Origin of the sequence: Pseudomonas sp. Irchel 3H3 (genome assembly GCF_900187635.1) — a bacterium.
Classification (GTDB): Bacteria; Pseudomonadota; Gammaproteobacteria; order Pseudomonadales; family Pseudomonadaceae; genus Aquipseudomonas.
Genome location: NZ_FYEC01000006.1, coordinates 1 through 57671, shown reverse-complemented (window position 1 = coordinate 57671; position 57671 = coordinate 1). Strand labels below are relative to the sequence as shown.

The following is a 57671-nucleotide window of genomic DNA, read 5'->3' as shown; positions in this document are numbered from 1 at the left end:
TGCTCTTCATGAAGGCGAAGAAATTGAGTGTAAAATCAATTTCTACCGCACTTCACCAGTTGGTGGTCACGAAAAATATTTTACTGTAACGCTAAGTGGTGGACGTGTTGCCAATATAAGTGTTCAGGTGCCGCATGCTATTCATATGGGTGACGCGCAGCCACAGGAACTTGTGGCCATCAGGTATCGGGAAATTGCCTGGGTGCATCACAAAGCAAGTACAAGTGCCTATAGCTCTTGGGACAACGAATATGAGTGATCAGCCATGTGATGTAAATGATGTAGCCAAAGCAGCTTCTGATCTAGTTGCATTAGGGTGTACGGTTGGCGCTACGAATTTCTATGATGGCACGACTCAGCTTCAGTTTGGCGCAATCATATCTAATTATGTGAATGAAATTATAAAGGATGTGAATGACGGGGTAATAAGTGCTTGGGATGGTGTACAAGAGATAAGGAGAGAACATGCCGATCTTGCTTCCAAGGCTCTTTTTTATGCTCAAAACGGAGTTGGGGTTGTTGCAGGTGCCATGCAGGTTGAAGTAGGAGTTGCCATTACGGGGGCTTCATATGGATTGGCAGCACCGCTCGGTGCATTTTTCGTCGCGCATGGAGTTAATAATATTTACGAAGGAGGGATGAATATTTATAACGGTCCTGCCGCCAAAACAGTACGGGGGCCTACTAGGCGCGCCTATGCATCATTTATGGGGGATGATTATAAGGGGGATGTAGCATATGGAACCATCGACTTGATTTTGTCTGCTGGCGGTATGATGCGACCAGTACGCAAGGTGGATTCTGTACAGCTTTTCAGGCGAGATCCACTGAATTACGAGTCGGCCTACCAGCAATCTGGTAAGTTGGCTTTGTTTTTTGAGGCGCTAGTTGATTCAATTACAATTAATTCTTTGGTTTCAAAGGACGGGTCGGAAATGGAAAGCAAATGGCGTGAGGAGCGACGGTGACTACCAAATCTTACGAAGTCTAGGAATATAAAAGCGCAAACTCGCGGTAACAATGATAGTGAACACAATGCCATTGACAATCCAATAAGTAGTGCCATTTAAGGGAAATATTTTTGTTATTCCCCACACAATAATCATTGTGTATCCCATGGAGCAGCCGATAACAACCAGGCCCAAACTTGCTAAGTATCTGATTGTATACATTATAGAAGTCCTTATCCGCAGATCATTGTGTTCAATATAACCTAAATTTACAAAATAAGTGTAACACTGAAACAAAAGACAGAGGATCTTACCCGGTCTACACTTGCCGCAATATGCTCTTTCCTGTGAGCGATATCGCGGCAACAGTATTTAACAGCTGGCCACCACTTGCACGATCCCTCTGGCGCTCGATTGCCAGCGAAACAATGGCCACCGTTATGCCGCTGGCAAGCCAGCTCCCGAGTGCATGGACCAGCGCTTGAAAATCAACGAAGTATTCACCCCGCCAAACGCAAAATTATTGTTCATCACGTACTGGTTGCACATCTGCCGGAACTCGCCACGCAGGTAGTCCAGCGCGCCGCACTGGGGATCGACGTGGTCGAGGTTGAAGGTGTGGGCGTATTCGTCGCTGTTGAGCATTTCAATGCTGAACCAGGACTCCAGGGCACCGCAGGCGCCCAGGGTGTGGCCCAGGAAACTCTTTTGCGAGCTGATGGGCATGCGGTTGCCGAACAGGCTGCTGGTGGCCAGGGTTTCGGCGATGTCACCCTGTTCGGTGGCGGTGCCGTGGCCGTTTACGTAGCCGATCGCTGCTGGCTCCAGGCCGGCGTCCTCTAGCGCCAACTCCATGGCCCGGCGCATGGTGCTCTGTTCTGGACGGGTGGTGTGTTGACCGTCGGCGTTGCTGCCGAAACCGACTACTTCGGCGTGGATATGCGCACCACGAGCCAGCGCGTGCTCAAGTTCTTCAAGCACCAGCATGCCGCCACCCTCACCGATCACCAGGCCGTCGCGCGCAGTGTCGTAGGGCCGTGGGCTGGATTGCGGCGCATCGTTTTTCAGGCTGGTGGCGTAGAGCGCGTCGAACACCATGGCCTCGGTCGGGCACAGCTCTTCGGCGCCGCCGGCGAGCATCAACGGCAAGCGTCCGAACTTGATCGCCTCATAGGCGTAGCCGATGCCCTGGCTGCCGCTGGTGCAAGCGCTGGACGTGGGGATCAGGCGCCCGGTGAGGCCGAAAAAGATGCTGATATTGGCTGCCGTGGTGTGCGGCATCATGCGCACGTAGGAGTTGGCGTTGAGCCCTTCGGCCACCGAGTTGAGCAGCATGTTGCCGAAGGCCTTGATCTCGTCGGTGCTGCCGGTGGATGAGCCGCAGGCCACACCCATGCGCCCGTCCTTGATCGACTCGTCACCTAGCAGGCCAGCGTCGGCCAGGGCCCGTTCGGCCGCGCCAACTGCCAGGCGGGACACCCGGCCCATGCTGCGCAGCTGTTTGCGGGTCCAGTGGACCGGCACCTTGAAGTCATCGATGGGGCCGGCCAGCCGGGTGTTCAGCTCGGTGAACCGATCCCACTCGTGCATGCGCCGGATGCCGCTGTGGTTGGCCTTGAAGTGGCCGGCGATGGTTGCCCAGTCGTTACCCAGGGAGGTGATGCCGGCCATGCCGGTGACGACGACGCGCTTCATCAACACAGGCCTCCATTGACGGCCAGTACCTGGCGGGTGATGTACGAGGCTTCCGCCGACATCAGGAAATTCACCGCGCCAGCCACTTCTTGTGGGGTGCCCAGGCGTTGTGCGGGGATCATTTTCATCAGTTCTTCCACCGGCACGTTGTCATCGAGCATGGCTGTGTCGATCAGGCCGGGTGCGACGCAGTTGACGGTGATTTTGCGCTTGCCCAGCTCGATCGCCAATGCTTTTGCCGCGCCGATCAGACCGGCCTTGGAGGCACTGTAGTTGACCTGCCCGCGATTGCCGATCAAGCCCGACACCGACGTAATGCAGACGATCCGGCCGGCGGCGCGGCGGCGGATCATCGGCATCATCACCGGGTGCAGTACGTTGTAGAAACCGTCGAGATTGGTGCGCATGACCTGGTCCCAATCTTCTTCGCTCAGGGCAGGGAATGCACCGTCGCGGGTCAGTCCGGCGTTGAGCACCACGCCGTAGTAGGCGCCATGGGCCTCGACATCGGCCTCCAGCACGGTTTTGCACCGGGCTCGGTCGGCGACGTCGAACTGCAGGACCCGGGCGCGCCGGCCGAGGGCCTCGATCTCGGCCTGGACCGCGTCGGCCTCGGCGCGACCGCTGCGGCAGTGGACCACGATGTCATGCCCGGCCTGCGCCAGGCGCAGGGCGATGGCGCGGCCGATGCCACGGCTGGAGCCGGTGACCAGTACGAATTCAGTCATCACTGGACTCCTTGGATTGATCGAGATATTGAGCCGCCTGGGGCGGTCGGAACACATTCAGACGAGCGCTGGCGTGAATGCCGGTGCCGTGGATATGGCATTCGAACACGCCCATGCCGTTGTCGTCTTCCAGGGAGCGGATTGCGTGGATGGTCAGTTCGGTGCCGGCCGGGAAATGCTCGACGTTGCATTCGAACTTGCGGGTACCGAGCAGGAACCCCAGCTCCACGGGATTGCCGCGGCGCCGGGCCTGGCAACCGGCAAAGGCGGCGACGCTCTGGGCCATCAGCTCGATGCCGACCCAGGCCGGCAGGCTACCGTCCGGATGGTTGAACAGGCCGTCTGGCTTGACCGTCAGTTGGGTGTGAATCTGTTCTTCGTCGAACCCCAGGACCCGGTCGATGAGGATCATGTCGCCAGCGTGGGGCAGCAGTTCGGCGAGCGGCCAGTCAATCATGGTGCGTCTCCGATAATCAGGCTGACGTTGTTGCCACCGAAGGCGAAGGAGTTGCTCATCAGGTAGCGCGGACCAATGGACGCCAGGCGATCGGTCGGCGTCACCCATTGCAGTGCTGGCAGCCCTGGGTCCGGCTGGCCGTCCCAGAGGTGAGGAGGCAGGACGCGGCCGGGGTTGTCCGCGCCCAGGCTCAGCCAGCAGAACGCTGCTTCCAGGGCGCCGGCGGCACCCAGGGTGTGGCCGGTCAGGGGCTTGGTCGAGGAGCACGGTACGCCGGCCGGGAACAGACTGGCCACGGCCTGGCTTTCCATCGCATCGTTGTGCTGGGTCGCGGTGCCGTGCAGGTTCAGGTAGCTGATTTGCCCGGGCTGCAGGCCGGCACGGTCGAGGGCCTTGTGCATCGCTTGCCGGGCGCCGCGACCGGAGGGCTCGGGGGCGGAAATATGGTGTGCATCGGAACTGGCGCCACCACCGAGCAGGGCCAGCGTCGGTTGCTCATTGGCACAGCGGGTCATCAGGAACAGTACCGCCGCCTCGCCGATGTTGATGCCATTGCGGTTCACGGAGAACGGATTGCAGCGTTGTTCGGACACCGCTTCCAGGGCCGAAAAACCGTTGAGCGTCAGCTTGCACAGGCTGTCGACGCCGCCGCACAGCACCGCGTCGCACAGGCCCTGGTCGAGCAGGCGTTGGGCGCTCAGCAGGGCGCGGGCGCTGGAGGTGCAGGCGGTGGAAATCACATAGGCCGGGCCGCGCAGTTGCAGCCAGTCGGCGAGGAAGTCCGCCGGGGCGCCCAGTTCCTGTTGCCGATAGTCATAATCAGCGGGGAATCGCCGGTCCCGCAGATAGGTGGCCAGGCCCTGGCTGGCTTCGTCGATCCCTGAGGTGCTGGTGCCCAGCACCACTGCGATGCGCTGCGCTCCGTAGCGCTGGATGACCTGGTCGATGTCGGCACGGATCTGCAGCGCCGCTTCCAGCAACAGCTGATTATTGCGACTGGCGTGCTGGCGCAGATGAGCGGGAATAGCTGCCAGTTCGCCCTGGACTGCCGCCACCGGCAGGGCGCGCTGTGGCACCCAGCCCGACTCGACACGCATCCCCGAGCCGTCCCCGGCGAACAGGTTGCGCGCGACTTCCTGCTGTCCGCGACCGAGGCTGCAGACCAGCCCGAGGGCGTTGAGGTAAGCCGTCATGGGGTGTCCCCGCGAAGTGGCGTGACCTGATAGGTCGGGCCCTTGGGCAGGCTGAGCTGAAAGTTCAGGGGCTGGGCATAACGTACGTCCCAGCGCGTGGGCAGCGAACGTTGCGCGCCATGCTGCCAGGCGCTGGGATAGTTGGCTTGCAACTGGTCTGGCGGCGTCAGGGCAAACAGTAACGCGGCGAACAGCTCCCGGGCTTGCGGGTTGGGCGGCAGCAGGCCGTCAGCCTGCCACTGACCGTTGACCAGTTTCTGGCGTGCCTGGGGGATACCCAGTAAGTCCATCATTGACCAGCGAATCCCGGGGTCTTCACGCTGGATCACCAGCACCCAATCCTGGCGTTGCTGGTCCTGCGATTGTTGCACGTGCAGTTGCAGCGGCAGCGCCAACGCCGGTTGCCCCGCGGGCAGAGGTGGTTGGCCGGCGCATGCGCTCAGCAGCAAGGCAGCGCCCAGCAGCATCAGGCGAGCGACAAGGTCACGCTGGCTCATGTGGCATCCCGGGCACAGAACTGCGAGATCATTTTCAGCCGGCGCCGGGCCTCGCTGACAAACGGATTGCGTTCGTCCCAGGCATAGCCGGCGAGGATCGCGCTGATCATGCGACGGATCTCCACGGTGCCGCCCTGGTGGTAGATCACATCCTGGAAGGTGCCGTTGTACCAGCCTTCGACATAGCAGCGGAAGGTGTCGACCCCGCGTTTGAGGGGCTCGGCGAACTCGCGTTGCCAATCGACGCTGTGCCCCTGTAGTTGGCGATCGAGGACCGCGGCGGCCATGCTCGCCGAGCGCATGGCGATGGTCACGCCGGAGGAAAACACCGGGTCGAGGAACTCCGCGGCATTGCCCAGCAGGGCAAACCCCGGCCCGTGCAAGGTCTTGACGTTGGCCGAGTAGCCGCCGATGGTCCGGGCCTCGGTGTCCCACACGGCGTTTTGCAGAACCTTGGCCAGGCTCGGGGTTTCGGCGATGAAGCCTTGCAGGCAGGCATCCAGGTCGGCGCTGCGCCCGGCGAAATGCTCGGCGGCCGCGACCACGCCCACCGAGCAGCGGCCATTGCTGAACGGGATGGTCCAGAACCAGATATCGCGTTGGGTCGGGTGGGTGGTAATGAGGATTTTTTCGCGCTCGAACGCCGGGCTGTCGATCCGGTCCTGCACGTGGGTGAACACTGCCTGGCGCAGCGGAAAGTTCGACGCCACTTCGAGGTCGAGCAAGCGCGGCAGCACGCGGCCGTAGCCACTGGCGTCGAGAATGAAGGCGGCTTGCACGGGGTACTGGCTGCCGTCCTCGCGCAGTACCTGCAGGAGGGGTTGCGGGCGCTCGACATCGACGCTGACGATGGCCTCGCCGTAGCGGATTTCCACCCCTTGCAAGGCGGCCTGGTCGGCCAGCAACTTGTCGAAGTCGGCGCGCTGCACCTGAAAGGTGGTCGGCTTGCCGGCGGTGAAGGTGTCACCAAAGTCGAAGGCGCTGTAGTGCTCGCCCCAGGCGAAGGCGGCGCCGTTCTTCAGCTGGAACCCGGCGGCGTTGACCGCATCGAGCATGCCGGCTTCTTCGACGAAGTCCAGGCAGTGACACAGCAGGCTCTCGCCGATGGAAAATCGCGGGAAATGCTGGCGTTCGATGACCAGCACATCGTGGCCCTTGCGCTTGAGCAGCGCGGCGGCAATCGCCCCCGAGGGGCCGGCGCCGATGATCACTACCTGACGCTGTTCTATTTCAACGGTTGGCACGTGGACTCCTTGCCGTAGCGGCGCTATTTCCGGGGGCGCGGTGCATGCCGAGCAAGGCCGGCAGTAGCGTCGCGACGAGACCCATCAGCATCAGCGCGAAGTACAGCGCGCCACTGATGAGCTGTTGTTGCAGCAGCAGGTTGAGAAAGACGATCTCGCTCAACCCGCGAATATTCAGCAGCACAGATTCGCGCCAACGGCTGGCACCTGCAAAGGATAGTCCGGCCCAGCCCAGGCCCAGCCAGTTGCCGAGCAATTTGCTGGCGATCGGCAACAGCAGCAAGGCCAGCAATTGACCCCAGCCCAGGCTGTCGAGGGCGCTGTGCACGTCGATCTGCACAATGCCGAAGGTCAGGATCAGCGGGATGGCGATCCAGGTCTGCACACGGTTCATCCACACCGCCGGCAGGGGCAGCACCAGCGCGATTTTCATGGTGGCCATCAACAGCAGGTAGCCGATGCCGAGAATCAGGGCGTTGAGCTTGTAGTGCTCGGCCACTACCAGCAACAGGAAAAACCCGGCGCTGTAGATCAGCGGCTGGCGCAGCCCGAGCAGGCGCAGGAGCAGCGGCGTGCACGCGCCGGCCAACGGCAGCAACAGGCTGCTCAGGTGCAGGCTGCCCTGGGCTACGGCGAACAGGGTCCAGCAGGTCAAGTCGATGAGGATCGCCGTTTGCACCAGGCGTCGGGTCGCAGCCGCGGGATAGCCGATGTGGCGCAGGTACAGGTACAGCACCGGGATCGCGGTGATCGCGAACAGCAGGCCGACCGCCAGGGAACTGATCCAGGGTTGCGCTGGCAGCAGCCAGATGGCCGTGGCCAGGCCGCAGGCGAAGGGCAGGCAAAAGCTCGGCAGGGCGATTTTCAGGCTCTGGCGGTCCAGGCGCAGGTCGATCACGTCGCTGAGGATATGCCCCAGCAGTAAGGCAAAACCCAGGCTGTAGAGGTTTTTCAGCCACCCGGGGCCAATCAGTTCGGCACCCGTGAGCTGCCAGCCCGGCTCGATCCAGAAGTACATCAGCAACGGCAGGCCAAAGGTGGCCAGCAGCAACTGGCTGACGATCGGAATCAGGCCCAGGTGTCGGCCGAGGTAGGTGGCCGCGGCGAACAGCGCCAGGGCCAGGAGCCAGAACAGGGCAATCAGCATGCTTGCGGCTCCCGGCGTGGCGCCGTGTGGGCCTGGCTTCCCGCCCACGGTGCGAGGATGAAGCTGAACACCAGCCCCAGGCTCACCGCCAGGCCGAAGTTGCTCACCGCCGAGGTGCTAGACACCGCCAGCAGGCCGAACGACAGCCAGGTGGTCAGCGCCGCCAGCAGGGTGCCGAGCAGGCTCACCGCCGCGCCACCCACCTGTTCGCGCATCAGGATCGCATAGTCGACGCTGATCGCCGTTACCAGCAGCAGGCCGAACAGGCTGAACAGGGTCAAGGGTTGCCCCAGCCAGCCCAGGCTGGCCAGGCTGCACAAGGCGGCCAGCAACGGCAGGAGGACGATGCGCAGGGCGCCGCCCAGGCCAAAGGGCAGAATCAGCACCAGCACGATCAGCACGCAGGAAGCGAGCTTCAACTCGGCGGCGCTGATTTGCGTGGCGGCGAATACCTGGTTCAGGTCGCCGAGGCGATCCACCAGCACCACGCCGGGCAAGTCCTGGGTCTGCACCCGCAGTAATGCTGGGTCGTTCAAGCCTTGCAGGCTGACCATGGCCGCTACGCCCTCGGCGTTTGGGCCCAGCCAGAGGGTGCGGTAGGGTTCAGCCAGCGGTCCCAGCAGCGCGGCATCGATATCCTGCAGCGGCAGCGCCTGCAACGCCGCCAGTTCTGCCTGCAGCGCCTCGTTCGAGATGCCGAGGGCCAGCAAGGGCTGCCAGTGCTGGGGCAGCTTGGCCAACGCCTCGCGCACCTGCTGCTGCACGCTGGGGGCACTGACCAGTTGATCGAGCGCGAGGAAACCCTGGAGTTTTTCCAGGTTGACCAGTTGTTCCAGGCGTTCGCTCAAGGCGCTCTGGCGCTCGAGCAATTGTTCCTGGTTGGCGGCCCGCACCAGGAAAAACTGACTGGTGGGCTGAAAGCCGGTGATCTGCGCGATGGTCCGCGCCTCTTCGGTGAGTTGCGCGGGCGCTCCGACCCATTGGCGAATGTCGTTGCGCGTGTGCAGTTGCAACAGGCCACCGACACAGAAGGCGAGCAGCAGCGCGAGCAACACGGGGGTGCGCAGGTGTTTGAGCAGGGCTTCGCGCAGGTTCAGCAGTCCTTCGCAGATCCGCAGCGGCCACTGCGCCGGGTTCAACTCCAGGCCCTTGAGCAGCGCCGGCAGCAGGCACACCGCCGACAGATAGGCGCCGAGCAGTCCGGCGGCCGAGAACACGGCGATCTGGGTCAGGGCCGGGAAGGGTGTCCAGGCCAGGGCCAGGTAGCCAATGCAACTGGTGAGCAGGCTCAGGGTCAGCCCCGGCAAGGTCAGGCGCAAGGCCGGCCAGCTGCGCCAGGGTTTCAGGCTCCAGCTCTTGGACAGGTAATGCAGTGGGTAATCCACCGCCACCCCGATCAGGCTGGAACCCAGGACCAGGGTCATCACATGCATGTGGCCAAACAGCGCGACACAGGCCACCGCGCCAAACAACATGCCCACCAGCACCGGGACGAACGCCAGCAGCACCCGCCAGCGGCGGAAAGCCAGCAACAGCAGGAGCAAGATCCCCAGGGTGGCGCCGCCGCCGACCCAGGTCATCTCCCGGGTCGCCTGCTGCTGACCGGCAGCGGCATACAGCAGGCCGCTGGCCGCGAGCAGTTGCACGTCAGCCTTGGCGGCCTGCTCGCGGCTGCGTTCGAGCAGCTCGGCCACTTGCAGCGGCAGTTGCATGTCGAAGGCATTACCGGTGGTGCGGGCCCGCAGCAGGACCCAGCTCTTGCCGTTGGCGTCGGCAATCAATGCGCCACTGCCGATGTCCAGCTGCACCACGCCGCGCTGCGGTTGGCTGTTCTGGATACGCCCGGTCAGGCCCAGCCAGTCGTCCTGGCTGGGCACCAGGCTAAAGCTGCTGAAGGGGTCGAACAGGGCTTGCAGGCGTTGCTGGATAAAGGCGTCCGGCTGTTCCAGCAATTGTTGCCGGTCGGTCTTCGACAGCATGGCCAGGCGACCTGACAGCAGTTGGCTGCGCAGGGCCGGCAGATCGGCTTGCAGATCCCACTGGACCTTTTCGAACAGACCGCTGGCCTGCCATTGAGCGCCGAGGGTCTGCGCCATCTGGATGGCCTGACTGCGCTGCTGATGGCCGACCAGCACCAGCATTTCCCGGTTCAGCGGTTCTTGCATGCGCTGTTCGGCACGCAGTTCCAGCGCGTCAGGAGTGGTGCCGGGCGCCAGTTCCATGAGGTTGGCCGACAAGGGCGCACCGTCGCGCCATTGCCAGGCGCCGAGCGCGAGCACGCCCAGCAGCAGGCCCAGGAACAGCCAGGGCAGCCTGCGTTCACTGGGCAAAGTCATGTTGCTCCGCGTCACTGAGAGGTTGATTGGCGGTGCTGTCCTGCATGCGCAGCAGGGTGCTGTCGCCCTGGGTTTCGAGCAGTTCGATGCGCTGTACCAGTTCACCGCCGTCGATGTTGATTTGCTGGAATACCTGCTTGAGCAGCAGCGAGCGCGGGGTCAGGGTCAGGTGCCAGCGCTGTGCATCGCCACTGAGCGCCAGTTCGAAATCACGCTGCAGGCCGCTGCTGTCACCTTGCAGCACCGCGAGGAACAAACGGTTCTGCTCGGCACCGGCGCTTTTGCCCGGCAGCATCTGCCAGCCGTTGGCGTCACGCCGGGCGATGCCCTGGGCGGTGATGCGGTAATCCTGCTGCAGCGGAGTCTTGAGCAACCAGAGCAAGCCGTGATCCTTGGCCAGCACGAAGCTGCCCTGGCTGGTCAGCGGCTGGGGCAGGGCGCGCAGGTGTTTTTCCTGAATGAACTGGCCGTGGATTACCGTGGGTTTGGCGAGTTGAGTGCTGAGCTGTTGCAGGTCGAATGCCTGTGCGCTGAAGCTCAGTAATACCCCCATTCCGGTAGGAGCGAGCTTGCTCGCGAAGAACCTGAGGACGCGTCGCAATACCAGGCGTGCAGCGTTATCGTTGATGACTTTCGCGAGCGAGCTCGCTCCTACAGGGGGGGTGTGCATCATTCGAGGGCTCTCGTGACGGCATCGGTGAACACGTTGGGCGAAGCCAGTTGCATCTCGCGGCTGGCCAGGTCGACGGCGACCTGCACCGTGCAGGCACGGGTCAGGCGCTCGCCGCTGGCGAGGTCGCTGATCAGGTAGCTGATCTTCAGACGGTTTTCCCACTCCACCAGGCTGGCGCGCACATTCAGCCGCTGGCCGAACACGGCGCCGCGCACGTAGCGCAACTGCAGGTCGATCACCGGCCAGGCGTAGCCAGATTCCTGCATGGCCTTGTAGTTGTGGCCCAGGCTGTCGAGCAGGGCGCAGCGGGCGATCTCCAGGTACTTCACGTAATGGCCATGCCAGACCACGTGCATGCTGTCGACGTCAAAGAACGGCACGAGGATCTCGGTGTCGTGGTGCAGCACTCCCTTGCTACGCATGCAGCCTCCAGTGTTGTTCGCCGATTCGTTGCAGGCACAGGCGCAACTCGCCTTCCAGGGCACGGTCTTCGATCACCGGGGCAAAGTCCTTGGCCAACTCCGCGTGCATGGCCGCCAATGCTGGCGGCAAGGGCCGGGCATCGGCTGCCTGGCCGCGTAGCCACACCCCTTGCTGGGCGGCCAGCAAGGTGGCGGCAGCGACTTGCTCGGTCAGTTCCAGCACGCGGATCGCGTCGCGGGCGGCAATGGTGCCCATGCTCACCTTGTCCTGGTTGTGGCATTCGGTGGAACGCGAGAACACGCTGGCCGGCATGGTGTTTTTCAACGCTTCGGCGGTCCAGGCGCTGGTGCCGATCTGCACCGCCTTGAAGCCGTGGTTGAGCATGGCCCGCTCGGCGCTGGCGCCTGACAGGTTGCTCGGTAAACCATGGTTGTAGCGTTCGTCCACCAGCAAGGCGAGCTGGCGGTCGAGCAGGTCGGCGACGTTGGCCACCAGGTTCTTCAGGCTGTCCATGGCGAAGGCGATGTGCCCACCGTAAAAGTGCCCGCCGTGCAGCACGCGCTCGGCTTCGGCATCGATGATCGGATTGTCGTTGGCGCTATTGAGTTCAATCTCGATGAACGAGCGCAGCCAGTTCAGGCTGTCCGCCAGTACGCCCAGCACATGGGGCGCGCAGCGCAGCGAGTAGCGGTCTTGCAAGCGATGCAGGGGCGCGGTGGGCGCATCGATCGCCAGGTCCTTGCGCAGCCAGGCGGCGACCTGCATCTGCCCTGGGTGGGGCTTGGCGGCGAACAGGCGCTCGTCGAAGTGTTCTGGGTTGCCTTGCAGGGCGACCACATTCATCGCGGTGATGCGCGTGGCCAGTTGCAGCAGGTAGTCGGCGCGGGCGAAGGCCAGGCAGGCCAGGCCGGTCATCACGGCGGTGCCGTTCATCAGCGCCAGGGCTTCCTTGGGGCGCAGTACCAGCGGTGCCCAGCCGAGCTCGCGGTGAACCTCGGCCGAGGTGCGGCGCTCACCGCGCCACAGCACCTCACGCTCCCCAGACAGGGTTGCGGCCACGTAGGACAGTGGCGTCAGGTCACCGCTGGCGCCCACCGAACCTTCCTGGGGGATCAGCGGCAGGATGTCCTGGTCGAGGAACGCCTGCAGGCGCTCCAGCAGTTCCACGCGAACCCCGGAGACGCCATGGCACAGCGACTGCAAGCGTGCGGCAAGTACGGCGCGGGTGGCCTGGGCATCAAGCAACTGGCCCAGGCCACAGCCGTGAAAGGTGTACAGGTGGCGGGGCAGGGCCTCGACGTGATGCAGCGGAACCGCCACCACGCAGGAGTCGCCGTAACCGGTGGTCACGCCATAGATCACGCCTTCCTTGTCCAGCAACGAATCGAGAAACCGCGCGCCCTTGGTGATGCGCTCGCGGTAGGCGCTGTCGCTTTGCAGCCGCGCAGGGGCCTGGCGGTTAGCCAGGGCCAGCACGTCCTCGATGCGCAAGGGGAGTTCGCCGAAGGTTACCGGCTCAAGCGTGGGCGTCGTCATCGGCTTTCCAGAAAGGGTAGAAGTTGAACCATTGTTGGGGCGCTTGCAGGCAATAGTGACTCAGGCGTTCGGCATAACGGGAAGCCCACTGATGAATGACCTGCTCGCGCTCGCTGCGTTTCCACAGTATCGCCTCGGCGAAGGGTTCGAGGGTCAGTCGGTAGTGGCCCGCGGGTTGCTTCAGGCACAGCAGCAGATTGACCGGGCATTTCAGCAAGCCGGCCAGCAACCACGGGCCTTGCGGGAACGCCGCCGGATGGCCGAGGAAGTCCACGGTCACGCTGCGCCCGCCGTGCAGGGGCACCCGATCACCGGCGATCGCCAACCATTCGCCACGCTCCAGGCGCTCGTGCAGCTGCAGCATGGTCAGTGGGTCCAGCTCGCTGACCTGGATCAGCCGCAGGTTGGTCGCCCCGGCTTCCCCCAGCAAGCGGTTGAACTGCTCGGCGTGCTTGGTGTGCACCAGCACGTTCATGGTGACCCGCTCGCCGATCTCCGCCAGTGCGCGGCACACCTCGAGATTGCCCAGGTGGGCGCCCACCAGCAGTTGCCCGCGGGCACCGCGCAGTTGATTGCGCAGCAGGGCCGGGTCGATGATCTCGATCTGCTCGATGCTCAGCTTGCCGTTCCAGACGTCGAGCTTGTCGAGCATCGAGTCGGCAAAGGCCATGAACTGGCCAAACACCCGCCAATGGCTGGGGCGCAAGTCGTCGCGAGCGCTCCAGTCGGCCAGGCGCTGCTGGTACTGCCAGGCGCTCTGGCGGGCATTACGGCCAAACAGGAAAAAGTACAGGACGATGCCGTACAGCAGCGGGCTCAATGCGCGTCGGCCCAGTAACCTGGCGGCGCCGGCGGTGAATTTCATCAACCAGAAACTGCCGCGTTCCTCGCGGTCGGCCCAGTGCTTGTTATCGGCGTTGCCGCTCATCGGCGCCACCGCCGCCAGAGCAGTGCGGGCGAGCGCAGCAGCATGCCGAAGAACAATCGGGTGTGCATGCGCGTAATCAGCACGTTGTCGTGGAACAGGCGAAAGTGCGAAACGCCGTCCAGCGGGTAGTGCACCCGGGTTTGCAGCCACAGCATGGGCTGGTTGCGCCAGGCCAGGCGTACCAGGATGTCGGAGTCGAAGTCCATGCGCCGGCCGATGTTGGCCGAGTCGATCAGGGCCAGGGTCGGTGGCAGCGGATAAACCCGATAACCACACATGGAGTCGCGAATCTGCAACGACAGGGTGTTGATCCAGACCATCACGTGCGTCAGGTAGCGCGCGTACAGGCGGCCTTTGGGCACGCTGGCGTCGTACAGTGGGTAACCGCAGACCAGCGCCTCGGGGTGGGCTTTGGAGCAGGCGATAAACCGCGTGGCATCCTGCAGGTCATGCTGGCCGTCGGCGTCCACCTGCAGGGCATGGCTGAAGCCTAGGCGCGCGGCTTCGCGCAGGCCGTGCATCACCGCGCCACCCTTGCCCTGGTTGACGCCCAGGCGCAACACAAACACCTTGGGCCGTTGGCCGAGGGCATCCAGTACCGCGGCGCAGGCCGGGCTGCTGGCATCGTCCACCAGGATGCACGGCAAATCGGCGGCCAGCAGGGCCTCGACCACCCGGGTAATGGCGGTTTCGTGGTTGTAGACCGGGATCACCGCGCAAGGGTTATGCATCAATTGCGCTCTCGAGCAGGATCCGCCCACTGGAGCAGGTGGCGGTGGCATTGCGGTAGGTGAAGTACAGCTTGCCGCGTGTTGCGTCGAAGCGCAGGTGCAGCTGGATTTCATCGCCCGGGCGCACCAGTTGCTGGAACTTGAGCACTTCCATACCGGCAAACTTTTGCGGCAGGTTCATCAACTGCAGGCCCAGCTTCAAGGCCCAGTCCACCTGCACCACGCCCGGCAACACCGGCGCGAGAGGGAAGTGACCGCTGAAGTAGGCCAGGTCCGGGGGCACGGCCAGTTGCAGGCTCCACTGACCTTCGTCTTCACTCTGCTCCAGCACCTCGGGGGCCTTGGGGCGCGGCGCCAGGAGCAGGGCATCGATGGTTTTCTGCGGGAGTTTGCCCTGGGCATTCATCGGCAGTTGTCGCAGCAAGCGCCAGCGGCGGGGCAGTGCCAGGGCTTCGCAATGCTGGTTGAGGTGTTCACGCAGGACCTGGGTCAGGTTGCGCCGACCAATATTGCGCAAGGCATGCAGGCCCGTTTCGCTGAGCACCAGCACTGCGCCGAGCGAGGCACGGTTTTCCTGGACCACGCCCAGGCGGGCTTCGGCGACCCAGTCATGGGTCACCAGGGCTTGCTCGAGCATGGGCAGGGAAATGCGTTTTTCTTCCAGTTTGACGATCCGGTCCAGGCGCCCAAGCAGTTCGAAGCGCCCGTGCGCGTCGATGCGGGCGGCATCGGCACTGTGTTCGACATGACCGGGCGGCAGGTAGGGCGAGGCGATCAGCAAGGCGCCGTCGCTGTCCTGGCGCAGCTGGACGCCGGCAAAGGGCTGCCAGGGTTCGTGTCCCTGGCGCCAGGCAATGCCACCGGTTTCCGAGCTGCCGAGGATTTCCGTTGGCCATTGCTGCAGTCGGTCGTGAAGACTTTGCGCGGCTTCGCCCGGCAGCGCGCCACCGGAAGAAAACACCCGGCGCACCGCACTCAGGGCCGGCCAGTCGAGGTTGTCGCCCATGCGCTTGAGCAGGGCCGGGCTGGCGACCCAGGCAAAGGCCGGATGTTCGCGACTGGCGCGCTGCAGGTCTTCGGGAAACGCCAGTTGTTTGCGCACGAACGGGCGCCCGGCACACAACGGCCACAGGACGCGGAACAACAGGCCGTAGATATGTTGCGTGGCGACGCTGCCAATCAGGCAGGCGTCGCCCAGGTCGGCGCCCCACAACTGCTCGAGAGCCTCGACTTCGTTGGCCAGTTGGCGCAAGGACTTGTCGATGCGCTTGGGTTCACCGCTGGAGCCGGAGGTGCACAGGCTCAATTGGCAGCGATCGAGATCCAGGGTGGCGGGCGCCAGTGGCGGGTCACGCAAATCGTCGAGACAGGCATCACCCGGCTGGTCGCTCAGCCACAGCTCGACTTCACTGCTCCAGCGTTGACGGGTCTGGGCTTGCAGGTCGGCAGGCAGCAGTACGCTGACCCCGGCGCGCCAGGCGCCGAGCAGGGCGATGGCCAGGTCGGCGGCGTCTTCCAGGTGCACGGCAATACGCTGCACGCCGCGGGCCTGCAGGCCGGCAGCCAGGCTCAGCGCCTGCTCGCACAGGCGTGCGTGGTCGAGCGCAGGGCCGCTGGTCACGGCCCGCTGTGTTTGAGTCTTGAGCAACAGGTGCTCAAGTTTTATCCAGTTCATGGGTGGCCTCGTACCCGTTGTCGTATGAGCCACTCGATGGCAAACATCAGACCGATCAAAACGTAGGAAATCAGCCCGGTGTACAGCGCCCACCAACTCAGCGGTGCCCACAGGGTCAGGGCAGCAGCACACAGGCCGTTGCACAGGAAAAACAGGCACCAGGCAATCGTCACATGGCGGGTATAGCTAATGGCCTTTTGTGGCAACTGCGGCTCGCGCAGGCGCGCCAGGCGCTCGACCATCGGTGGGCCGTACTTCAGGCTCGCGCCGAACAGCCCCAGCAACAGGCCGCTGATCAGCACCGGGTACCAACGCAGCAGGCCCGGGCTGTCGAGTAACGCCAGCATCAGGCAAAACAGCAGCACTGCGCCGGCCATCAGCACGTCGCCAGGGCGTCGTTTGCCGGTCACGGCCCTGGCCAGCCACAGGCTGCCCAGCAGCAGGGCGAATTGCCACGGGGCGAAGTGCGCCATGCCGTAATACACCGCAAAGGGGTACAACAGGCCCGTGAGCAACAGGCCAAGGCCGATCACTGGGCTCATGCTGCCGGTTGAACCAGACGATAGACCGCCTCGACCACATCGCTGACAGTGCGCACCGACTTGAACTCTTCGGCGGCGATTTTCTTGCCGGTCTGGCGCTTGATGTGGTCGATCAGGTCGACGGCATCGATGCTGTCGATCTCCAGGTCCTGGTACAGGTGGGATTCAAGACTCACGCGCGCCGGATCCAGTTCAAAGAGTTCGACCAGGGCATCGCGCAAGGTGTTGAAAATATCGTCACGAGTTTGCATGGTCCGGTCTCAAGCTGCCTGTTTTGCCGTGACGAACGCCGCAAGGCTCGCCACATTGATGAAGTGGTTGCGGGTGTCCTTGGCGTCGGCATCGATCTTGATGCCGTACTTTTTCTGGATCGCCAGGCCCAGCTCCAGGGCATCCACGGAGTCCAGGCCCAGGCCTTCGCCGAAGAGCGTCTGCTCATCGCCAATGTCATCGACACCGATATCCTCCAGGCCCAGGGAATCGATGATCAGCAGTTTTATCTCACGGTGCAGTTCGCTCATCTTCGGCGAGCTCCTTAATATAGTAATGATGCAAGTAGTCGTTGAGCTTGCGCGAGGCCTGCGGCGCAGGCCCCATCGCGGCGAAGGCTTGTGGGTCTATATCGGCCCCCACGCGGAAACTGAAGTGCACGCGGCGCTTGGGGATCCGGTACCAGGGTTCGGCTTTGGTCAGGGTGGTCGGGCTGACCTTGATTATCACCGGGGTGAGGATGCTCGCACCCCGCAGGGCAATGGCCGCCCCTCCACGATGGAAGGCCGGTGGCTGGCCGGGCTGGGTGCGTGTGCCTTCCGGGAAGATAATCAGGGTTTGCCCGCTCCTGAGCGCGTCGGCGGCGGCATCGAGCATGTCCATGCTGCCGTCGTTGCTGATGTATTCAGTGCAGCGTAGCGGACTGCGGGTAAAGGGGTTCTCCCAAAGGCTTTGCTTGACCACGCAATTGGCGTGGCGCACCAGGCCGATCAGAAACACCACGTCGATCAGCGACGGGTGATTGGCCATGATCATCTGTCCCGGACGGCCGAGGCGTTCTGCGCCCTGGATGTCGTAGGTCAGCACGCCGGTACGGGCCATGAACCGCACAAACAGCCAGAATAGCCGGCTGACCGTCGCGCGTGCCCGCCGCCTGTGGGTCGGGGCATCTGCGGGCAAGCAACCGAGTACCGGAAAAACCACCAGCCGCAGGCACAGCCCGCCCAACCCGAACAGGGCAAAGCTGGCAGCCGTCGCCAGCAGGCGCCAGTAGTAGGCGTCGCGGGTTTTTTCGGTCACGGATTGCGTTGCCAGGTCCATACACGATTTTTCCAGGCATGTTGGCAAGAAGTCTCCTGGCCGAGGAGCACAGGTAACAGATTCAGCGCGTGGGGCCAGTGGGCTTTGGACAACGGATCCGCTGCGCTGTTCAGGGACAGCTGCCAGTCTTTACCGGGGGTCAGCAGCAAGCCGACGGCATAGGGAAACGGCACGTCGTCGATCCACGGCGAGTAGGCCTGGGGGGGCTGATCTTCGGTCACCACCAGCAGCACTGCCGGTGCACCCTCGTCGAGCAGGGCCGCAGCTTCCAGCACGCCATGTTCGAGGCCGTCACCGGCGGCGGCCAGGGCGGTCATTTCGCTGGTTTCCCCGCGCATGATCGACCACAGTCCGATGATCGCATTGTGCACTGACAGGCTGAACTGGGTAGGCGACAGCGGCTGCTCGGTCGCCAGGTCGCTGAGGATCTCGAAGGTGCGCGGGGTTTCACCATGACGGGACACGAACACCAATGGCAGGTGCTCGCGACCTTCGGCCAGCGGCCAGCCGACGCTGAAGGCCATGCGGGCCAGGCGGCTCAGGCGGCGGCGCTGCATGGCTGGAAGAAAGGATACGTCGGGAGCCTCATCGCTGGCCGGGAGTACCACCGGTTGGCGGCTCCAGGCTTGCCAGTCGTCCACGCTTACGAGCCCAGGGGCCCAGGCGCGCCATTGGGCGATGCTGAATGTGATCACTGAATTCTTCCCGCCCCTGCGGGCTTCCTTGACGCGGTAAGTCGTTTCGATTGGCGACTGACCTGGCGTGGCACGGCGGCCGAGTGTCGCGCATTATCCCGGTGCTGTTGGCTTGTAGCAAATGCTGGTTACATTTTGTTCAGTAGATGATGGGCGTTCTCAAGTAATCGGCGGCGGGGCAGTTCTGCGGGTTTCGCCGGGAAAATCTGCCAGCCACTTCTTCAGTCATTGGAAGATCGCGCTGGTTAACTCGAAGAGATTGCAGCTGACTCTGTAGTCTGTTTGCCGCCAAGGTAGCTAAGCGGCATCGAGGCCTACTACACTCGGTCATTCTTTGATACACGGAGGTTTTGCAATGCGGCGCGTGGTGTTCAATCAGAAAGGTGGCGTGGGCAAATCCAGTATCGCCTGCAATCTGGCGGCGGTCAGCGCCAGCGAGGGCTATCGCACCCTGCTGGTGGATCTCGATGCCCAGGCCAATTCCACTCAATACCTCACCGGGCTGACCGGCAATGACATTCCGATGGGGATTGCCGACTTCTTCAAGCAGACCCTGTCGTCCGGGCCGTTCTCGAAGAAGAACCGGGTGGATATCTATGAAACCCCGTTCGACAACCTGCACGTGATCACCGCCACGGCTGAACTGGCCGACCTGCAGCCTAAGCTTGAGGCGAAGCACAAGATCAACAAGCTGCGCAAATTGCTCGACGAACTGGCCGAAGACTACGACAGGATCTACCTCGACACCCCGCCAGCCCTGAACTTTTATGCGGTTTCAGCGTTGATCGCCGCCGATCGCGTGTTGATTCCCTTTGATTGCGACAGTTTTTCCCGGCAGGCGCTGTACGGCCTGCTGGCGGAGATCGAAGAATTGAAGGAAGACCACAACGAAGGCCTGGAGGTCGAAGGCATCGTGGTCAACCAATTCCAGGCGCGGGCCAGCCTGCCGCAGCAGATGCTCGATGAGCTGATTGCCGAAGGCCTGCCCGTGTTGCCGGTGTACCTGGGCAGTTCGGTGCGCATGCGTGAATCCCACCAGGCCAATACGCCGCTGATCCACCTTGATCCACGGCACAAGCTGACCCAGCAATTCGTTGAGCTGCACAATCTGCTGGAAAACGCCTGACTCTAGCTGTCAACACAGAACCACTGTGGGAGCGAGCCTGCTCGCGAAAGCGGTGTATCAGGCGACATCTTTATTGAATGTCAGTCCGCTATCGCGAGCAGGCTCGCTCCCACAGGGTCTGTGTTGTTTCAGATGCCTTGGCTGCGCAGCCAGGCCATCAACTGCGGTAACGGGAACGCCCCGCTCTGCCGGGCGATTTCCCGGCCGTTCTTGAACAGGATCAGGCTCGGAATCGAGCGAATCCCCAGCTGCGCCGACAACTGCTGGTTTGCTTCGCTGTCCAGCTTGGCCAGCCGGCACTTGCCCGCCAGTTGTCCGGCCGCCTGCTCGAACACCGGTGCAAACGACTTGCACGGCCCGCACCAGTCCGCCCAGACGTCTACCAGCAGCGGCAGATCGCCCTTGATCTGGCTGGCGTAGTCGCCTTGCTTCAATTCAAACGGCTTGCTCAGCAGGACTTCGGCCTTGCAGCGCCCGCATTTTGGATGGTCGTCGAGGCGCTCGGCAGGGATGCGGTTGAGGCCGTTGCAAGCAGGGCAGGGAATGAGGCTTGGGGACGTCATGATTAGTTCTCGGAAGGCAATCTATGAAGAAGATCTGGTGGCGGAATCTGGTTTATCAAGAAGGCAGTTTGTAGGGCATTACCTTCTTCAGATAAAGATAAACCCTACATGCATTGGCGTATGAGCTGACTTCCCGCTCAATATCAGGCTGTTAGTCTGACGCTTTGCGTGCGGCTCTGTGGTCGGCGTTTCAAACTGAAGGGATCTAACAATCATGAGTAACACAAATGAGTCGGCTTCGGTCGCCGAGTCAACTACTTACAATGATGTAAACATGAGTTGCGGGCATTGCAGTTCGTTGTTGACACCTTCGTATCAGCAGGCGTTTGAACTGATCGAGCTACACCCGATCTCTTGCGATCAATGCGGTTCGGAACTTCTGCTTGAGGAAGGTGACCGTCAGGTGCTGGACAAGAAGCTACAAACAGCCGCCCGCGTGGGAAAGATGGCCTTGCTGATTATGTTGCCTTATTTCTTGATCGGTATGGTTGCAAGCCTCTACGCGGCAGACCCTGAAGTTTCAGGTTTGTTTGTGGCGATCGGCTTTGGATTAGCGTTCATTATCAAGAGTGCCGCTACGGTTAATATTGATCGCGACTTTGTGCTTTTCAAGCACGGTAAGCGGCCTGAGCCGGCTCAGGCCGATTGATGCAACGAGTTTTTGGCTCGCATTCCGAGCTTGGAAGATTGCTTTAGCATTTTGCCTAGATGTTTATCTGAATATCACCTCACGACGAACAACTGATCTCCAGATGCTTGCCCCATTCCGGCGGGCGTTCAGCGTAGCTGTCCATTCCCGGTTGTTGCTCGAACGGCTTGCTCAGCACCGCGTGCAGGCGGCGGACTTCGCAATAGTCGCCATTTTCTGCCGCATCGATGGCTTTTTGCGCCAGATAGTTGCGCAGGATGTACAGCGGGTTGACCGCGTGCATCCGTGTGCGGCGCTGTTCCTGGTCAACCAGCCCTTCACGGGCCACCCGGTCCTTGTAGCGCTCGCCCCACGCATCAAAACCCTGGATGTCGACAAAGTCATCGCGCAAGCGGGCTAGGGCCTGCTCGGGTGCATGATCGCCGAGGCGGCGGAAAAACAGGCTGTAGTCGACGGCACTGTTTTGCATTAACTGCAGTAGCTGCTCGACCAGGGCCTGGTCACTGTCTTCGCCGGTGGTCAGGCCCAGGCGTCGGCGCATCAGGTCCAGGTAATGGGCCTGGAACAGCGGCAAGTACAGGCTCAGGGCCTCGCGCAGGGCTTCGACACTGATGAATGGCGTCAGGGCCTGCGCCAGGGCGCTGAGGTTCCACTGGCCGATCGGTACCTGGTTGCTGAACGAGTAGCGGCCCTGGTCATCGGAGTGGTTGCAGATGAAGTGGGCATCGAAATCGTCGAGAAAGGCGAATGGCCCGAAGTCGAAGGTGATGCCCAGGATCGACATGTTGTCGGTGTTCATCACCCCATGGCAGAACCCATAGGCCTGCCACTTGGCAATCAGCTCGGCGTTGCGCTCGACGATTTCGCGGAACATCGCCAGGTAAGGTTCCGGCTGTTCCAGGCACTCGGGGAAGTGTTGCGCCAGGACGTGTTCGCCGAGCGCCTTCTGTTGCTCGGGACGTTTGGTGTAGTAGAAGTATTCAAAGTGGCCGAAACGCACGTGGCTCGGCGCCAGGCGCAGGACCATCGCCGCCCGTTCCTGTTTCTCGCGCCACACCGGTGTGCTGGAGCCGATCACACACAGCGCGCGGCTGCTCGGGATGCCCAGTGCGTGCAGCGCTTCCGAGGCGAGGAACTCGCGGATCGAGGAACGCAGCACGGCGCGGCCATCGCCCATGCGTGAGTAGGGCGTCTGCCCGGCCCCCTTGAGGTGCAGGTCCCAATGCTCGCCGGCCTGGTTGTAGACCTCGCCCAGCAATAGCCCGCGGCCATCGCCCAGTTGCGGGTTGTAGGAACCGAACTGATGCCCGGAGTAGACCATTGCCCGGGGTTCGGCTTCTGCCCACAGTTTGTGACCGCCGAACAGCTCGGCGAACACCGGGGTCTCGGCCACCGCCGGGTCGAGGTCCAACAGGGCCATGGCGGCGGGGCTGGCCACGACCAGGCGCGGCTCGCTGATGGGCTCGGGCAGGACATGGGTTGAGAACGCGTCGCCCAGGCGAGCGAAGCGGTTGTCGAAGGTCAGTTCGTCGAGGGCTTTCAACGGCCATCTCCAGCAGAATGTCCGAGCATTCTGCTGGGGATTGCCCGGTTAGTCGAGTTTCGGCGCGGGTGGTTGTTGCTCGCCAGAGAGGTCCTTTGCCGCAACGATGGTTTTCGCTTCCGGTTCGATCGGCACCATCTTGTATTCCTGGCCGTGGAGGTTCTTCAGGTACACCTCCATCTGCCGGAACGAGATGTTGATGTGCTGCTTCTTGAACTCGCGGTTGATGAACCGGTTGATCTCGTCGAGGACCGGGTTGCGGTCACCCAGGTCACGCACGTGCACGCGCAGTTCGTGATCCAGGGTGCTTTCGCCGAAGTTCAGGAAGTACACGTGGGGCTCCGGCTCCTTGAGCACCCGCGGGTTGTCGCGGGCGGCCTTGAGCAGCAGCTCCTTGACCAGGTCCAGGTCCGAGCCATAGTCCACGCCAAGCTTGAGCGTCACACGGGTGATGGTGTCGGTCAGCGACCAGTTGATCAGTTGCCCGGTGATGAACGTCTTGTTCGGGACGATGATGTCCTTGCGGTCGAAGTCGGTGATGGTGGTTGCGCGGATGCGGATTTTGCTCACCGTGCCCGACAGGTTGCCGATGGTGATGGTGTCGCCGATCCGTACCGGACGCTCGAACAGGATCATGATCCCGGAGATGAAGTTGGCGAAGATTTCCTGCATGCCGAAACCCAGGCCGACCGAGAGCGCCGCCACCAGCCATTGCAGCTTGTCCCAACTGACCCCGAGGGTCGACAGGGTGGTCACGAAACCGATGCCGGCGATCACGTAGGTCAGCAAGGTGGTGGTGGCGTAGGCGCTGCCCTGGGCCAGGTCAAGCTTGGACAGCACCAGCACTTCCAGCAGGCCGGGCAGGTTGCGCGCCAGGGCCATGGTGATGCCGATGATGATCAGGGCGCCGAGCATGTCGCCGATGCTGATCGGCACCATGCTCATGTTGGCGCCGGTGCCGCTGGTGTATTCGTAGAGGGTGATGTTGTCCAGGTACGAGAACACCGTGATCAGGTCGGCCCAGACCCAGTACAGGGCGGCAATGAAGCCACCCAGCAGGGCCAGGCGGATCAGGCGCAGGGATTGCTCGTTGACCTTCTCGATGTCCAGCGTCGGCTCTTCGACCACCACTTCGCCATCGCCGGCTTCCTTGGCCGCCAGGCGCTTGGTCAGCGCCCGCTGGTAGGCCAGGCGCCGAGCCGCCACGGACAGGCCACGCACGAAGGTGGCCTCGATCACCAGCCAGAACATCAACAGGTACAGGGTGTTGATCAACCGGTCGCTGAGCTTCAGGGCGGTGTAGAAGTAGCCAAAGCACACGGCAATGAACAGCGCCACGGGCAGCGCGGTGAACATCACCCCGACCGCCTTGCGAAACAGCGAGGCGTTGTTGTGGGTCGGGCTGTGGAGCAACAGGCGACTGAGCAGCCAGGCCATCAGGGCGTAGCAGGTCAGCACCACACCGATGCCCAGCACGTCATCGGCCAGTGCCGCCGGTTGCAACTCGGCCACCGCTACCACGGCGACCAGCGCGATCACCACCACGCCCAGGCGCCGGATCCAGCCGCGAAGGAACTCGACCTGGGGTTTTTCCCAGCGGAAGTGCAACTGCGCCACACCGCCGGGTGCCAGGATCCGGTAGGCGGTGTAGAACACCAGCCAGGCCTGGGACACTTGCAGCAGGGCCGCACCGAGGTTGGTGTTTTGCCCGCGGGCGTCGATCTGCAAGGCGTAGCCACACAGCGCCAGTGCCAGGGAAACCGGCATCGCCAGCAGCACATTGATCAGAATTGCCTGGGGCGTGTGCCATTGACTGTCGCGCTTGAAGTGCCCGATATCCTGGTGGACCTTGTTCAGGCGGCCATACAGGTACTTGCGGCGCCACAGTAGAAAGCCGATCAGCAGCGCCAGCGGGGTGAACAGCAGCGGTCGCTGGATCAGGCCGTCACTCAGCTCGGTCAGGGTCGAGGTCCAGGGCAGGGTGTTGATCTGCTTTTCCAGGCGCGTCGGCACGGCCCGCAGCCATTCCAGGTCCAGCGGCTTGTTGCTGGGGATCCAGAACATCTGTTCGTCGAGGGTCGAGCGCAGGTTCTGGGCGGTGGTCAGCAGTTGCTTCTGGTTCAACTGCAGGGTGATGGATTCGTTGAGCAGGGCGCTCAGCTCACGGTTCAGGCGCTCCAGCAGGTCGACCCGGGTCAGCGCCAGCTCCAGCAGGTTCTTGCGCAGTTGCGGGGTAACCTGGTCCGGCGGTTGGGCTGCCAGCAAGTTATCCACATAGGCTGTGGGATTGCTGATCAGCTCGCGTTGCTGATTGACTTCGAATTGGTACAGGCGGATGTCGGCAATCTGGTCGGCCAGGTCGCGGTCCAGGCGCAAGCGGGGCAAGGCCTGCTTTTGCTTGTAGAGGATCTTCGACAGCAGCAGGCTGCCCTTGAGGACGCTGATCTGTTCATCCAGCGCCGCGTCGCTCTGGGTCACGGTGTCGAGCTGCTGCTTGGTTTGCAGGTTCTGCTGGGTCAGTTCGTTGAGGCGGTCGGTGCTTTTGAGCAGGTAGTCGGAGAGCTTCAGGTTGGCCGCGCTTTCGGTGGCGAGCAGGCTGCTGCCGCCGGCTTTCTGGGCTTCGATCGACTGCTGGGTAACCGTCTCCTGGGACTGTGCCAGGCGTTTCTGGTTGATCAGGGTCTGCAGGTCCTGGATCTCCCGCTCCATACGCACAGTGCGTTCGGTCAGCAGGTCGTGCTGGCTGTTGCCCAGGTCCTGTAGCTGGCTGTTGCCGGCCAGTTCCTGGCGGCGCAACGGGATCAGCGCATTCAGGGCGGCGAGCTCGGCGTTGAGCAGGTCGCGTTGCTCGTTGGAGAGAGTCTTGCCGTTGTCCTTGCCGGTCTTGAGGATGTTGTTGATCTGCAGGATGCGGGTCTGGCTGCTGCTGATTTCGGCCTGGGCGCGCTCGGGGCGGGTCTGGGCCGTGATGATCAGGCTATTGGCATCGGCCAGGGCCTTTTGCAGGTCGCTTTGCTGGGTACTGCGCTCGGTGAGCATCTGTTCGAGCTGCGGCACGCTCAGGCTGGCGTAGCGCTGGGCAACCGGGATCACCTTGGTCGCCTCGAGACGGTCCAGTTCGCGCTGGTTCTCGATGTTCTGCTTGGGCGCGGTGCTCAGCTGTTGCTTGAGGTCGTTGAGGCGCTTGTCGTAATCGGCCTTGTTCGACAGCTGGGTCAGGGTCTGTTGCAGTACCGCTTGCAGGGCTTTTTGATCGGCCTCGGGCAGTTTGCGTTCGGCGATCTTGTCCAGGCTCTTCTGCACGGTGTCAGCGGAAGGTGGTTCGGCCGCCTGCAGGGTGCCGACGGAAAGACTCAGCCCCAACAGGGCTACAGCTAAAAATGTGCGCAGGGTTGGCATAGAGACCGATCGAAAACGTGGCGGAAAAAGGAGTTTAGAGGAACAAGCCGGGGCCCGGGCGACTTCCTTCGGGGAATCTGACGCCCACTTTGGCAATCTTGTTCCCGTCCATGACCGCAACCGTCCAGATGGTGTTGTTCCATTCCACCTGGTCACCTACCACCGGAGCGCCGCCGACTTTCTGGGTAATGAAGCGGCCCAGCGGCATGTCCGGATCGACCCCTTCGAGTTGCAGCCCGTACAGCGCGGAAACCGCGCCCAGCTGGGCGTCGCCTTCGAGAACGAAATCGCCGAAAAAACGCAGGTCGAGGCCCCGTTGCGGGGCCTGGCTGAACAGCTTTCCGAGGGCCGGGAGGTTGTGTTCATGGCCGATCACGCAGAGCAAATCATCGACTTCGAGCACCGTACTACCCGACGGATGGAGCAGTTGCTGGCCGCGAAACAGGGCAGCAATGCGGGTGCCTTCGGGCATTTTCAGCTCGCGCAGGGCTGCGCCGATGCACCACTTTTCCGCGCCGAGACGGTAAACGAACAGTTCCCACTCGCTGGTCACGTGCACTTCCAGGGCTGCGCGGGAGATCGGCGCGGGCTCCGGCGGCACCGTCACCTTCAGCAGCTTGGCCACCCACGGCAGGCTCGTGCCCTGGACCAGCAGCGACACCAGCACAATGAAAAACGCCAGGTTGAAGTACAGCTGGGCGTTGGGCAGCCCGGCCATCAGCGGGAACACCGCGAGAATGATCGGTACCGCGCCGCGCAGGCCGACCCAGGAAATGAACACCTTTTCCCGGCCATGGAAAGCCTTGAACGGCAGCAGGCCGACCATCACCGAGAGCGGCCGGGCAAACAGGATCATCCACAGGGCCAGGCCAAGGGCCGGCAGGGCGATCGGCAGCAGGTCGTGGGGCGTGACCAGCAGGCCCAACACCAGGAACATGCCGATTTGCGCCAGCCATGCCATGCCGTCGAGCATGTGCAAAATGCCGTGGCGGCTGCGCACCGGGCGGTTGCCGATCACCAGGCCACACAGGTACACCGCGAGGAAACCACTGCCGTGCAGGGCGTTGGTCAGGGCAAAGACCACCAGGCCACCGGCGATCACCAGGATCGGGTACAGACCGGTGGCCAGGTTGATCCGGTTGACCATCTGCAGCATCAGCCAGCCACCGCCCAGGCCAATCAGGCCGCCGATACCGAACTCGCGCAGCAGGTGAGTCAGCAGGCTCCAGTGCAGGCCGGTCTGGCCGCTGGCGAGCATGTCGATCAGGGTCACGGTGAGGAACACCGCCATCGGGTCGTTGCTGCCGGACTCGATTTCCAGGGTGGCCGTCACACGTTCGTTGAGGCCCTTGCCGCCGAGCAGGGAGAACACCGCCGCGGCATCGGTGGAGCCGACGATGGCGCCGATCAACAGGCCCTGGATCAGGTTCAGGTCGAACAGCCAGGCCGCGGCCATGCCGGTCAGCCCGGTGGTGATCAGCACCCCGACGGTGGCCAGCGACAACGCCGGCCATAACGCCACGCGAAAGCTCGAAACCCTGGTGCGCAAGCCGCCATCGAGCAGGATCACGGCCAGGGCCAGGTTGCCGACCAGGTACGCGGTGGGGTAGTTATCGAAAATGATGCCGCCACCGTCGACGCCGGCGGCCATGCCCACGGCCAGGATGATCACCAGAATCGGGATGCCCAGACGGGAGGAAAGTGAACTTACTAGAATGCTCGCACCTACCAGCAACGCGCCGATCAAGAACAGGCTGTTGATGGTCGTCGCATTCAAAGGCAGTACTCCGGAAAGCTGAAAGGCGGGCGCGAACTGACCATGCAGTCTGCGTGCCAGCGATTCTAACCTGTTGAAATGTGATGCTGTCAAAAAGCTTTTAAGTGGCCTGTTTCACCCCCGTGTAATCAAGGGGGCGCGGGTAACAATTGCTTGCCCCTGACGAGTTGCAGGAACCAGATGGGCCAATCGCAGTCTTTAACATTCGCAGGAAAGATCGCCGCCAGGAAAATCAAGGCTCTGCGCCGCAATAACCCTGGCGCCTGTGGTGACTTTTCTTTATCGTACGCGCCCTTTGAAAATGCCCGGAATATCAAAATGTTGGAAGCAACCCTAAGCCAATTGGAGCAACTGGTCAGCGAGCTGGTGCAACAGAACCAGGAACTGCTCGGCACTAACCAGACCCTGAGCGCCGAGCTGGCCCAGGCCAAGGACGAAAACGAAAGCCTGCAATTGAGCCTGATGGAACAGGAAGAAAAGCAGGGTGCCACCGTAGCCCGTATTCAAGCCCTGGTTGAGCGTGTGAGCGCAGGTCCTGTGAACGCATGAATCACGGTGCCGATGGGGTAAAAGTCGTTTCCATTCTTGGAGAAGACTATTCGATCAAGGCGCCGGCCGGGGAAGAGCAGATGCTGCTCGACGCCGCGCTCATGCTCAAGGCGGTGCTGGCTGAGACCAAGAAGAAATACCCGACCCTGATCGGGGACAAACTGCTGGTGCTGACGGCGATGAACCTGTGTTCAAAGCAGTTGGAAATGCAGAAACGTCACCAACAGGAACTCGACCGTTACCAAGAGCAAGTCAGCGCCACGGTCGAAGTGATTGCCAAGACCATCAGTCAGGTCTGACTGAAAATAGCGTCGGCCCAACTGACGCTATCGCGGGCAAGCCCCGCTCCCACTTATCTGTGAACAACACAGATCCTTGTGGGAGCGAGCTTGTTCCGGGCGGCGATCCGACGATTGGATTTCAGCACCGCAAGGCAGTGATCAAAACCACTCATCCTGCATGCCCAGGCACACGTCATCGCGCGCTTCAAGAATCGCCAGCTCATGGTGGCAACCCGGCACTTCCCAGGTCAGGAAGTAGCGCGCCGCTTGCAGCTTGCCTTTATAGAAGCTCACATCCGCGGCATTGCCCTTGGCCAACCCTTCTTCGGCGCGGATCGCCTGTTCCAGCCAGCGCCAGCCGATCACCGTGTGACCAAATACCTTCAGGTACAGCGCCGAGTTGGCCAGGCTGCTGTTGACCTTGCCCTGAGCCAGGTCGGTCAGCAGGCCGATGGTCACGGTTTGCAGGCGCGCCACCAGCTTTTCTAGCGGCTCACGTAATGGCGTCAGCGATTCATATGCCTGGGCACGTTCGGCGGTGTCGGCGATCAGGCGGATCAGTTGCTTGAGCCCCGCGCCGCCGTTCTGCGCGAGCTTGCGCCCCAGCAGGTCCAGCGACTGAATGCCGTGGGTGCCCTCGTGGATCGGGTTCAGGCGGTTGTCGCGGTAGTACTGCTCCACTGGGTACTCGCGGGTGTAGCCATGGCCGCCGAGGATCTGGATCGCCAGTTCGTTGGCCTTCAGGCAGAACTCCGATGGCCAGGATTTGACGATGGGCGTCAGCAGGTCCAGCAGTTCGTGCGCCTTTTTGCGCCCGGCTTCGGTCTCAAGCGTCGTGGTGTCATCGAACAATCGCGCTGCGTAGAGGCCGAGGTCGAATGCGCCTTCGACGTAGGCTTTCTGGGTCAGCAGCATGCGCTTGACGTCGGCGTGCTGGACGATCGAGACCGGGGCGGTATTCGGGTCCTTGCTGTCCGGCAGGCGACCTTGCGGGCGTTCGCGGGCGTATTCCAGGGAATACAGGTAGCCGGCATACCCCAGCATCACCGCGCCCATGCCGACGCCGATCCGCGCCTCGTTCATCATCTGGAACATGCAGCTCAGGCCTTGGTGCGGCTTGCCTACCAGATAGCCGACACACTCCCCGTTATCGCCGAAGTTCAACGCAGTCGAAGTGGTGCCGCGCCAGCCCATCTTGTGGAACAGGCCGGCCAGCAGCACGTCATTGCGCTTACCGAGGCTGCCGTCATCGTTGACCAGGAACTTGGGGACGATGAACAGCGAAATCCCTTTCACGCCGGCCGGCGCGTCCGGCAGCTTGGCCAGCACCATGTGCACGATGTTTTCCGAGAGCGGATGATCGCCGCCGGAAATAAAGATCTTGTTGCCCTTGAGACGATAAGTACCGTCAGACGCCGGTTCGGCGCGGGTGCGGATGTCCGACAGCGACGAGCCGGCGTGGGGTTCGGTGAGGGCCATGGTGCCGAAAAACCGACCGTCGATCATTGGCTGCAGGAAACGTTGTTTCTGCTCGTCGGTGCCAAAGCTCTCGATCAGGTTGGCCGCGCCCATGGTCAGGAACGGGTAGGAAGTGGTTGCCGCGTTGGCTGCTTGAAAGTGGGCGAAACAGGCTTGCGACAGCAGGGTCGGCAACTGCATGCCACCGGCCTCGAAACTGCGGGCGGCGTTGAGAAAACCGGCCTCGAGGAAGGCATCCACGGCAGGTTTGACTTCCGGGATCAGGATCGCCTTGCCGTCTTCATAGCGCGGCTCGTTCTCGTCGCCCTTGCGGTTATGGGGCGCAAAGTACTTCTCGGCGATGCTGCGGGCAGTGCCAATGGCCGCGTCAAAGGTCTCGCGGTTGTGCTCGGCGAAACGCTCGCGCTGAGTCAAACCCTCGGCATCGAGGACTTCGTACAGCTCGAAAGCCAGATTGCGGGAACTGAGCAGCGTCTCGGACATGGCGGCCTACCTTTTTTGGAATGGGCCGAGTCTAGAGGCGGGAAGGGCGGGGTGAACAGCAAGATTGATGAGCGTGATGGTGGGCAAGAGCGGTGACTTAACATACTCACCACAAACCACTGTGGGAGCTGGCTTGCCAGCGATGGCGGCAGATCAGTCAACACTAATGGTGACTGACACATCGCTATCGCTGGCAAGCCAGCTCCCACAGGGATTGTTGCTTGACCGGGCATCTGTTGCAGGTGCCCGGCTTATCGGTTTTAGCCAATAGTCATCAGGCTGGCGTTACCGCCGGCCGCTGCGGTGTTGACGCTCAGCGCACGCTCGATCACCAGGCGTTCCAGCGCAATGCCGGTTTCCCCCGGCGCCTGGCCGTGGACCCCGACGATGGCGCCGGCACGGGTTGCCACTTGCTGGCAGACCGCACGCAACTGGTCGGAGTGACCATGATGCAGCACGGCATCAATGACGACTTCGTCCTTGGTCCAGTCTGCAACCCGCTGGATGCGCGCCTGTACTTCTTTTGGCAGACGGGCCAGCAGTGCCTTGCTCAGCTCGTTCTCCGGCATCACTGCCGAGCCGCCCACGGCCAGGACCGCAGCCAGTTGCGTCAGCAGGTCGCTTTCGCTGTCCGCCAGGCACAGTACGTGTTCGCGTGGCAGGATCGCATAGCTGTTGCGCTCGCCGGTCGGGCCGGCCAGGACGCGGGTGATACCGCTTTGCGATTGCTCGGCGAACTTCACGCACAGGGCGCTGAGGTCGTTGAGCTTGTGGCTGTCGGCCCAGGCTTGCAGGGCGGTCAGTGGCTTGCGCATGGCATCACGCAGACGCACATCCGGCGCTGTCTCGGCATCGGCACGGGCGAAGGATTGCTCGATCGCGTCGCTTGGGCGAGTCGACAGCAGGCGGTACAGGTACAGCGGGCCACCGGCTTTCGGGCCAGTGCCCGACAGGCCTTCGCCGCCGAACGGTTGCACGCCGACCACGGCACCCACGATGTTGCGGTTGACGTAGACGTTACCGGCATTGACGTTGTCGATCACCTTGGCGATGGTCTCGTCGATGCGAGTGTGCACGCCCAGGGTTAGGCCGTAGCCGGAAGCGTTGATCTGCTCGATCAGCAGGTCGATGTCTTTGCGCTTGTAGCGCACCACGTGCAGTACCGGCCCGAAAATCTCGCGTTGCAGCTCGTCGAAGCTTTCCAGCTCGATCAGGGTCGGCATGATGAAGGTGCCGCGTTTGACTTCCTCGCCATCGGCGATTGCCACCTGGTACACGCTGCGACCTTTGTCGCGCATGCCCTGGATGTGCTTCTCGATGCCAGCCTTGGCTTCGGCGTCGATCACCGGGCCGATGTCCACGGACAGGCGCTCCGGATTGCCCAGGCGGCATTCAGCCATGGCGCCCTTGAGCATTTCGATCACGCGGTCTGCCGAATCTTCCTGCAGGCACAGCACGCGCAGTGCCGAGCAACGCTGGCCGGCGCTGTCGAAGGCCGAGGAAACCACATCGATCACCACCTGTTCGGTGAGGGCCGAGGAGTCGACGATCATGGCGTTCTGGCCACCGGTTTCGGCGATCAGTGGAATCGGACGGCCCTGGGAGTCCAGGCGCCCGGCGATGTTGCGTTGCAGCAGGCGCGCGACTTCGGTGGAACCGGTGAACATCACGCCTTTGACGCGATCGTCGCCGACCAGGCCGGCACCGACGGTTTCACCACGGCCTGGCAGCAGTTGCAGGACGCCTTCAGGGATACCGGCTTCGAGCAGCAGGCGCACGGCTTGAGCGGCGATCAGCGGGGTCTGTTCCGCAGGCTTGGCCAGTACCGGGTTACCGGCGGCCAATGCAGCAGCCACTTGACCACTGAAGATTGCCAATGGGAAGTTCCACGGGCTGATGCACACCACCGGACCCAGTGGGCGGTGGGCGTCGTTGCTGAAATCGTTGCGTGCCTGCACCGCGTAGTAACGCAGGAAGTCCACGGCTTCGCGCACTTCGGCGATGGCGTTGGCGAAGGTCTTGCCGGCTTCGCGGGCCAGCAGGCCCATCAGCGGCTGGATCTCGCCTTCCATCAGGTCGGCGGCACGTTCCAGGATCGCCGCGCGCTCGGCGGGCGGGGTGGCCTGCCAGATCGGTGCGGCGTTGAGGGCGCACTGGATCGCGTTGTCGACGTCTTCGACGGTGGCTTCCTGGACATGGCCGACCACGTCGCGATGATCCGACGGGTTGAGGACCGGTGCCGGGGTTTCGCTGCTGGAGGCACAACCGAGCATCGGCGCGGCTTTCCAGTTGTTATGGGCGCTCGACAACAGGGCGCAGGACAGCGAAGCCAGGCGATGTTCGTTGGCCATGTCGATGCCGCTGGAGTTGGCGCGCTCGCTGCCATACAGATCACGCGGCAGCGGGATACGCGGGTGCGGCAAGCCGAAGCCGCCTTCCAGCGTCGCCATCTGCTCGATCTGGTTCACTGGATCGGCCACCAGTTCCTGGATGGAGATCGACTGGTCGGCGATCCGGTTGACGAACGAAGTGTTCGCGCCGTTTTCCAGCAGGCGACGTACCAGGTACGCCAGCAGGGTTTCATGGGTGCCGACCGGTGCGTACACACGGCACGGACGGTTCAGCTTGCCTTCGGAAACCTTGCCCACGACTTGTTCGTACAGTGGTTCACCCATGCCGTGCAGGCACTGGAACTCGTACTGGCCCGGGTAGTAGTTCTGACCGGCGATATGGTAGATGGCCGACAGCGTGTGGGCGTTGTGGGTCGCGAACTGTGGGTAGATGACTTCTGGTACCGACAGCAGTTTTCGCGCGCAAGCGATATAGGAAATGTCGGTGTACACCTTGCGGGTGTAGACCGGATAGCCTTCCAGGCCTTCGACCTGGGCACGCTTGATTTCGCTGTCCCAGTACGCACCTTTTACCAGGCGGATCATCAGGCGATGACGGCTGCGGCGAGCCAGGTCGATCACATAGTCGATCACGTACGGGCAACGCTTCTGGTAGGCCTGGATCACAAAACCGATGCCGTTCCAGCCAGTCAGTTGTGGTTCGAAGCACAGGCGCTCGAGCAGATCCAGCGACAGTTCCAGGCGGTCGGCTTCTTCGGCGTCGATGTTCAGGCCGATGTCGTATTGCTTGGCCAGCAAGGTCAGCGACAGCAGGCGCGGGTACAGCTCGTCCATCACGCGCTCGTACTGGGCGCGGCTGTAGCGTGGGTGCAGGGCCGACAGCTTGATGGAGATGCCCGGGCCTTCGTAAATGCCGCGACCGTGGGACGCCTTGCCGATCGAGTGGATGGCTTGCTCGTAGGACGCCAGGTATTTCTGCGCGTCATGTTCGGTCAGCGCTGCTTCGCCGAGCATGTCGTAGGAGTAGCGGAAGCCCTTGGCTTCGAACTTGCTGGCGTTGGCCAGGGCTTCGGCGATGGTTTCGCCGGTCACGAACTGCTCGCCCATCAGGCGCATGGCCATGTCGACGCCCTTGCGGATCATCGGTTCGCCGCTTTTGCCGATGATGCGGCTCAGGGACGAAGTCAGGCCTGATTCGTTATGGGTGGAGACCAGTTTGCCGGTCAGCAGCAGGCCCCAGGTCGCAGCATTGACGAACAGCGACGGGCTGTTGCCCAGGTGCGGTTGCCAGTTGCCGGTGCTGATCTTGTCGCGGATCAGGGCGTCGCGGGTACCTTTGTCGGGAATCCGCAGCAGCGCTTCGGCCAGGCACATCAGGGCCACGCCTTCCTGGGACGACAGGGAGAATTCCTGCAGCAGACCCTGGACGATGCCTGCACGGCCGCCGGCGCTCTTCTGGTTACGCAGTTTTTCCGCAATCGAGGCGGCCAGCTTGTTGGTGGCATCGGCCATCGCTGCAGGCAGGCGGGCCTGTTCGAGCAACATTGGCACCACTTCCGGCTCAGGGCGACGGTAGGCGGCGGTGATCGAGGCGCGCAGGACCGATTGCGGCAGGATGCTTTCCGCGAACTCAAGGAAGCACTGGTGCGCGTGGTCGACGTGCACGTCAGTGCTGTCATCGGCCTCGGCACGGGTCAAACCGCTGAGCTCGGTCAGGGTTGCACCACCCTCGAGTTTTTCCAGGTAATTGAAAATCGCCTGCTTGATCAGCCAGTGCGGCGTGCGATCAATCGAGGTCGCGGCGGCTTTGAGGCGCTCGCGGGTCGGGTCGTCGAGTTTGACCCCAAGGGTGGTGGTAGCCATATTTTTATCCTCATGTTTGCCACGACTGCGTGGCATCAGCTGGCGGCAAGATTAGCGGCGCACTGAGGGAGGTGCAACCTGGTGCAACCCTTTTTTGTCGGAATTATCGGCAGTTCGTCAGGAATTAAATTCAAGCAACAGCGCGTCGCCCCTGCTTGGTGCTTTTTCTCCCAGTCCGTTGAGTTTCTTGCTCCGAAAGGGAGCAAAAACTGTCCTTTAAAATAAATTTCCGACTGGGTGCAACTTATTCGGGCGAAACAGGTTGCACCTCATTTGCTTTGTTGAATAGCATTCGCGCCCAAGGTGCAACCATCCACGAGACGGTTCATCGGCTGATGGCTTTCCTGGGGAAACATCAGTCATAAATGCGCGGATTCTCCAATCGTCTTTCAAGCGTAATCGTTTGGTGGCGGTTCAACAGACCGCTGCTACATAAAAACAAAGCCAGGGCGTAACTCAATGAGTGCAAGCAATCCAACCCTGATCACGTTCGTGATCTACATCGCAGCAATGGTGCTGATCGGCTTCATGGCCTATCGCTCCACCAACAACCTTTCTGACTACATTCTCGGTGGCCGTAGCCTGGGCAGCGTCGTGACCGCGCTTTCCGCTGGCGCCTCGGACATGAGTGGCTGGTTGTTGATGGGCCTGCCAGGTGCCATCTATATGTCGGGCCTGTCGGAAAGCTGGATCGCCATCGGCCTGATCATCGGTGCCTACCTGAACTGGCTGTTCGTGGCCGGTCGCCTGCGGGTACAGACCGAGCACAACGGTGATGCACTGACGCTGCCGGACTACTTCTCCAGCCGCTTCGAAGACAAGAGCGGCCTGCTGCGCATCATTTCTGCCGTGGTGATCCTGGTGTTCTTCACCATCTACTGCGCTTCCGGCATTGTGGCTGGCGCCCGTCTGTTCGAAAGCACCTTCGGCATGTCCTACGAGACTGCGCTGTGGGCCGGTGCTGCGGCGACTATTGCCTACACCTTCGTCGGTGGTTTCCTGGCAGTCAGCTGGACTGACACCGTGCAAGCCACACTGATGATCTTCGCCCTGCTGCTGACGCCGATCATCGTGCTGCTGGCCACCGGTGGCGTCGACACCACCTTCCTGGCCATCGAAGCGCAAGATCCAAGCAACTTCGACATGCTGAAAAACACCACCTTCATCGGCATCATCTCGCTGATGGGCTGGGGCCTGGGCTACTTCGGCCAGCCGCACATTCTGGCGCGATTCATGGCGGCGGATTCGGTGAAGTCGATCGCCAAGGCGCGTCGCATCTCCATGACCTGGATGATCCTGTGCCTGGGCGGCACCGTGGCAGTGGGCTTCTTCGGTATCGCCTACTTCTCGGCGCACCCGGAAGTTGCCGGCCCTGTGACCGAGAACCACGAACGTGTGTTCATCGAACTGGCCAAGCTGCTGTTCAACCCATGGATCGCTGGCGTGCTGCTGTCGGCCATTCTGGCGGCGGTAATGAGCACCCTGAGCTGCCAACTGCTGGTGTGCTCGAGTGCCCTGACCGAAGACTTCTACAAGTCCTTCCTGCGTAAGAACGCTTCCCAGGTCGAGCTGGTCTGGGTCGGCCGCGCTATGGTCCTGGCGGTTGCACTGGTGGCCATCGCGATGGCAGCCAACCCGGAAAACCGCGTACTGGGCCTGGTGAGCTACGCCTGGGCCGGCTTCGGTGCCGCCTTTGGTCCGGTTGTACTGATTTCGGTACTGTGGAAAGGCATGACCCGTAACGGCGCACTGGCCGGTATCGTGGTAGGTGCGGTGACTGTGATCGTCTGGAAGCATTTCGAACTGTTGGGTCTGTACGAAATCATCCCGGGCTTCATCTTCGCCAGCCTGGCAATCTTCCTGGTCAGCAAGATGGGCGAACCATCGGCCGGCATGCTGCAGCGCTTTGCCGCAGCAGAGAAAGATTTCCACCTGAACAAGTAATTGCCAGGGCCAATGCCCTGATCAATCGCTGATCAAAGAACGGCCCGCAGCCTGATGGATGCGGGCCGTTTTCGTTGGTGGACTTTGCTGAAACAGGCAACTGCAAAAGCGCAGGCCCGCTCAGCTGCGAACCCCTGACTTGCTGGCCGGTAAAAGGTAAACTTCGCCTCCTTCGCAGGAGCAGCCATGAATTATCGTCACGCCTTCCACGCCGGCAATCACGCCGACGTGTTCAAACACCTGACCTTGACCCGCCTCATCGCCCTGATGTCGCGCAAGGAACAGCCGTTTGCCTATCTCGACACCCACGCCGGCATTGGTCTGTATGACCTGCAGGGCGACCAGGCCAGCCGGACCGGTGAGTACCTGGAGGGTATCGCGCGATTGTGGGGCGAGCCGGACCTGCCGGTGCTGACGGCCGACTACATGCAGGTGCTGCACGAGATGAACCCGGATGGCCAGTTGCGCTACTACCCTGGCTCGCCGGAGCTGGCGCGGCGCCTGACCCGCCCGCAGGATCGTGTCCTGCTCAACGAGAAGCACCCGGAAGACGGCTTGCTGCTCAAAGACAACATGAAGGGCGATCGCCGGGTCAAGGTGCACCTGGGCGAAGGCTGGCATGTGCCCCGGGCGATGCTGCCGGTGCCGGAGAAGCGTGGCTTGATGCTGATCGATCCGCCGTTCGAGAAGCTCGATGAGATGCAGCGCTGTGCCGCTTCGCTCAAAGAAGCGATTGGCCGTATGCGCCAAACCGTGGCGGCGATCTGGTACCCGGTGAAGGACCAGCGCATGTTGCGCCGCTTCTATCAGGACCTGGCCGGCACGGGCGCGCCGAAGTTGCTGCGTGTGGAATTGCTGGTGCATCCGCTGGATACACCGAACAGCCTGAACGGCTCCGGGCTGGCGATTGCCAATCCGCCGTGGGGGCTGGAAGAGGAATTGCGGGAGCTGCTGCCGTGGCTGGCGCAGAAGCTGGGCCAGACCCAGGGTGGGTGGCAGATGGATTGGTTGATTGCCGAGAGTTGATCCGTCGCGTCATTGGCGTCTGATCTGACGCCATCGCGGGCAAGCCCGCTCCCACAGATTTTGTGGGAGCGGGTCGGGCGGCGCTCCGCTTGCCCGCGATGCTATTGACGATCTGAAAATCAGATCGGGCAGGTCACGCCTGTGCCGCCGATCCCGCAGTAGCCCTCAGGGTTCTTCGCCAGGTACTGCTGGTGATACGCCTCGGCGTAGTAGAAGGTCGGGGCCTGTTCGATCTCGGTGGTGATGGTGCCCATTCCCGCCTTGGTCAGTTGCGCCTGGAACGTCTGCTCGCTGGCCTTGGCTTCCTCCAGTTGTTCAGGTTTGACCGCGTAGATCACCGAACGGTACTGGGTACCGATGTCGTTGCCTTGGCGCATGCCTTGCGTCGGGTTGTGCAGCTCCCAGAACATCGCCAGCAATTGCTTGTAGCTGATCCGGTCCTGGTCATACACCACCAGCACCACTTCGGTGTGGCCGGTCAGGCCCGAGCAGACTTCCTCATAGGTCGGGTTGGGGGTGAAGCCGCCGGCATAACCCACCGCCGTGCTGACCACGCCTTCACGCTGCCAGAACTTGCGTTCCGCGCCCCAGAAGCAGCCCAGGCCGAAGATCGCGAACTCCACGTTGCCGATGAAGGGACCCAGCATGTACTGGTCCTTATTGACGAAGTGTTTCTCCGGTACGGTGATCGGGGATTCGCGGCCGGGCAGGGCTTGTTCTTTAGTTGGGAGCACGTTTTTGTTCACCAGAATTTCCGAGCGCAAGACCATGATCAGTCCTCTCAGTCAGAGTATGTAAGTAGTCAGACCGCCAGTGTGCCGAATAATCCCCGCGGGAGCGAGCACGCCGCAAGCGGGCGCTCGCTCCCACAGGGATGACTCATTCAGGCAATTGGGCCACGTGGGTAGCGTTTGAGCTTGTCGATCAGCTCGGCGCCGGGGATCGGCCGGTCGAACAGGTAGCCCTGGCCGACGTCGCAGCGATGGCGGCGCAGGAAGGCCAGTTGTTCGGCCGTCTCGATGCCTTCGGCCACCACTTTGAGCTTGAGATTATGGGCCATGGCGATCACGGCCGAGGTGATCTCCATGTCGTCCTGGTTGTCCGGGATCTCATGAATGAAGCTGCGATCGATCTTGATGATGTCGATCGGGAATTTCTTCAGGTAGCTGAGGGACGAATAACCGGTGCCGAAATCGTCCATGGCCAGGGTCAGGCCCAGGCGTTTGAGCTGGTCGAGCTGCAGGTGAGTGTCTTCGGTGGCTTCCAGCAACAGGCCTTCGGTCAGTTCAAGCTCCAGCAGGTGGGCGGGGAGCTTTTCTTCCTTGAGGATGTTGGCAATCGAGGACACCAGGTCCGGGTCGGAGAACTGCTTGGGTGACAGGTTGATCGCCACCTGCAGGTTGCCCAGCCCGGCAGCGCTCAGTTCGATGCTCATGCGGCAGGCCTGGCGGGCGATCCATTTGCCGATGGGGATGATCAGGCCGGTCTCTTCGGCGACGCTGATGAACTGGTCGGGGCGGATCATGCCTTTTTCCGGGTGGTTCCAGCGCAGCAGCGCTTCCATCCCCAGCAGGCGACCGGAGCGCAGGCACAGCTTGGGCTGGTAGAACACGTCCAGCTCGTTCTGGGTCAGGGCGCGGCGTAGGTTGTTCTCCACGAACAGCTTATAGCTGGCCTCGGCGTTCAAGGCTTCGGTGAACACCTGGACCTGGTGTTTGCCATTGGCCTTGGCCTTGTGCAGGGCCAGCCCGGCGTTGCGCATCAGTGTTTGCGGGTCGCGCCCGTGCAGCGGCGCACAGGCCACGCCGACGGAGGCGGTGACGCTGATCAACTGGTTATCGACGAACATCGGCTTGTCCAGCGTCATCAACAGCTGGCTGGCCATTTGCTGGCCGATAGACAGGCTGGCGTCATCCAGCAGTACCGCAAATTCGTTGCTGGCAAAACGCGCGAGGCTGCCACTCGGGCTCAAGCTGTTGCGCAGGCGGCGGGCCAGGCTGATCAGCAGCTTGTCGCCGGTCTGGTGGCCGAGGCTGTCGTTGATCCGCTTGAAATTGTCGATGTCCACCAGCAGCAGGCAGATCGGGCTGTCGCTGTCGCGGGCAAAACGTTCGTCGAGGTTGCGGATAAACGCGGGGCGATTGCCCAGGTTGGTCAGGTTGTCGGTATAGGCCAGGCGCTCGATGCGCTGCTGGGCCAGCTTGGTCTGAGTGATGTCTTCGTAGATGCCGATGTAGTGGGTCAGCTCACGGTTGTCGCCATACACCTTGGAAATCGACAACTGGCCCCAGTAGGGCTCCAGATTCTTGCGCCGGCTCTTGAACTCGCCTTGCCAGCTGTTGCTCTTGGCCAGGCTCGAGGGCGCGTCGAACAGCAGTTCGCTGAGATTTTCCAGGGCCGGCAGTTCCGACAGGCGCTGGCCGTGGACTTCTTCGGTGCTGTATTGGGTGATCGCCGTGAAGCTGGGGTTGACGTACTCGACCACGCCGTCGCAATTGACCAGCAAAAAGGCGTTGGCACTTTGCTCGACCGCACGCTGGAACAGGTGCAGGGCGCTGGTAGCGGTGCGCCGGTTGTGGTTGTTGATGACCTGGGCAAACTGGTCGGCCAACTCGCCGGCGAAAGCGATTTCGTCCGACTGCCAGGCACGGGTCACGCCGGTCTGTTCCAGGCACAGGACGCCGACCACCTGGCCGTCCACGCGGATGCTGGCATCGAGCATGGCGTTGACGTCCCGTGGACGCAGGCTCTCGGCCATTTCCCGGGTGCGCGGGTCATGCATGGCGTTGTGGGCATCGATGGCCCGGCTCGAGTGCAGGGCTTCCAGGTAATCGGGGAAGCCGCTGGCGTCGATCACTTCAGGTAGCCGGTGTTCCTGCGAAGAGCGGTGGTAGGCGGAAATCGGCAGCAGTTGGCGATTTTCCAGGTTCCACAGGCTGGCGCTGTCGATCTGGTAGATATCGCAGGCACTGCGGGTAATCAGTTCGGCCGCTTCGCGCAACGAATTGCCGGAGCTGTAGCGCTGGCGCGTCAGCAGCAGGATCAGGTCTTGCTGGGCACGCACGCGCTCCAGGTGTTGCAGTTGTTCCTGCTGGGCGCGCTGGTTCAACTCCAGGGCAATCTGCAGGCGCGAATTCTGGGTTTCCAGGTCAAGCGCCGGCAGCAGGGGGGCGTCTTCGAACAGGCCGTCGACCACCAGCAGATAACCGCGCAGCAGGTGCCGATTGTGTTGTTTATAGGCTTCGCCCATTTCCAGCAGGCTCAGGGAGCCCTGGGCAGTGTGCAGGGTGTAGCGGATCAGGTAGTGCGGGCTTTGGCTCAGTTGCTGCTGGATCGTATCGTGCAACTGATAACGGGCTTCAGGCTCCATCAGGCTGGCGTAGGGCGAGCCGACCAGGGCGCAAAGCTCTACGGCGGGCAGGCCGAACTGGCGTTCGCAGTTGGGGTCGAGAAACAGCAGGGCCCAGCTTGCTTCATTCAGCCGCTCGAAACGCAGCATGCCGAGCCGCGAGGGCACAGGCAATTGCGTCACTACCTCGGCCACCATTCGGCTGGCGGCATCGGGATGGCTTTTCATGGAAGAAACTCGCTTCGAAAATGCTGAACGCGACGTGCTCACGCCCTCTGTGTAGCCAGCGGCAAGGTTGCATGATGCCGCCCTGGCTGACAATAGAGGATGAAGGCTTAGTGCTATAGGTGTTTATCGGCCGAAACACGGATTTCTGTAGGAAAACTGCGCGTAATTTGTGGGATTTCGTAAGGCCACACCTACACAACAAGTGGCAGAGTCTGGGGGGGAGGGTGCAGGGGAAGGTTTACCGAATACAACAGGTCGCCACCCGTGTCGCGGTACTCCACGCGAATATGCTCGGTGTGCACCGTCAGGTGTGCGAAGTTGTCCTGGCTGATCACCTTGCTTGTCCATTCGAGGTAATAGTCGCCGGCAGCGGTTTTCGCCAGCGGCTGGTCAAGGATGAACGACGAGGACTTGGCAAAGGGCAGCCAGGCGCTGTTGCAGAACGGTGACGAGACGATGGTCTGCACCTCGAAGTCCGGGTCTGCTGTGTGACGTAGGCGCGAGGTGAGTGAGCCGTGGACGTCACCCGAGATGATCAGCACATTCCTGATCTTGTGCAGGCGGATACTTTCGAGGATGCGCAGGCGCTGTTCGGGGAAGGCTTTCCAGGTGTCACTGTCATTGCCTTTACTGTCCGGGAACAGCATGACGCCGGTGACCAGCATTTTGACCCGCGCCGGGCTGTTGATCAGCCACTTGAGCAGCGCTTGCTCTTGATCGGCATCGATGATGCGTCGGTCGTCGGCCGAGAGGTTGCGTCGGGTTCGGGTGTCCATGACAAACCACTCGATGTCCCCCTGGGCAAACTGGTACCAGTAATGTGGCGGCTGGCCAGCGGGTTGCTCGCCAGTCGCCATTTCATACGCCGGGCCATGACTGGCTTGATAGATTTCGTACGCGGCCATCGCGTTGCGATACAGGCTGGTGTCGTTGCGGCTGGCGTTGGCGGGCCAGTTATCTTCTATTTCGTGGTCGTCGAGAATCATGTAGGTCGGTAAAGAAGCCATTAGCGCCTGAATATAGGGCTGAGAAAAGGCCGCACGGTACTTGGCGAGAATATCCGGGTAATCGCGGTCCGGGGCGACGACGTTCATGTCGTCCACATACACCTGGTCACCGGTCATCACCAGGCCGCTGATCGCTGGCGAGGAAGTGTCCGCCAGCCGCTTGATCGCCGCAAAGATCCGGTCGCCCTTGGCGGGCGCTATCGGGATACCCAGAGTCATGCGCAGGTAGCGGCACGAGCCGACGATGTAGCTGCGGGGTGTGCAGGCTTTGCTGGAGGCAGTGCGAAAGCGATAGGTTTCCCGGGGCCATTGCAGTTCTAACTGGTCAAGGACTTCCAGGGCTGGTCGGGTATTGCCCGTATTGAACCAGCCTGCCTGGTACTCATACTCGGTATCGTTGGCGAGGTCATGCAGCGCGATTACCGCCGACATGTCGCGAGCCGTCGTCAACTCGGCAAAAAGCCCTTTGGACCAGTTCGGATCGCCCGTGCGGCGATAACGCAGCCCGGCAAATACCCAGGCGTTGGCTACTGGGTCGCCTCGCAGAAACAGGCGGGTGTGTTGAAAGGTGGTATGGCCAACAATCGGGCCGACAGTAGGCTTGAGCATATTCGAATCCATTCGAAGTGCGGCGTGGGAAGTCGCGTCCAGCACGGTATGTGTGCTGTGCGATTGATCTTATGGCTGGAGGGCATTTAAGAATTGGCGGGGAAGTGGACCCGGGATGTGGTCCTGGTCAACTGTTGGCGTAGTCTTTGGTGTTAACGCCGGTAGGAATGCGTAGCGGTTTTGCCTAAGCGCCTTTCGAGGTTGGGCTGTTTTGCAGGCAAAAAAAGCCCCGCCAATTGGCGGGGTTGAGGTACGAGCGTGGCGCTCGGAAAACGTGGAGCACGCAGGGCCCTTCGCGAAAGAAGGGCCCTGCGGTCTTACAGCAGGATGGTGCGGATGTCGCCCAGCAGGTCGCTCAGACGCTTGGTGAAACGGGCCGCAGCGGCGCCGTTGATCACACGGTGGTCGTAGGACAGCGACAGCGGCAGCATCAGTTTCGGCTGGAAGGCTTTGCCGTCCCAGACTGGCTGGATGGTTGCCTTGGACACGCCGAGGATCGCCACTTCCGGTGCATTGACGATCGGCGTGAAGCCGGTGCCGCCAATGTGGCCGAGACTGGAGATGGTGAAGCAGGCGCCTTGCATGTCGTCGGCCGTGAGCTTCTTGTCGCGGGCTTTGGCAGCCAGCGCAGCGGCTTCGCCAGCCAGTTGCAGCAAGCTCTTCTGATCAACGTTCTTGATCACAGGAACCAGCAGGCCGTCTGGGGTATCAACCGCAAAACCGATGTTCACGTACTTCTTGCGGATGATCGCCTTGCCGCTTGGTGCCAGGGAGCTGTTGAAGTCCGGCAGTTCCTTGAGCAGGTGTGCGCAAGACTTGAGCAGCAGCGGCAGAATGGTCAGCTTGACGCCAGCCTTCTCGGCCACAGCTTTCTGGGCAATACGGAACGCTTCCAGCTCGGTGATATCCGCCGAGTCGAATTGGGTCACGTGCGGAATGTTCAGCCAGCTGCGGTGCAGGCTCGATGCGCCGATTTGCATCAGGCGGGTCATCGGCACTTCTTCGGTTTCACCGAAGCGGCTGAAGTCCACGACTGGAATCGGAGGGATACCGGCGCCGCCAGTAGCACCGGCGGCCGGGGCTTCCTTGGCCTTCTGCATCATGGCCTTGACGTAAACCTGCACGTCTTCCTTGAGCACACGACCGTGCGGGCCGCTAGGGCTCACCGAATTCAGCTCGACACCGAATTCACGGGCCAGTTGGCGTACGGCCGGACCGGCGTGAACCTTGGCACCGCTTGGCGCTGGCGCAGCAGCCGGGGCCGCAGCGGCCTCGGCTTTGGCAGCAGGCGCAGGGGCGGCAGCGGCAGGTGCCGCTTCAGCCTTGGCCGCCGGAGCTGGCGCAGCAGCAGGTGCTGGGGCTGCAGAGGCTGCGCCCTGGACTTTGAGCTTGAGGATAAAGTCGCCAGTGCCGACTTCGTCTTCGAGCTTGACCGCGATGCTTTCCACGACGCCGGCAGCCGGCGAAGGGATTTCCATGCTGGCCTTGTCGGATTCCAGGGTGATCAGCGACTGATCAGCCTCGACGGTGTCGCCGACCTTGACCAGCAGTTCGATGATCTTGGCCTTGCCCGACGAGCCGATGTCCGGGACATGAATGTCCTGCACGGTGGCGGCGGCAGGTGCAGCAGCCGGGGCCGCAGGGGCCTGGGCAGCAGCTGCAGGCTTTTCAGCCGCAGGAGTGGCAGGAGCAGCGGCAGGAGCGGCTGGCGCAGGGGCTGCATCAGCAGCACCTTCGATTTCCAGCTCCAGCAGTTCGTCGCCTTCTTTCAGGCGATCGCCCAGCTTCACTTTCAGGCTCTTGACCACGCCGGCCTTGGGAGCAGGGATTTCCATGCTCGCCTTGTCCGATTCCAGGGTCAGGATGCTCTGGTCGGCTTCGACTTTGTCGCCGACCTTCACAAACAGTTCAATTACTTCACCTTCACCGCTGCCGATGTCAGGTACGCGAATGAGTTCGCTCACGGAAAATCTCCTCAGCAGTCCAGTGGGTTGCGTTTTTCCGGGTTGATACCGAACTTGGCGATGGCTTCAGCCACAACCTTAGGTTCGATGTCACCACGGTCAGCCAGTGCTTCCAGGGCTGCCAACACCACGAAATGACGGTCAACTTCGAAGAAATGACGCAGTTTCTTGCGGCTGTCGCTGCGGCCGAAACCGTCAGTGCCCAGGACTTTGAATTCCTTGGACGGTACCCACTGACGGATCTGCTCGGCGAACAGTTTCATGTAGTCGGTAGAGGCAATCACCGGACCTTTACGGCCGTTCAGGCACTCTTCGACGTAGCTCAGCTTAGGCTTCTGGCCTGGGTGCAGACGGTTGCTGCGCTCCACGGCCAGGCCATCGCGACGCAGTTCGTTGAAGCTGGTAACGCTCCATACGTCAGCGCCGACGTTGAACTCTTCACGCAGAATCTTCGCCGCTTCACGGACTTCACGCAGGATGGTGCCGGAGCCCATCAGCTGTACGTGGTGCGCCGCTTCGCGGTTGTCTTCTTCGAGCAGGTACATGCCCTTGATGATGCCTTCTTCCACACCGGCCGGCATGGCTGGCTGCTGGTAGGACTCGTTCATCACGGTGATGTAGTAGAAAACGTCCTGCTGCTCTTCGGTCATCTTCTTCATGCCGTCCTGGATGATCACCGCCAGCTCGTAGCCGTAGGTTGGATCAAAGGTGCGGCAGTTCGGGATGGTGGCAGCCAGGATGTGGCTGTGACCGTCTTCGTGTTGCAGGCCTTCGCCGTTCAGCGTGGTCCGCCCAGCGGTACCGCCGATCAGGAAGCCACGGGTACGGCTGTCGCCGGCCGCCCAGGCCAGGTCGCCGATCCGCTGGAAGCCGAACATCGAGTAGAAGATGTAGAACGGCAGCATTGGCTGGTTGTGGTTGGAGTACGAAGTACCGGCCGCGATGAAGGAGCTCATGGCGCCTGCTTCGTTGATCCCTTCTTCAAGGATCTGGCCTTTCTTGTCTTCCTTGTAGAACATCACCTGGTCTTTATCGACTGGCTCGTAGAGCTGGCCGACGGAGGAGTAGATGCCCAACTGGCGGAACATGCCTTCCATACCGAAGGTACGGGCTTCGTCCGGGATGATCGGGACGATGCGCGAACCGATTTCCTTGTCCTTGACCAATTGCGCGAGGATCCGCACGAAGGCCATGGTGGTGGAGATTTCACGGTCGCCCGAGCCGTCCAGGATCGCCTTGAGGGTGTCCAGTGGCGGGGTCGGAATGCTCACGCTCTGGGCGCGGCGCTGTGGCACGAAACCGCCCAGTGCAGTACGACGCTCGCTCAGGTAGCGGGCTTCAGCGCTGTTTGGCTCAGGCTTGAAGAACGGCAGGTTCTCCAGCTCTTCGTCCTTGACCGGGATGTCGAAACGATCGCGGAACAGCTTCAGGCTTTCAACATCAACCTTCTTGGTGTTGTGCGCGGTGTTTTTCGCTTCGCCGGCACCGGTGCCATAACCCTTGATGGTCTTGGCCAGGATGACGGTCGGTTGTTCTTTGTGGTTGACCGCTTCGTGGTACGCCGCGTAGACCTTGTACGGGTCGTGGCCGCCACGGTTGAGCTTCCAGATCTCGTCGTCGGACAGATCGGCAACCATCGCCTTGAGTTCTGGCGTGTTGAAGAAGTGCTCACGGACGAACGCGCCGTCCTTGGCCTTGTAGTTCTGGTACTCGCCGTCGATGACTTCGTCCATGCGGCGTTGCAGGATACCGTCGACGTCCTTGGCCAGCAGTGGGTCCCAGAAACGGCCCCAGATGACTTTGGTCACGTTCCACTGGGCACCACGGAACACACCTTCGAGTTCCTGGATGATCTTGCCGTTGCCGCGAACCGGGCCGTCGAGGCGCTGCAGGTTGCAGTTGATGACGAAGATCAGGTTGTCCAGCTTCTCGCGGCCAGCCAGGGAGATCGCGCCCAGGGATTCCGGCTCGTCGCACTCGCCGTCGCCCAGGAAGCACCAGACTTTCTGCTTACCTTCCGGAATGAAGCCACGGGCTTCCAGGTACTTCATGAAACGTGCCTGGTAGATCGCCTGGATCGGACCCAGACCCATGGAAACGGTCGGGAACTGCCAGAAATCAGGCATCAGCCAAGGGTGCGGATAGGACGAGAGGCCCTGGCCGTCGACTTCCTGGCGGAAGTTGTTCATTTGTTCTTCGGTGATGCGGCCTTCCATGAACGCACGGGCGTAGACGCCTGGCGAGGTGTGACCCTGGAAGTAGATCAGGTCGCCGCCGTGTTCGTCGGTCGGGGCCTGGAAGAAATAGTTGAAGCCGATGTCGTACAGGGTAGCGCTGGAGGCGAAGCTGGAGATGTGACCGCCCAGGTCAGAATCTTTCAGGTTCGTACGCATCACCATGGCCATCGCGTTCCAGCGTACCAGCGAGCGAATGCGGCGTTCCATGAACAGGTCGCCAGGCATGCGTGCTTCGTGGGTAACGGGGATGGTGTTGCGGTATGGCGTGGTGATGGCGTAAGGCAGTTGCGAACCGCTACGGGTTGCGAGTTCGCCCATACGGGTCATCAGATAGTGAGCACGGTCTTCGCCTTCTTTGTCGAGAACCGATTCCAGGGCGTCCAGCCATTCCTGGGTTTCGACGGGATCGAGGTCTTGCATGGCTTGCTCCAGGGCGGAAAGGCTACCAGAATCGGTTGCCTGAGTTAGCGACTGGCCTTGTGGGCAGACGTTATAAATTCTTGGAATGCCGGAGGTTGATTCGGCGGCGTGTAGTTTTACTACAAATCTCCGGGCATTTCAGCCTTTCGAATGTATATACGAGTAGTAAAACTACAGAAGAACGGCTTGTGGCCTCCTGCTGTGTTGTGAGAATAATCGTTACTCTTGGTCTTTAGCCAACCAGAATAGGGTCGAGCGTGATGCTGGCTACCAAAAATATTGAGATTTCAGCTATTTCTAACCTTTGTTCGACAGTCCTTTGCGTAGTGCAATTGCTGGGTTCACTACAGACCGCCCTTTCTACGCCGATCAAGGATAGACCATGAGCCTGCCTTCGCTTGCCCAACTGCCCGCCATTCTCCAGCCGTTTGTCAGCCGTGCCGAGCAATCGTTGCGCGCGGCCGTGGCCGCCCTCGACGATGATCATGGCCTGTCCACCTGGACGCCCGAACGCTGGGCGCAATGGGCTCGCGTGACGGGCGCCAGCGACTTTGTCTCTGAACAATGTGTACGTGACCCCTTGATGTTGCTGGCGCTGGTGCAGTCCGGCGAGTTGGACCGCCCGTTCGCTGCGGGCGAGCTATGCGCGCAGATCGCCACGGCAGCGCAGGCAGCTACCACCGATGACGAACTGGCCCGGGCACTGCGCCGCCAGCGTAACCGTCACCAGGTGCGCATCATCTGGCGCGACCTGAACCGTCAGGCCGACTTGATCCAGACCTGCCGCGATCTCTCGGACATGGCCGATGCCAGCATCGACCAGGCCTATCAGTGGTTGTACCTGCGCCACTGCCAGCAGTTCGGCACGCCCACCGGGCGGCGCAGTGGCGAGCCGCAGCAGATGGTCATCCTCGGCATGGGCAAGCTCGGCGCGGTGGAACTCAACCTGTCCTCGGACATCGACCTGATCTTCGCCTACCCCGAAGGCGGCGAGACCGTCGGCGTCAAGCGTGCGCTGGATAACCAGGAATTCTTCATTCGCCTGGGCCAGCGGCTGATCAAGGCGCTGGACCCGATGACCGTCGACGGTTTTGTATTTCGCGTCGACATGCGCCTGCGTCCGTACGGCTCGTCCGGCGCGCTGGTGCTCAGCTTCAATGCCCTGGAGCAGTACTATCAGGACCAGGGCCGTGACTGGGAACGCTACGCCATGATCAAGGCGCGGGTGGTGGCCGGCGACCAGGTCGCAGGGGCGCAATTGCTCGACCTGCTGCGCCCGTTCGTCTACCGGCGCTACCTGGATTTCTCGGCGATCGAAGCGCTGCGCACCATGAAGCAGTTGATCCAGCAGGAAGTGCGGCGCAAGGGCATGGCCGACAACATCAAGCTGGGCGCCGGAGGCATCCGTGAAGTGGAATTCATCGCCCAGGCCTTCCAGCTGATTCACGGCGGCCGCGACCTGAGCCTACAGCAGCGTCCTCTATTAAAGGTGCTCAGCACGCTGGAAGGGCAGGGTTACCTGCCGCCGGCGGTGGTCGGCGAATTGCGCGAGGGTTATGAGTTTCTGCGTTACACCGAGCACGCGATCCAGGCGATTGCCGATCGCCAGACACAAATGCTCCCCGACAACGAGCAGGATCAGGCGCGCATCGCCTTTATGCTGGGTTTTGCCGACTGGCCAGCCTTCCATGCGCAGTTGATGTATTGGCGGGGCCGGGTCGACTGGCATTTCCGTCAAGTGATCGCCGATCCCGACGAAGAGGAGGGTGCGCAAAGCGAAGTGGTGGTCGGTGGTGAATGGTTGCCGCTGTGGGAAGACGCCCAGGACGAAGAAGCCGCGTGCCGTCAGTTGCAGGAGGGCGGTTTTGCCGATGCGCCGAAAGCCCTGAAGGCCTTGGCCGGCCTGCGAGGCAGTCCGCAGCTGCGGGCAATGCAGCGTCTGGGGCGCGAGCGTCTGGACGCCTTTATCCCGCGCTTGCTGGCCCAGGCCGTCGAGCACGCCAACCCGGATCTGGTGTTGGAGCGTGTGCTGCCATTGGTTGAAGCCGTGGCGCGGCGTTCGGCGTACCTGGTGTTGCTCACGGAAAACCCGGGTGCCTTGCGCCGTCTGCTGACGTTGTGCGCGGCCAGCCCGTGGATTGCCGAACAGATCACCCGCTTCCCGCTGCTGCTCGATGAGTTGCTCAACGAGGGGCGCCTGTTCAAGCCGCCCCTGGCACCGGAACTGGCGGCGGAGCTGCGCGAGCGCCTGACGCGTATTCCCGAGGATGACCTGGAACAGCAGATGGAGGCCCTGCGGCACTTCAAGCTGGCGCACCGCCTGCGGGTCGCCGCCTCGGAAATCGCCGGCAGCCTGCCCTTGATGAAGGTCAGCGACTACCTGACCTGGCTGGCCGAGGCGATCCTCGAACAGGTCCTGGCCCTGGCCTGGCGCCAGACCGCCGCCAAGTATGGTTCGCCACAGCGCCCCGACGGCACCTTGTGCGACCCAGGTTTTGTGATTGTTGGCTACGGCAAGGTCGGCGGACTGGAACTCGGCCATGGTTCGGACCTGGACCTGGTGTTTATCCACGACGGTGACCCGCAGGCGGAAACCGACGGGCCCAAGCCGATCGATGGCGCGCAATTTTTCACCCGCCTGGGCCAGCGCATCATTCATTTGCTGACCACCCAGACCAACTCCGGGCAGCTCTACGAAGTCGATATGCGCCTGCGGCCTTCCGGCGCCTCGGGGCTGTTGGTCAGTTCGTTGGGAGCGTTTGAGCGCTACCAGGAGAATGAAGCCTGGACCTGGGAGCATCAGGCACTGGTGCGCGCCCGTGTGCTGGTGGGCAGCCAGGATGTCGGCCAGGCGTTCGAGAAAGTTCGCGCCAAGGTGTTGGGGCGAGCCCGCGATTTGCCCAAGCTGCGCCAGGAAGTCAGCGAGATGCGCGCCAAGATGCGCGATAACCTGGGAACCAGGATTACCGGTGCCGGGACGGCGGCCAATGCCTTCGAAGCCACGGTGCCGTTCGACCTCAAGCAGGACGCCGGTGGTATCGTCGATATTGAATTTATGGTGCAATACGCGGCTTTGGCGTGGTCCCAGACGCATCCGCCGTTGCTGCGCTGGACAGACAACATCCGCATTCTGGAAGAGCTGGAGCACGAAGGCTTGATGCCTGCGGCCGATGCCAGCCTGATGCGTGAGGTCTACAAGGCCTATCGCGCCGCCGCTCACCGCCAGGCGTTGCAGAACGAGGCCGGGGTGGTGGCAGGCAACCAGTTTGTCGATGAGCGCCAACAGGTGTTGCGAATCTGGCGCGAGTTGGGGCTAAGCTGACACGGGGTAGTTCAAACACCTCATGCCCCTTGTGGGAGCGGGCTTGCCCGCGATGGCGTCGTCAGACATCACCGTTGATGTCGGCTATTACATCGTTATCGCGGGCAAGCCCGCTCCCACAGTGAAGGTGCTGTGATTGGTAGATCTGGAGCCACTCAAGCGACACTGCACGGGATGTGCACCAATACCCATGTGGGAGCGAGCCTGCTCGCGATAGCGGAGTGTGAGTCGACAGCAGTGTTGAAGGTAATCACCCCATCGCGAGCAAGCCCGCTCCCACAGTGTTTTTCGAAGCAGGGAGGCCAATGCCTCCCCTATTCGTTTGTGGATAACTATGAAAATTCTGATCGTTGGGCCCAGTTGGGTCGGTGACATGGTGATGGCGCAGACACTGTTCATGTGTCTGCAGCAGCGTCATCCACAGTGCGAAATCGACGTGCTGGCCCCGGAGTGGAGCCGGCCGATCCTTGAGCGCATGCCCCAAGTGCGCCGGGCCTTGAGCTTTCCGCTCGGCCACGGCGCGCTGGAGCTGGCAACGCGGCGGCGGATCGGCAAGTCCCTGGCCGGCCAGTACGACCAGGCGATCCTGCTGCCCAACTCGTTGAAGTCGGCGCTGGTGCCGTTTTTTGCCGGCATCGCCAAGCGCACCGGCTGGCGTGGCGAGTTTCGCTACGGTCTGCTCAACGATGTGCGCACGCTGGATAAAGAGCGCTACCCGCTGATGATCGAGCGTTTCATGGCGCTGGCCTATGAACCGGCAGCCGAACTGCCGACGCCTTATCCACGGCCCAGCCTGCAAATCGATCCTGTGACCCGCGAGGCGGCATTGGCCAAATTCGGCCTGACCCTCGATCGCCCGGTGCTGGCGCTGTGTCCGGGGGCCGAGTTCGGCGAGGCCAAGCGCTGGCCCTCCGAGCATTACGCCAAGGTCGCCGAGGCGAAGATTCGCGAGGGTTGGCAGGTCTGGCTGTTCGGTTCGAAGAACGATCACGCGGTCGGCGAAGAGATCCGTTCCCGGTTGATTCCCGGGCTGCGGGAGGAGGCGATGAACCTCAGTGGCGACACGTCGCTGGCCGAGGCCATCGACTTGCTGTCCTGCGCCGACTCGGTGGTCTCCAACGACTCCGGGCTGATGCACGTGGCCGCGGCGCTGAATCGTCCGCTGGTGGCGGTCTACGGTTCGACTTCGCCGGGCTTTACCCCGCCGCTGGCCGAGCACGTCGAAATCGTGCGCCTGGGCATCGAATGCAGCCCGTGTTTTGACCGCACCTGCCGCTTCGGCCATTACAACTGCCTGCGCCAGCTGATGCCGCAAGCGGTGAACGATGCCTTGCAGCGGTTGCAGGGCACTGTGGTCGAGGTTCGTTAAGTTGCGGGTACTGTTGATCAAGACCTCTTCGCTGGGCGATGTGATCCATGCGTTGCCCGCGCTGACCGACGCTGCGCGGGCGATCCCCGGCATCCAGTTCGACTGGGTGGTGGAAGAAGGCTTTGCCGAAATCCCCACCTGGCATCCGGCGGTGGGCAAGGTGATTCCCGTGGCGATCCGTCGCTGGCGCAAGAATCTCTGGCAGACCATCAAGAGCGGCGAGTTCAAGCGCTTCAAGCAAAACCTGCAGGCGACCAAGTACGACTTGGTGATCGATGCCCAGGGCCTGCTCAAAAGTGCCTTGCTGACCCGTTACGTGCGGGCACCGGTGGCTGGCCTGGACAAACACTCGGCCCGCGAGCCTCTGGCGGCGCGCTTCTACTCGCGGCGCCTGGCGGTGGCCCGTGGGCAACATGCGGTAGAGCGTTTGCGCCAGTTGTTCGCCGTGGCCCTGGGCTACGACTTACCCAAAGGCCTGGGCGACTACGGCCTGAACGTCGAGCGCCTGGTGGAGTTGCCGCGCAAGAATCCGTACGTACTGTTCCTGCACGGCACCACCTGGGACACCAAGCACTGGCCGGAAGCCTATTGGCGCGAACTGGCCGAGCGCATGGGGCACCTGGGCATGGCGGTGAAGTTGCCGTGGGGTAATCCGGCCGAGAAGGCGCGCGCCGAGCGAATCGCCCAGGGCCTGCGTAACGCCGAGGTGTTGCCCAAGCTGAACCTGGCGGGCGTCGCCAAGGTGTTGGCCGGCGCGCAAGCCTGCGTGGCGGTGGATACCGGCCTCGGGCATCTGGCCGCGGCGCTGGACGTGCCGACGGTGTCGCTGTTCGGTCCGACCAACCCGGGCCTGACGGGCGCCTATGGTCGTAGCCAGGTGCACATGGCGAGTGATTTCCCCTGTGCGCCGTGCATGCAAAAGAAATGTACCTACCAACCGACGGCTGAAGACCAGCGTCGGTTTGATCTCAAGCGCGAGTGGCCACTGTGCTTCACTCGCCTGAACCCCGAGCGTGTCGCGAGCCGACTGAGCACGTTGTTAATGGCTGAGGAGCTGCGCTGATGCAATTGGCTTTTGTACTGTACAAATATTTCCCGTTTGGCGGCTTGCAGCGTGATTTCATGCGCATTGCCCTGGAATGTCAGCAGCGCGGACACCAGATCCGCGTTTACACGCTGATTTGGGAAGGCGACGTGCCGCCGGGTTTTGAAGTGCTGGTGGCGCCGGTGAAGGCGTTCTTCAACCATCGGCGCAATGAAAAACTCAGCGCCTGGATGGCCGAGGACCTGGCCAAGCGCCCGGTGGACCGCCTGATCGGTTTCAACAAGATGCCTGGCCTGGACGTCTACTACGCCGCCGACGGTTGCTTCGAGGACAAGGCGCAGAACCTGCGCAATTCGTTGTACCGCCGCTGGGGTCGCTACCGGCATTTCGCCGAGTATGAGCGCGCGGTGTTCGCCAAGGACGCGAAAACCGAAGTGCTGATGATCTCCGAAGTCCAGCAGCCGCTGTTCATCAAGCATTACGACACCCCGCTGGAGCGCTTCCACTTGCTGCCGCCGGGCATTGCCCAGGACCGGCGCGCGCCGCCGAATGCCGGCGAAATTCGCGCGGACTTTCGCCGTGAGTTCTCCCTGGCCGACGACGAGTTGCTGCTGGTGCAGATTGGCTCCGGGTTCAAGACCAAGGGCGTTGACCGCAGTCTCAAGGCCCTGGCCGCGCTGCCGGCCGAATTGCGTAAACGCACGCGGCTGTTTGTAATTGGCCAGGATGACCCCAAAGTATTCCAGTTGCAGAGTGCCGCACTGGGCCTGGGCGATAACGTGCAGTTCCTCAAGGGCCGCAGCGATATCCCGCGGTTCCTGCTCGGTGCCGACCTGTTGATCCACCCGGCGTACAACGAAAACACCGGGACGGTACTGCTCGAAGCGCTGGTGGCCGGGTTGCCGGTGCTCGTCAGCGCGGTATGTGGTTATGCCCATTACATCGCCGAGGCCGACTGCGGCCTGGTGCTGGACGAGCCCTTCGAGCAGGCGCAACTCACGCAGTACCTGACGACCATGTTGAGCGATGATGCCGCACGTGCGGCCTGGAGCCGTAATGGCCTGGCCTTCGCTGACACGGCCGACCTTTACAGCATGCCGCAGCACGCGGCGGATGTGATTCTGGCGGAGCAACACTGATGAAGTTGATTCTGGCCGAACCGTTCAAGAGCCTGTGGGCCGGACGCGATGCGTTCAGCGCCGTCGAAGGCCTGGAGGGCGAGGTTTACCGTGAACTCGAAGCGCGCCGCACCCTGCGCACCGAAGTCGCTGGCAACGGCTACTTCGTGAAGATTCACCGGGGTATCGGCTGGGGCGAGATCTTCAAGAACCTGCTCACGGCCAAGCTGCCGGTGCTCGGCGCGGGCCAGGAATGGCGGGCGATCCAGCGCTTGCACGAGGCCAAGGTGCCGACCATGACCGCCGTGGCCTATGGCGAAAAAGGCAGCAACCCCGCTGACCAGCATTCATTCATCATCACCGAAGAGCTGGCGCCGACCGTCAGCCTCGAAGACTTCAGCATCGACTGGGCCCGGCAAGCGCCGGAGCCCCGGCTCAAGCGCGCGCTGATTGCCGAAGTGGCACGCATGACCGGCATGATGCACCGCGCCGGGGTCAATCACCGCGACTGCTATATCTGCCATTTCCTGCTGCACACCGACAAGCCGGTCACGGCTGAGGACTTCAAGCTCTCGATCATCGACCTGCATCGGGCCCAGACCCGCCCGGCGATCACCCGACGCTGGCGCAACAAGGACCTGGCCGCGCTGTACTTCTCGGCGCTGGACATCGGCCTGACTCGCCGCGACAAGCTGCGTTTCCTCAAGGGTTATTTCCTGCTGCCGTTGCGCCAGATCCTGCGCGAAGAAGCCTCGCTGCTGGCCTGGCTCGAGGGCAAGGCGAACAAACTGTACGAGCGCAAACAGCGCTATGGGGATGCGCTCTGATGACTGATTTTCTAGCCGCCGAGGACCGCGAGCGGTTCGAACGCCACGGGCTTGCCACGTTCGATGCGCTGTGGGCGCGGGAACTGGAAGCGGTGGACGAGCCCAACACCTCGGGCGGGGGCTGGAGCAGCGTGTTCCGCCTGGACCTGGACGGCCAGGGGTATTACCTCAAGCGCCAGAGCAACTACCTGACCCGGACCCTGCACCGGCCCTTCGGCGAACCGAGCTTTGCCCGGGAATTTCGCAACATCAGTCGTTACCGGCAGTTGGGGGTTCCGGCACTGGAGGCGGTGTTCTTTGGCGAGCGCAAAGTCGCCGGCGAAGTCCGCGCGATCCTGCTGACGCGGGCGCTGGATGGCTGGAACGACCTGGATGCGCTGCTGCAACAATGGCCGCAGCTCAGCGCCGGGCAACAGGCGGCGATCCTGCGCGCCTGCGGCTTGTTGGCGCGGCGGCTGCACGGCGTGCGCCAGGTGCATGGCTGCTTTTATCCCAAGCACATCTTCTTGCAGGCCGATGGCGAAGGCTATCGGGCGCAACTGATCGACCTGGAGAAAACCCGCCCGCTGCTGTTTGGCCAGCGCGACCGGGTCAAGGATCTGGAGCCGTTGTTGCGCCGAGCGCCGGTCTGGAGCACCGAGAATGTGCGCAGCTTGCTGGCGGCGTACCTGGATCAACCCGCCGACAGTGCGCTGGTGGATGCCTGGCTGCAGCGCTTGTCCGCTCGACGCAGTCATAAGGGGACGCGTTGATGCGTTTGTCTGAACTGAAAAACGCCGGACGCACCCCACAACTGCCGTTGAGCCTGGAGTTGGCCGATGCCGCGGGCCCGGCGCAGTTGCAACTGCTCAGTCTGCTGCGGGTGCTGCCCGGCCAGCGCTATGTCGGGGCCGGGGTCTGGCGCGGGCGTCCGGTGTTGGCCAAGTTGCTGGTGGGCCGCAAGGCGGCGCGGCATTTCCAGCGTGAGCTGGAGGGTGTGCGCCTGCTCGCGGCCCAAGGCCTGACCACCCCGTTGTTGCTGGCTGACGGCCTGAAAGAAGGCGAGGGCGGCTGGTTGCTGTTCGAACTGCTGGAGGGTGCGCACAGCCTGGGCGACGCCTGGCAACAGGTCGAAGCCCTGCCAGTGCTGGCGGATGAGCAAAGCGAAGTGCTGGCCGAGGCGCTGGCCGCCATTGGCCAGATGCACAGCAAGGGCCTGTGGCAATCGGACCTGCACCTGGACAATCTGCTGCGCCACGGTGGTCGGCTGTATTTGATCGACGGTGCCGGGATTCATGCCGAAACCGCGGGGCAGCCGTTGTCGCGGCAAAAGGTCCTGGAAAACCTCGGGGTGTTTTTTGCCCAGTTGCCCAAGACGCTGGAGCCGTTCACCGAAGAGTTGCTGGTGCATTACCTGCTGAGCAATGGCGAGCACGCGTTGCCGCTCGAAGCCTTGCAGAAGCAGGTACGCAAGATTCGTAGCTGGCGACTCAAGGATTACCTGATCAAGGTTGGCCGTGAGTGCTCGCTGTTCGCCGTGCAGCGCGGGGCCTTTGGGTTGCGTGCGATTCGCCGCGACGAAGAGGCCGCCATGTTGCCGGTGCTGGAGCAGGCCGATGCCTTGCTCGACCAGGGGCATCTGTACAAGACCGGCGGCGCGGCGAGTGTGGGCAAGGTTGAGGTGGGTGGTCGTACGCTGGTGGTCAAACGCTACAACATCAAGGGGTTTGCCCACTGGCTCAAGCGTTTCTGGCGTCCGAGCCGCGCCTGGCATTCCTGGCGCGAGGGCAATCGCCTGGCGTTCCTCGGCATCGCCACGCCCAAGCCGCTGGCGTTGCTGGAAAAACGGTTTTTCTGGCTGCGCAGCCGGGCCTACCTGATCACCGAGTATCTGCCGGGGCCGGACATCATTGAGCGTTTTGCGCCCTATGTGGAAAGTGGCGAGGCGCCTGAGGCTGAGTTGGTGGCGCTGGATCAACTGTTTGCCGAGTTGATCGCCGAGCGCATCAGTCATGGGGATTTCAAGGGGCATAACCTGTTCTGGGACCGGGATCGCTGGTCGTTGATTGACCTGGATTCGATGTGTCAGCACGCTTCACTCAGTAGTTTTGCGCCGGCTTATGCGCGGGATCGGGCGCGGTTCATGCGTAATTGGGGTGAGGGGTCGGCGTTGTATCGGGTGATTGATCAGCGGTTGCCCAAGCAGGTGGTGTGACTCTTTTTTTGGGGGTATATCCGTTGCTGCGGTGATGGCGGCTTAGGGTTCCGCCCTTACGTGAACTGCCCCCCGAAAGTTGGACAGGGGACGCTATTGATTTAATGCCTGGGTCCGAAATTGTACCGGGCTCAAGCCATTCAGTCTGAGGCTTATGCGGTCTTGGTTGTAGTAGGCGATGTAATCCT

At 62.1% G+C, this 57671-nt stretch carries 46 protein-coding genes (1 of these 46 running past the window's edge); 15 read left to right on the top strand and 31 right to left on the bottom strand.

The annotated features are described in order from the left end of the window. Window positions 1-259, top strand: partial view of an Hcp family type VI secretion system effector gene (locus tag CKW24_RS09140; RefSeq protein ID WP_095167216.1) — the 3' portion only. Its footprint begins 242 nt before the window's first position; only the last 259 of its 501 coding nucleotides appear in the window; its start codon lies beyond the left edge, outside the window; it ends in the stop codon at window positions 257-259. Beyond that, window positions 252-968, top strand: coding sequence for a DUF4225 domain-containing protein (locus tag CKW24_RS09135; protein ID WP_095167214.1), 717 nt, complete (start codon window positions 252-254; stop codon window positions 966-968). The genes CKW24_RS09140 and CKW24_RS09135 overlap by 8 nt, the downstream gene beginning before the upstream one ends. A gap of 420 nt (window positions 969-1388) precedes the next feature. On the opposite strand, the gene CKW24_RS09125 is transcribed toward CKW24_RS09135, so the two are convergent. Genes CKW24_RS09125 through CKW24_RS09035 form a run of 19 tightly spaced genes read right to left on the bottom strand, consistent with a single transcriptional unit; the run spans window position 1389 to window position 18761 of the window. Beyond that, window positions 1389-2645, bottom strand: a complete 1257-nt coding sequence (locus CKW24_RS09125) for a beta-ketoacyl-ACP synthase (RefSeq protein WP_095167211.1) — start codon at window positions 2643-2645, stop codon at window positions 1389-1391. Next, on the bottom strand, window positions 2645-3373 hold the full coding sequence (gene fabG / locus CKW24_RS09120; RefSeq protein ID WP_095167209.1) for a 3-oxoacyl-ACP reductase FabG: 729 nt from the start codon (window positions 3371-3373) through the stop codon (window positions 2645-2647). The genes CKW24_RS09125 and fabG overlap by 1 nt, the downstream gene beginning before the upstream one ends. Continuing rightward, complete coding sequence (locus CKW24_RS09115; RefSeq protein ID WP_095167208.1) at window positions 3366-3830, bottom strand: hotdog family protein; 465 nt, start codon at window positions 3828-3830, stop codon at window positions 3366-3368. The genes fabG and CKW24_RS09115 overlap by 8 nt, the downstream gene beginning before the upstream one ends. Next, window positions 3827-5023 (bottom strand): beta-ketoacyl-[acyl-carrier-protein] synthase family protein, encoded by a 1197-nt coding sequence (locus CKW24_RS09110; protein ID WP_095167207.1) that lies wholly within the window; start codon window positions 5021-5023, stop codon window positions 3827-3829. Before CKW24_RS09110 ends, CKW24_RS09115 begins: the two co-directional genes overlap by 4 nt. Further along, the gene (locus tag CKW24_RS09105; protein WP_095167205.1) at window positions 5020-5520 is read right to left on the bottom strand and encodes a hypothetical protein; all 501 of its coding nucleotides are present in this window, start codon (window positions 5518-5520) and stop codon (window positions 5020-5022) included. The genes CKW24_RS09110 and CKW24_RS09105 overlap by 4 nt, the downstream gene beginning before the upstream one ends. Further along, on the bottom strand, window positions 5517-6764 hold the full coding sequence (locus tag CKW24_RS09100; protein WP_095167203.1) for an NAD(P)/FAD-dependent oxidoreductase: 1248 nt from the start codon (window positions 6762-6764) through the stop codon (window positions 5517-5519). The genes CKW24_RS09105 and CKW24_RS09100 overlap by 4 nt, the downstream gene beginning before the upstream one ends. Then, a complete protein-coding gene (locus CKW24_RS09095; protein WP_095167201.1) occupies window positions 6751-7911 on the bottom strand; it encodes a sodium:proton antiporter in 1161 nt (386 codons plus the stop codon). The genes CKW24_RS09100 and CKW24_RS09095 overlap by 14 nt, the downstream gene beginning before the upstream one ends. Continuing rightward, window positions 7905-10247, bottom strand: a complete 2343-nt coding sequence (locus CKW24_RS09090; RefSeq protein WP_095167199.1) for an MMPL family transporter — start codon at window positions 10245-10247, stop codon at window positions 7905-7907. The genes CKW24_RS09095 and CKW24_RS09090 overlap by 7 nt, the downstream gene beginning before the upstream one ends. Next, window positions 10231-10917, bottom strand: a complete 687-nt coding sequence (locus CKW24_RS09085; RefSeq protein WP_095167515.1) for an outer membrane lipoprotein carrier protein LolA — start codon at window positions 10915-10917, stop codon at window positions 10231-10233. Before CKW24_RS09085 ends, CKW24_RS09090 begins: the two co-directional genes overlap by 17 nt. Then, a complete protein-coding gene (locus tag CKW24_RS09080; protein WP_095167197.1) occupies window positions 10917-11342 on the bottom strand; it encodes a thioesterase family protein in 426 nt (141 codons plus the stop codon). Before CKW24_RS09080 ends, CKW24_RS09085 begins: the two co-directional genes overlap by 1 nt. Next, window positions 11335-12879, bottom strand: coding sequence for a histidine ammonia-lyase (gene hutH / locus CKW24_RS09075; protein WP_095167195.1), 1545 nt, complete (start codon window positions 12877-12879; stop codon window positions 11335-11337). The genes CKW24_RS09080 and hutH overlap by 8 nt, the downstream gene beginning before the upstream one ends. Then, window positions 12860-13807, bottom strand: a complete 948-nt coding sequence (locus CKW24_RS09070; protein ID WP_095167193.1) for a glycosyl transferase — start codon at window positions 13805-13807, stop codon at window positions 12860-12862. The genes hutH and CKW24_RS09070 overlap by 20 nt, the downstream gene beginning before the upstream one ends. Then, on the bottom strand, window positions 13804-14538 hold the full coding sequence (locus CKW24_RS09065; protein WP_095167191.1) for a glycosyltransferase family 2 protein: 735 nt from the start codon (window positions 14536-14538) through the stop codon (window positions 13804-13806). The genes CKW24_RS09070 and CKW24_RS09065 overlap by 4 nt, the downstream gene beginning before the upstream one ends. Beyond that, a complete protein-coding gene (locus CKW24_RS09060) occupies window positions 14531-16213 on the bottom strand; it encodes an acyl-CoA synthetase family protein (protein WP_095167189.1) in 1683 nt (560 codons plus the stop codon). Before CKW24_RS09060 ends, CKW24_RS09065 begins: the two co-directional genes overlap by 8 nt. Next, window positions 16210-16755, bottom strand: coding sequence for a hypothetical protein (locus CKW24_RS09055; protein WP_095167187.1), 546 nt, complete (start codon window positions 16753-16755; stop codon window positions 16210-16212). Before CKW24_RS09055 ends, CKW24_RS09060 begins: the two co-directional genes overlap by 4 nt. Continuing rightward, window positions 16752-17006: an acyl carrier protein gene (locus tag CKW24_RS09050; protein ID WP_095167185.1), complete on the bottom strand. Its 255-nt coding sequence runs from the start codon at window positions 17004-17006 to the stop codon at window positions 16752-16754. Before CKW24_RS09050 ends, CKW24_RS09055 begins: the two co-directional genes overlap by 4 nt. 9 nt (window positions 17007-17015) lie before the next feature. Beyond that, window positions 17016-17276, bottom strand: coding sequence for a phosphopantetheine-binding protein (locus CKW24_RS09045; protein WP_095167183.1), 261 nt, complete (start codon window positions 17274-17276; stop codon window positions 17016-17018). Continuing rightward, window positions 17257-18066 carry a 1-acyl-sn-glycerol-3-phosphate acyltransferase gene (locus CKW24_RS09040; protein ID WP_095167181.1) on the bottom strand — a complete coding sequence of 270 codons (810 nt, stop codon included), beginning with the start codon at window positions 18064-18066 and terminating at the stop codon, window positions 17257-17259. Before CKW24_RS09040 ends, CKW24_RS09045 begins: the two co-directional genes overlap by 20 nt. Further along, window positions 18042-18761: a beta-ketoacyl synthase chain length factor gene (locus tag CKW24_RS09035; protein ID WP_095167179.1), complete on the bottom strand. Its 720-nt coding sequence runs from the start codon at window positions 18759-18761 to the stop codon at window positions 18042-18044. The genes CKW24_RS09040 and CKW24_RS09035 overlap by 25 nt, the downstream gene beginning before the upstream one ends. A gap of 355 nt (window positions 18762-19116) precedes the next feature. Between CKW24_RS09035 and CKW24_RS09030 the strand changes: the two genes are divergently transcribed. Continuing rightward, window positions 19117-19887: a ParA family protein gene (locus CKW24_RS09030; protein ID WP_095167177.1), complete on the top strand. Its 771-nt coding sequence runs from the start codon at window positions 19117-19119 to the stop codon at window positions 19885-19887. Between the two features lie 128 nt (window positions 19888-20015). Here CKW24_RS09030 and trxC read toward each other — a convergent pair whose 3' ends face one another. Then, window positions 20016-20450, bottom strand: coding sequence for a thioredoxin TrxC (trxC, locus tag CKW24_RS09025; protein ID WP_095167175.1), 435 nt, complete (start codon window positions 20448-20450; stop codon window positions 20016-20018). A 214-nt stretch (window positions 20451-20664) separates the two neighbouring features. Here trxC and CKW24_RS09020 point away from each other — a divergent pair, with 214 nt between their 5' ends. Beyond that, complete coding sequence (locus CKW24_RS09020; RefSeq protein WP_143501166.1) at window positions 20665-21099, top strand: hypothetical protein; 435 nt, start codon at window positions 20665-20667, stop codon at window positions 21097-21099. 79 nt (window positions 21100-21178) lie between these two features. Here CKW24_RS09020 and selO read toward each other — a convergent pair whose 3' ends face one another. The 3 genes from selO to CKW24_RS09005 are packed head-to-tail and all read right to left on the bottom strand — an operon-like array spanning window position 21179 to window position 27818. Then, complete coding sequence (gene selO, locus CKW24_RS09015) at window positions 21179-22642, bottom strand: protein adenylyltransferase SelO (RefSeq protein WP_095167171.1); 1464 nt, start codon at window positions 22640-22642, stop codon at window positions 21179-21181. Between the two features lie 48 nt (window positions 22643-22690). Next, on the bottom strand, window positions 22691-26041 hold the full coding sequence (mscK, locus tag CKW24_RS09010) for a mechanosensitive channel MscK (protein WP_095167169.1): 3351 nt from the start codon (window positions 26039-26041) through the stop codon (window positions 22691-22693). A gap of 34 nt (window positions 26042-26075) precedes the next feature. After that, on the bottom strand, window positions 26076-27818 hold the full coding sequence (locus CKW24_RS09005; RefSeq protein WP_095167167.1) for a potassium/proton antiporter: 1743 nt from the start codon (window positions 27816-27818) through the stop codon (window positions 26076-26078). A gap of 318 nt (window positions 27819-28136) precedes the next feature. On the opposite strand from CKW24_RS09005, the gene CKW24_RS09000 reads away from it, so the two are divergent. Then, on the top strand, window positions 28137-28367 hold the full coding sequence (locus tag CKW24_RS09000) for a hypothetical protein (protein WP_095167165.1): 231 nt from the start codon (window positions 28137-28139) through the stop codon (window positions 28365-28367). Continuing rightward, window positions 28364-28666 carry a cell division protein ZapA gene (locus CKW24_RS08995; protein WP_095167163.1) on the top strand — a complete coding sequence of 101 codons (303 nt, stop codon included), beginning with the start codon at window positions 28364-28366 and terminating at the stop codon, window positions 28664-28666. Before CKW24_RS09000 ends, CKW24_RS08995 begins: the two co-directional genes overlap by 4 nt. A gap of 141 nt (window positions 28667-28807) precedes the next feature. Here the strand turns inward: CKW24_RS08995 and CKW24_RS08990 are convergent, their stop codons facing one another. Both CKW24_RS08990 and putA read right to left on the bottom strand, forming a co-directional pair. Further along, window positions 28808-30610, bottom strand: a complete 1803-nt coding sequence (locus tag CKW24_RS08990) for an acyl-CoA dehydrogenase (protein ID WP_095167161.1) — start codon at window positions 30608-30610, stop codon at window positions 28808-28810. Window positions 30611-30870: 260 nt separating this feature from the next. Next, window positions 30871-34824 (bottom strand): trifunctional transcriptional regulator/proline dehydrogenase/L-glutamate gamma-semialdehyde dehydrogenase, encoded by a 3954-nt coding sequence (gene putA, locus CKW24_RS08985; protein ID WP_095167160.1) that lies wholly within the window; start codon window positions 34822-34824, stop codon window positions 30871-30873. A gap of 459 nt (window positions 34825-35283) precedes the next feature. On the opposite strand from putA, the gene putP reads away from it, so the two are divergent. Both putP and CKW24_RS08975 read left to right on the top strand, forming a co-directional pair. Then, the gene (putP, locus tag CKW24_RS08980; protein WP_095167159.1) at window positions 35284-36768 is read left to right on the top strand and encodes a sodium/proline symporter PutP; all 1485 of its coding nucleotides are present in this window, start codon (window positions 35284-35286) and stop codon (window positions 36766-36768) included. A gap of 186 nt (window positions 36769-36954) precedes the next feature. Continuing rightward, complete coding sequence (locus CKW24_RS08975) at window positions 36955-37794, top strand: 23S rRNA (adenine(2030)-N(6))-methyltransferase RlmJ (protein ID WP_095167158.1); 840 nt, start codon at window positions 36955-36957, stop codon at window positions 37792-37794. 119 nt (window positions 37795-37913) lie between these two features. Here CKW24_RS08975 and msrA read toward each other — a convergent pair whose 3' ends face one another. The 5 genes from msrA to aceE all read right to left on the bottom strand — a co-directional run bounded on the left by msrA (window position 37914) and on the right by aceE (window position 47608). Beyond that, a complete protein-coding gene (gene msrA / locus CKW24_RS08970) occupies window positions 37914-38564 on the bottom strand; it encodes a peptide-methionine (S)-S-oxide reductase MsrA (protein WP_095167157.1) in 651 nt (216 codons plus the stop codon). A gap of 113 nt (window positions 38565-38677) precedes the next feature. Then, window positions 38678-41371, bottom strand: a complete 2694-nt coding sequence (locus CKW24_RS08965; RefSeq protein WP_095167156.1) for a GGDEF and EAL domain-containing protein — start codon at window positions 41369-41371, stop codon at window positions 38678-38680. 191 nt (window positions 41372-41562) lie between these two features. After that, a complete protein-coding gene (locus CKW24_RS08960; RefSeq protein WP_095167155.1) occupies window positions 41563-42987 on the bottom strand; it encodes an alkaline phosphatase D family protein in 1425 nt (474 codons plus the stop codon). Between the two features lie 317 nt (window positions 42988-43304). Next, window positions 43305-44951 (bottom strand): dihydrolipoyllysine-residue acetyltransferase, encoded by a 1647-nt coding sequence (gene aceF, locus CKW24_RS08955; RefSeq protein ID WP_095167154.1) that lies wholly within the window; start codon window positions 44949-44951, stop codon window positions 43305-43307. 11 nt (window positions 44952-44962) lie between these two features. Then, the gene (gene aceE / locus CKW24_RS08950; RefSeq protein ID WP_095167153.1) at window positions 44963-47608 is read right to left on the bottom strand and encodes a pyruvate dehydrogenase (acetyl-transferring), homodimeric type; all 2646 of its coding nucleotides are present in this window, start codon (window positions 47606-47608) and stop codon (window positions 44963-44965) included. A 382-nt stretch (window positions 47609-47990) separates the two neighbouring features. On the opposite strand from aceE, the gene glnE reads away from it, so the two are divergent. The 7 genes from glnE to CKW24_RS08915 all read left to right on the top strand — a co-directional run bounded on the left by glnE (window position 47991) and on the right by CKW24_RS08915 (window position 57483). After that, window positions 47991-50930 carry a bifunctional [glutamate--ammonia ligase]-adenylyl-L-tyrosine phosphorylase/[glutamate--ammonia-ligase] adenylyltransferase gene (gene glnE / locus CKW24_RS08945; protein ID WP_095167152.1) on the top strand — a complete coding sequence of 980 codons (2940 nt, stop codon included), beginning with the start codon at window positions 47991-47993 and terminating at the stop codon, window positions 50928-50930. A gap of 334 nt (window positions 50931-51264) precedes the next feature. Beyond that, entirely contained in the window at window positions 51265-52299 is a 1035-nt protein-coding gene (gene waaF, locus CKW24_RS08940; RefSeq protein ID WP_095167151.1) for a lipopolysaccharide heptosyltransferase II, read from the top strand. A gap of 1 nt (window position 52300) precedes the next feature. Further along, a complete protein-coding gene (gene waaC / locus CKW24_RS08935; RefSeq protein ID WP_095167150.1) occupies window positions 52301-53362 on the top strand; it encodes a lipopolysaccharide heptosyltransferase I in 1062 nt (353 codons plus the stop codon). Continuing rightward, window positions 53362-54483, top strand: a complete 1122-nt coding sequence (locus tag CKW24_RS08930; RefSeq protein WP_095167149.1) for a glycosyltransferase family 4 protein — start codon at window positions 53362-53364, stop codon at window positions 54481-54483. Before waaC ends, CKW24_RS08930 begins: the two co-directional genes overlap by 1 nt. Continuing rightward, window positions 54483-55289 carry a lipopolysaccharide core heptose(I) kinase RfaP gene (gene rfaP / locus CKW24_RS08925; protein ID WP_095167148.1) on the top strand — a complete coding sequence of 269 codons (807 nt, stop codon included), beginning with the start codon at window positions 54483-54485 and terminating at the stop codon, window positions 55287-55289. Before CKW24_RS08930 ends, rfaP begins: the two co-directional genes overlap by 1 nt. Then, window positions 55289-56041 carry a lipopolysaccharide kinase InaA family protein gene (locus tag CKW24_RS08920; RefSeq protein WP_095167147.1) on the top strand — a complete coding sequence of 251 codons (753 nt, stop codon included), beginning with the start codon at window positions 55289-55291 and terminating at the stop codon, window positions 56039-56041. Before rfaP ends, CKW24_RS08920 begins: the two co-directional genes overlap by 1 nt. Continuing rightward, window positions 56041-57483, top strand: a complete 1443-nt coding sequence (locus CKW24_RS08915) for a lipopolysaccharide kinase InaA family protein (RefSeq protein ID WP_095167146.1) — start codon at window positions 56041-56043, stop codon at window positions 57481-57483. The genes CKW24_RS08920 and CKW24_RS08915 overlap by 1 nt, the downstream gene beginning before the upstream one ends. 93 nt (window positions 57484-57576) lie before the next feature. Here the strand turns inward: CKW24_RS08915 and CKW24_RS08910 are convergent. After that, the coding region (locus tag CKW24_RS08910) for an IS3 family transposase (protein ID WP_143501162.1) at window positions 57577-57671 on the bottom strand (95 nt) is incomplete at its 5' end.

Excerpts from the sequence above, each read along its gene's own strand:
- CKW24_RS09135 (WP_095167214.1), top strand. The coding sequence starts at position 252 with ATGAGTGATCAGCCATGTGATGTAAATGATGTAGCCAAAGCAGCTTCT.
- CKW24_RS08965 (WP_095167156.1), bottom strand. The coding sequence starts at position 41,371 with ATGAAAAGCCATCCCGATGCCGCCAGCCGAATGGTGGCCGAGGTAGTG.
- CKW24_RS09095 (WP_095167201.1), bottom strand. The coding sequence starts at position 7,911 with ATGCTGATTGCCCTGTTCTGGCTCCTGGCCCTGGCGCTGTTCGCCGCG.
- CKW24_RS08960 (WP_095167155.1), bottom strand. The coding sequence starts at position 42,987 with ATGCTCAAGCCTACTGTCGGCCCGATTGTTGGCCATACCACCTTTCAA.
- aceE (WP_095167153.1), bottom strand. The coding sequence starts at position 47,608 with ATGCAAGACCTCGATCCCGTCGAAACCCAGGAATGGCTGGACGCCCTG.
- CKW24_RS09125 (WP_095167211.1), bottom strand. The coding sequence starts at position 2,645 with ATGAAGCGCGTCGTCGTCACCGGCATGGCCGGCATCACCTCCCTGGGT.
- CKW24_RS09080 (WP_095167197.1), bottom strand. The coding sequence starts at position 11,342 with ATGCGTAGCAAGGGAGTGCTGCACCACGACACCGAGATCCTCGTGCCG.
- putP (WP_095167159.1), top strand. The coding sequence starts at position 35,284 with ATGAGTGCAAGCAATCCAACCCTGATCACGTTCGTGATCTACATCGCA.
- CKW24_RS08930 (WP_095167149.1), top strand. The coding sequence starts at position 53,362 with ATGCAATTGGCTTTTGTACTGTACAAATATTTCCCGTTTGGCGGCTTG.
- CKW24_RS09050 (WP_095167185.1), bottom strand. The coding sequence starts at position 17,006 with ATGCAAACTCGTGACGATATTTTCAACACCTTGCGCGATGCCCTGGTC.
- CKW24_RS08995 (WP_095167163.1), top strand. The coding sequence starts at position 28,364 with ATGAATCACGGTGCCGATGGGGTAAAAGTCGTTTCCATTCTTGGAGAA.
- CKW24_RS09040 (WP_095167181.1), bottom strand. The coding sequence starts at position 18,066 with ATGGACCTGGCAACGCAATCCGTGACCGAAAAAACCCGCGACGCCTAC.
- CKW24_RS09085 (WP_095167515.1), bottom strand. The coding sequence starts at position 10,917 with ATGCACACCCCCCCTGTAGGAGCGAGCTCGCTCGCGAAAGTCATCAAC.
- CKW24_RS08915 (WP_095167146.1), top strand. The coding sequence starts at position 56,041 with ATGCGTTTGTCTGAACTGAAAAACGCCGGACGCACCCCACAACTGCCG.
- msrA (WP_095167157.1), bottom strand. The coding sequence starts at position 38,564 with ATGGTCTTGCGCTCGGAAATTCTGGTGAACAAAAACGTGCTCCCAACT.
- CKW24_RS09065 (WP_095167191.1), bottom strand. The coding sequence starts at position 14,538 with ATGCATAACCCTTGCGCGGTGATCCCGGTCTACAACCACGAAACCGCC.
- fabG (WP_095167209.1), bottom strand. The coding sequence starts at position 3,373 with ATGACTGAATTCGTACTGGTCACCGGCTCCAGCCGTGGCATCGGCCGC.
- CKW24_RS09045 (WP_095167183.1), bottom strand. The coding sequence starts at position 17,276 with ATGAGCGAACTGCACCGTGAGATAAAACTGCTGATCATCGATTCCCTG.
- CKW24_RS09000 (WP_095167165.1), top strand. The coding sequence starts at position 28,137 with ATGTTGGAAGCAACCCTAAGCCAATTGGAGCAACTGGTCAGCGAGCTG.
- hutH (WP_095167195.1), bottom strand. The coding sequence starts at position 12,879 with ATGACGACGCCCACGCTTGAGCCGGTAACCTTCGGCGAACTCCCCTTG.
- rfaP (WP_095167148.1), top strand. The coding sequence starts at position 54,483 with ATGAAGTTGATTCTGGCCGAACCGTTCAAGAGCCTGTGGGCCGGACGC.
- CKW24_RS09055 (WP_095167187.1), bottom strand. The coding sequence starts at position 16,755 with ATGAGCCCAGTGATCGGCCTTGGCCTGTTGCTCACGGGCCTGTTGTAC.
- CKW24_RS08975 (WP_095167158.1), top strand. The coding sequence starts at position 36,955 with ATGAATTATCGTCACGCCTTCCACGCCGGCAATCACGCCGACGTGTTC.
- mscK (WP_095167169.1), bottom strand. The coding sequence starts at position 26,041 with ATGCCAACCCTGCGCACATTTTTAGCTGTAGCCCTGTTGGGGCTGAGT.
- CKW24_RS09070 (WP_095167193.1), bottom strand. The coding sequence starts at position 13,807 with ATGAGCGGCAACGCCGATAACAAGCACTGGGCCGACCGCGAGGAACGC.
- CKW24_RS09110 (WP_095167207.1), bottom strand. The coding sequence starts at position 5,023 with ATGACGGCTTACCTCAACGCCCTCGGGCTGGTCTGCAGCCTCGGTCGC.
- CKW24_RS09020 (WP_143501166.1), top strand. The coding sequence starts at position 20,665 with ATGAGTAACACAAATGAGTCGGCTTCGGTCGCCGAGTCAACTACTTAC.
- CKW24_RS09090 (WP_095167199.1), bottom strand. The coding sequence starts at position 10,247 with ATGACTTTGCCCAGTGAACGCAGGCTGCCCTGGCTGTTCCTGGGCCTG.
- CKW24_RS09115 (WP_095167208.1), bottom strand. The coding sequence starts at position 3,830 with ATGATTGACTGGCCGCTCGCCGAACTGCTGCCCCACGCTGGCGACATG.
- CKW24_RS09030 (WP_095167177.1), top strand. The coding sequence starts at position 19,117 with ATGCGGCGCGTGGTGTTCAATCAGAAAGGTGGCGTGGGCAAATCCAGT.
- glnE (WP_095167152.1), top strand. The coding sequence starts at position 47,991 with ATGAGCCTGCCTTCGCTTGCCCAACTGCCCGCCATTCTCCAGCCGTTT.
- trxC (WP_095167175.1), bottom strand. The coding sequence starts at position 20,450 with ATGACGTCCCCAAGCCTCATTCCCTGCCCTGCTTGCAACGGCCTCAAC.
- CKW24_RS09105 (WP_095167205.1), bottom strand. The coding sequence starts at position 5,520 with ATGAGCCAGCGTGACCTTGTCGCTCGCCTGATGCTGCTGGGCGCTGCC.
- waaF (WP_095167151.1), top strand. The coding sequence starts at position 51,265 with ATGAAAATTCTGATCGTTGGGCCCAGTTGGGTCGGTGACATGGTGATG.
- CKW24_RS08920 (WP_095167147.1), top strand. The coding sequence starts at position 55,289 with ATGACTGATTTTCTAGCCGCCGAGGACCGCGAGCGGTTCGAACGCCAC.
- putA (WP_095167160.1), bottom strand. The coding sequence starts at position 34,824 with ATGGCTACCACCACCCTTGGGGTCAAACTCGACGACCCGACCCGCGAG.
- CKW24_RS08990 (WP_095167161.1), bottom strand. The coding sequence starts at position 30,610 with ATGTCCGAGACGCTGCTCAGTTCCCGCAATCTGGCTTTCGAGCTGTAC.
- CKW24_RS09060 (WP_095167189.1), bottom strand. The coding sequence starts at position 16,213 with ATGAACTGGATAAAACTTGAGCACCTGTTGCTCAAGACTCAAACACAG.